This window comes from Rathayibacter sp. AY1H2 (genome assembly GCF_002931985.1).
Taxonomy (GTDB): Bacteria; Actinomycetota; Actinomycetes; order Actinomycetales; family Microbacteriaceae; genus Rathayibacter.
Genome location: NZ_PSUV01000020.1, coordinates 1 through 56,722, shown reverse-complemented (window position 1 = coordinate 56,722; position 56,722 = coordinate 1). Strand labels below are relative to the sequence as shown.

Genomic DNA, 56,722 nt, shown 5'->3' with positions numbered 1-56,722 from the left:
AGGTGAGCACCGGGTGCGCGGCGCCGCCCGAGAGGGCGCTCTCGACGTGGTCGATCTCGTGGTACTCCTTGCGCGCCTCGTCGATGTCGGCGAGCCACTCCTCCCGCGACTGCACGAGGCCGGTCGGGTGCTCGATCACGAAGCGCTCGTCGAGCAGCGCCTCGAGCGCGGGCAGGTCCACCAGCTCCAGCGCGTCGAAGAGGGCGGCGTGCACGACGGCCGGGCCGTCGTCCTCCCGCTCGTCGCCCGTGCCGGCGGTCCCGTCGCCGCTCATGCCGGCGGTCCCGTCGTCGCGCGGCGGACGAGCTGCGTCGGCAGCTGCACGTGCAGCGAGCGCGGCTCGCGCCCGGCCATCAGGGCGATCAGCATCTCGGCGGCGGTCGCTCCGAGCGTCTGCATCGGCTGGCGGACGGTGGTCAGCGGCGGATCGAAGCGAGCGGCCTCGGGCACGTCGTCGAAGCCGATCACCGACAGGTCGTGGGGCACGGCGAGGCCCAGGTGCGCGGCGGTCTCGATGATCGCCAGCGCCGAGACGTCGTTGGCGGCGAAGACCGCGGTCGGGCGGTCGGGCAGCGACAGGAGCGAGGAGGCGGGCCGCCGGGCGGTGTCGCGGTGGTAGTTGCCCACCCGCAGCAGGCGCTCGTCGAAGGCGATGCCGGCCTCCGCCAGCGCCGCCCGGTAGCCGGCCTCCCGCAGCCGCGCCGAGCGCAGGTCGCCGCGGCCCGCGACGAAGCCGATGCGGCGGTGCCCGAGGGCGACGAGGTGGCGGGTGGCGAGCAGGGCGCCGCCGAAGTTGTCGGACTCGACGGTCGGCAGGTCGGCGCGGCCGGTGTGCGGGTCCACGGCGACGAGCGGGATGTCGGAGGGCGCGCTCACCACGCTCGGCGTCACCATGATCGCCCCGTCGATGAGGGTGCCGCTGAGCCGGCTGAGCGAGCGCCGCTCCCAGCCCTCCTGCTCGCCCTCGTGGGAGCCGGAGTAGGCGAGCAGGTCGAACCGCGACTCCGCCAGCACCGACCCCACGCCCTTCAGGATCTCGGCGCTGAACGGCTCGAACCCCGCGACGAGCACGCCGATCACGCCCGTGCGCCGGGAGCGCATGCTGCTCGCGACGAGGCTCGACTCGTAGCCGAGCTCGCGCACGACCTCGAGCACGCGGGTGGCGGTGGAGGGGGCGATGCCGTAGCGGCCGTTCACCGCCTTGGACACCGTCGCCACCGAGACGCCGGCGGCAGCGGCGACGTCGTGGATGGTCGGTCGGGTGGTCATGTGGCCGACTGTAACCCGTGCTTCGAAAACCATTTCGAAAACGTTTGACCACTTTCGCAAGCACTGCGGACACTGACTCCACCCGCGAAGGCGGGAACCCCCACGGCGCCGGTGCACCAGGCGGCGCCCTCGATGAAGAGAACGGTTGGACGATGAAGTTCAGGAAGATCGCAGTGGCGACAGCAGCCCTGCTCGGCACGGTCGCGGCCCTCACCGGCTGCTCGGGCCAGGACTCGGGATCGAGCGACGGCACCGTCGCGATGACCCTCTGGCAGAACTCGACCACGGGCCCCGGCCAGGAGTTCTGGGACAAGACGATCGCGGACTTCGAGGCCGCGAACCCCGGAGTGACCATCGAGTCGCAGGCCATCCAGAACGAGGATCTCGACGGCAAGCTCCAGACGGCGCTCAACTCGGGCGACGCCCCCGACGTCTTCCTCCAGCGCGGAGGCGGCAAGCTCGCCGCCATGGTCGCGGGCGGACAGCTGAAGGACCTCACCGACGGCATCTCGGACCAGGCGCGCAGCGAGATCCCCGAGGGCTCGTTCTCGGCGAACACGCTCGACGACAAGGTCTGGGCGATGCCGGTCGCCGTCCTCCCGGGCGGCCTGTTCTACAGCCAGGACCTCTTCACGGCGGCGGGCGTCACCGAGACGCCGAAGACCATCGACGAGCTCGACTCGGCGATCACGAAGATCAAGGGCAGCGGAGCCCAGGCCGTCGCGCTCGGCGCGAAGGACGCCTGGCCCGCCGCGCACTGGTACTACTTCTTCGCGCTCCGCGAGTGCAGCGCCGACACCATGGCCGAGGCGGCCGACACCAAGGACTTCTCGGACGACTGCTGGGTCCGCGCGGGCGAGGACCTGCAGGACTTCTCGGCCACCGAGCCGTTCAACGAGGGCTTCCTCACGACCGCCGCCCAGCAGGGCGCGGGCAGCTCGGCCGGACTCCTCGCCAACCACCAGGCGTCGATGGAGCTCATGGGCGCGTGGAACCCCGGCGTGATCGCCTCCCTCACCCCCGACGAGAAGCCGCTGCCCGACCTGGGCTGGTTCCCGTTCCCCGAGATGGACGGCGGCGACGGCGAGGCCGGCGCGATCATGGGCGGTGTCGACGGCTACTCCTGCTCCGCGGGCGCTCCCGACGAGTGCGTCGACTTCCTCAACTACCTGGCCACCTCCGACGTGCAGAAGGAGTACTACGCGGCCTTCAACGCGCCCCCGGTGAACACCGTGGCGCAGGAGGCGGTCACCGAGCCGTACCTGCAGCAGATCCTCGAGGCCTACAACTCGGCCCCGTACGTCTCGCAGTGGCTCGACACCGTCTACGGCCTCAACGTCGGCAACGCGCTGAACGTCGGAGTCGTCGACCTGCTGGCCGGCAAGAGCGACCCCGAGCAGCTGGTCGAGGCCGTCAACGCCGCCGCGGCGAAGGCCTAGCCACCATGGCACTCCGCGAGAGCCCGCTCCTCGGAGTGGATGAGCCCCGCGGGACCGCGCGCACCGGAGGCGTCACCTCGACGCCTCCGGTGCGCCGGCGCCGCCGCAGCGTGGGCTGGGCGGGGCGCTTCGAGATCGCGCTCCTGGTCGGCCCGGCGCTGATCGTCTTCCTCGCCTTCGTGATCTTCCCGGTCGTGATGGCGGCCTACTACGGCTTCTTCAGCTGGCAGGGCTACGGAGTGCCGACGGACTTCGTCGGCTTCCGCAACTACCTGACGATCCTGCAGGACCCCACCTTCCACGACGCCCTCGCGCACAACGGCATCATCGTGGTGCTCTCGCTCGTGCTCCAGGGGCCGGTCGCGATCCTCCTGGCGCTGCTGCTGAACCGCAAGCTGCGCGGGCAGTCGATCATCCGCGTCCTGATCTTCGTGCCGTACGTGATCTCGGAGGTCGTCGTCGGCACCGGCTGGAGCCTGATGCTCCAGACCAGCGGCGCGGTCAACGGCCTGCTCGAGAAGGTCGGCCTCGGCGCGCTGAAGCAGGACTGGCTCTCGGATCCGGCGATCGCGATCTGGACGCTGATGCTGATCATCACGTGGAAGTACATCGGCTTCGCCGTGATCCTCTTCCTCGCGGGACTGCAGGGCATCCCCGAGGAGCTGTCCGAGGCCGCGGCCATCGACGGCGCCTCCTACTGGCAGGTGCAGCGGCGGATCACCCTGCCCCTGCTCGCGCCGACCCTGCGGATCTGGGCGTTCCTGTCGATCATCGGCGCACTGCAGCTGTTCGACCTCGTCTACATCATCTGGGGCCAGTACGTGTCCTCGACCGCGGGCACCTCGACCATGGCGATCTACCTGGTCACCAACGGCCGCAATGCCGGCAACTACGGGTACGGGAACGCCGTCGCGGTGGTCCTGTTCCTGATCTCGCTCGTGGTGGCGCTGCTCTACCAGCGCTTCGTGCTCCGGCGTGACACGGCGGGCGCACTGACGGGAGACAAGCGATGACCGGCACGACGATGACGGCCCCGCCTATCACTCCGGAGACCCCTCGGCCTCTCGCGGCGAAGCGGCGCCGGCAGCCCCTGGGCCGCGGCACCACGATCGCCTACGTCGTGGCGATCGTCGTGATCGCGCTGATGCTCGCCCCGGTGGCGTACATCATCCTCGGCGGCTTCCGCACGAACGCGCAGATCACCACCGACCCGGCGGGCCTGCCCTCGCCGTGGAACGTGCAGAACTACCTCGACGTGATCACCGGCGGCGTCTTCTGGCAGGAGGTCGGCAACTCCACCATCGCCGGCCTCGCGACGACCCTCGGCGTGGTCGTGCTCGGCCTGATGGCGAGCTACGTCCTGGCCCGCTACGACTTCACCGGACGCGGCGTGTTCTACGCGCTCTTCGCCGCCGGCCTGATGTTCCCGATGACCGTGGCGATCACTCCTCTCTACCTGGTGATCAAGAGCCTCGGCCTGATGAACTCGCTCGCCGGAGTGGTGCTGCCGCAGATCGCGTTCGGCCTGCCGACCACGATCATCATCCTGGTGCCGTTCCTCCGCGCCATCCCGGACGAGATCCAGGAGGCGGCCTTCATCGACGGCTGCAGCCGGATCGGCTTCTTCTTCCGGATGGTCGTGCGCCTGGCGATGCCCGGCGTGATCACCACGGGGATCCTCGCGTTCATCGCGAGCTGGAACAGCTACCTGCTGCCCCTGTTCATCCTCAACAACGAGTCCACCTTCACGCTCCCGCTCGGAGTCCAGGCGTTCTCGTCGCAGTACTCGGTCGACACGGCGAAGGTGCTCGCCTTCGTGTCGCTGTCGATGATCCCGGCGCTGATCTTCTTCAGCGTCTTCGAGCGCCGCATCGTCGGCGGGCTGACGGGGGCGGTGAAGGGATGAGCGGATCGCTCCGCCCGTCCGCCGCGTCCCCCGTCCCGTCCGCACCCGTCGCCCCACCCGCAGAGAGGGTCGCACCGTGACCGCACCGCACGCACCAGAGGATCCCCAGGCCCCGTCCGCCCGCACCACCGAGCTGCTGGGCCGGATGACGCTGGAGGAGAAGCTCTCCCAGCTGGTCGGCTACTGGGTCGACCAGGGCGGCGAGGTCGTCGCCCCGCTCGCCGGAGAGATGGCCACCTCGACCGGGTACGCCGAGGCGACCCGCGAGGGGATCGGCCAGCTGACCCGCGTCTACGGCACGCGCCCCGTCGATCCGCTCGAGCGCGCCCAGTGGCTGTGGGCGGAGCAGCGCCGACTCGTCGAGGAGACGCGGCTGGGCATCCCGGCGATCGTCCACGAGGAGTGCCTGACCGGGCTCGCCGCCTGGCAGGCCGCGACGTTCCCGACTCCGCTCGCCTGGGGAGCCTCGTTCGACCCGGAGCTCGTGGCCGAGCTCGGCGCCGTGATCGGCGGCTCGATGCGCGAGCTCGGGATCCACCAGGGCCTGGCGCCCGTGCTCGACGTGATCCGCGACCCCCGCTGGGGCCGGGTCGACGAGTGCATCGCCGAGGACCCGTACGTCGTCGGCACGATCGGCACCGCGTACGTGCAGGGACTGCAGTCCACCGGCGTCGACGCGACGCTGAAGCACTTCATCGGCTACTCCGCCTCCCGCGGCGGCCGCAACCACGCGCCGGTGCACGCCGGACCGCGCGAGATCGCGGACGTGCTGCTGCCGCCGTTCGAGATGGCGATCCGCGACGGGGGCGCCCGCTCCGTGATGAACTCCTACGCCGAGATCGACGGGGACCCGGTCGGAGCGACGCCCGCCTACCTCACGGGCGTGCTGCGCGAGCGCTGGGGCTTCGACGGCGTGGTCGTCGCCGACTACTTCTCGGTCGCGTTCCTCCACCTCATGCACGCGGTCGCCGCCGACCTGGGCGAGGCGGCCGAGCTGGCGCTCGCCGCGGGGATCGACGTGGAGCTGCCCACGGGCGACGCGTTCCTCGCTCCGCTGGCCGCGCGCATCCGGGCCGGGGAGGCCGACGAGGCGCTCGTCGACCGGGCCGTGCTGCGGGTGCTCGCGCAGAAGGAGCGGCTCGGCCTGCTCGACGCGCGCTTCGACGACGCCCCCGAGTCGATCGACCTCGACTCGCCGGCCCACCGCGACATCGCCCGCCGCCTGGCCGAGGAGTCGGTGGTGCTGCTCGCCAACGACGGCGTGCTGCCGCTCGCTGCGCCGCGCCGCCTCGCGCTGATCGGTCCCAACGCCGACAGCGCGCCCGCGCTCATGGGCTGCTACTCCTTCGCCAACCACGTGCTGGCGCACCACCCGGGCGTGCCGCTGGGCTTCGAGATCCCGACGGTCGCGGACGCGCTGGCCGGCGAGTTCGGCTCGGCCGAGCTGCTGCTCGCCGAGGGCTGCTCGGTCGAGGGCGACGACGCCTCCGGGATCGCCGAGGCGGTCCGGGCGGCCGCCGACTCCGACGTGGCGATCGTGGTCGTCGGCGATCGGGCGGGCCTGTTCGGCCGCGGCACGGTCGGCGAGGGCAACGACGTCGAGAGCCTCGAGCTCCCGGGCCGCCAGCGCGAGCTGGTCGAGGCCGTCGTGGCGACGGGGACCCCGGTCGTGCTCGTGCTGCTGACCGGCCGCCCCTACGCCGTGGGCTGGGCGCTGGACGGGCCGTCGGCTCCGGCCGCCGTGCTGCAGGCTTTCTTCCCGGGGGAGGAGGGCGCCGGCGCGATCGCGGGCGTCGTCTCGGGACGGGTCGACCCCTCCGGCCACCTGCCGGTCTCGCTGCCGCGCTCGGCCGGGGCGCAGCCGTTCTCGTACCTGCACCCGATCCTCGGCGGGCCGTCGGACGTGACCTCCGCCGACAGCACGCCCGTGCGGCCGTTCGGCCACGGGCTCTCGTACACGCACTTCGCCCGGACGGAGCTGGCGGTCGAGGAGTCCGCCCCGACGGACGGCTCCTTCACGGCGACCGTGCGCGTCCGCAACACGGGCGAGCGAGCGGGAACCGACCTGGTGCAGCTGTACGCCCGCGACGTGTTCGCGAGCGTGACCCGGCCGGTGGCGCAGCTGCTCGGCTACGCGCGGGTCGCGCTCGAGCCCGGCGAGGAGGCGGAGGTCCGCTTCGAGGTCCCGGCCGCGCGCCTGGCCTTCACCGGACGCGAGGGCGTGCGGATCGTCGAGCCCGGCCGCGTCGAGCTGTGGGTTGGCCCGGACTGCGCGACGCGCGAGACGGAGACGGCGCTCGAGCTGGTCGGCCCGGCCGCCGCTGTCGACGCCTCCTCGCAGCGCCTCGTCGGCACGCGGGTCCAGCGGGCGGGAGCGGGCGTCCCGGCCTGACCCGTGCACAACGCTGGAAGGATCGCTCCGGCGGGCCGTGGATCCGCGGATCCCGGTGCCCGCGGGGCGATCCTTCCTGCGGTCTGAGCACGGCGCGGCTCCGGCACCGCTCTGGCGCGGCTCGGACGGGCGCGGCAGGCTGGGGGGATGAGCGACGACGCGAAGCAGACCCTCCTCCGCTACCTGCAGGAGGGGCGCGACGCCCTGCTGCAGAAGCTCGACGGGCTCGACGAGTACGACGTGCGGCGGCCGCTGGTCTCGACGGGCACGAACCTGCTCGGCCTGGTGAAGCACGTGGCGGGCACCGAGGCGGGCTACCTCGGCGCCGTGTTCGGGCGGCCGTTCCCGGAGCCGATGCCGTGGATGGAGGACGAGTCGGAGCCGAACTCGGACATGTGGGCGACGGCCGACGAGTCCCTGGCCGACGTCGTCGCGCTGTACCGCCGCGTGTGGGCCCACTCCGACGCGACGGTCGCGGCTCTCCCGCTCGACGCTGCCGGGCAGGTCCCCTGGTGGACGAACCGCGACGTGACGCTGCACCGGATCCTCGTCCACATCACCGCAGAGACACACCGGCACGCGGGCCACGCCGACATCGTCCGCGAGCTGATCGACGGGCGGGTCGGGCTCCGGACGCCCGGCGACAACCTCCCGCCGGTGCCGGAGGAGTGGTGGCCGGAGTACCGGGAGCGCCTCGAGTCGCTGGCGCGCGCCGTCCGCGACCGGGCCTGACGTGCCGGCGTCCGTCGGCATCGCGGTCACGCCGGCACGCGCGGCGCGGCTGCTCGACGACCTCGATCCCGCGACGGAGGCGGCGCTCGATGCGGCCCTGGGCGGTCGCGGTCGGGGCCGGGCCGCCCTGCAGCGGCGCCGCGACGGGGCGTCGCCGGAGGAGCGGAGGCAGCGGGCCGCGCTCGAGCGCCGGGCGTTCAGCGCGGAGGCGGACCCCGCGGCGCTCGAAGAGCTGGCACTGCTGCGCGCGCAGCGCCGCGAGCGGGAGGAGGCGCTCGACGCCGCGGTCGCGGGACTGGCCGCGCCCGCCGGACCCGCAGCGGCCCGGGGCCGGATCGGCCGCGGGACGGCGAGCGACCGGGGCGGGACGCGCCGTGACCGGACCGGCTGGGACGAGACCGGCCGGGACGAGGTCGGCCGTGACGAGACCGGCCGGGACGCGGCGCCCGGCTGGGGCGAGCGCAGTGAGACCACCGGAGGCGACGACGCCGACTCCCGCACCTCCGCCACGCCCCGCCCGCGCCGCCGCCTCGGGGTGATCGCCGCGCTCGTCGCCGTGCTCGGGCTCGCCGCCCTCGGCACGGCCGCCTCCGTCGCGCTGGCCCCTCGCCCGTCGCTGGAGGTCTTCACCGAGCCCTGGGCCGTCCCGGACGACGTCGCCACGCGCCCGCTGTCGACCCTCGCGAGCCTCCGCGTCTTCCACTGGGGGCCGACTCGCTACCTGGGCAGCATCGCCGGAGTCGACTACTTCGCCACCCTCAGCCTCGACTCCTTCTCGGCCGCGGAGCTCGCCGACGAGTCCGTCTGCCTCTACGGGCTCGCGCGCTCCGACGGCGACGTCGTCGTCACGGACTGCGCGGCGACCGCGGACTTCGTCGCGAGCGGCATGACCCTCTCGCCCGACGACTACCAGGGCGACTCCGGTGCCGCCCGCGTCGACGCCCGCTCCACCAGCGGCATCGGCACCAGCACCCGCTCTCCCGGAGCGCCGCTCAGCAGCAGCTCGACCGCCCGGCGGCCCATCTCCTCGTGCGGCAGCGCCACGGTCGTCAGCCCGGGGCGGAGGTAGGCGGCCAGCTCGTCGTCGTCGAACGACACCACGGCGACATCGCCCGGGATCGAGAGCCCCGCCTCCGCGACCGCCTGGTAGGCCGCCTCACGCCGAGCGGCTTCGGGCACGACGGCGCGGGCGGACAGGTCGCCTTCGCCGACCCGGACGCGGGAGTCGGCTTCGCGTTCCTCACCAACCGGATGGAGGGGGTCGGCGACGTGCGCGCGACCCGCGTCGTCGAGGCGCTCGCGACCGCGCTGCGACTGCCCGCTCCGCGCGGACTCTGACCCCTCCGCGCGGACTCTGACCCCTCCGCCCCACCCCCGTCAAGGGGTGGGGCACCCGGTCGGCGCCGTCCTAGCGTCGGGGACGGGCCGACCGGAGGGGCGGTCCGGGATCCAGGGGAGGGCGAGATGCAGAAGCTGTACTACGCGAGCGGATTCGTGCTGCTGGGCGACGAGGTGTGCTCGGCGGTCGTCGAGTACGCGCAGGCGCTGGCGAACGTGGGGAAGTCGGACCTGGTCGTGGTGCCGTCGCTCTCGGACGAGGGGATGCGCGGCGAGACCCGTCTCCTGGTCGGGCCGGCCAGCCAGCTCTTCACCAGCCCGGCGCTCGACCGCGGCGTCGACCTCGACGACCCGGAGGCGGTGGAGTCGATGCGCGAGAAGACCCGACGGCTCCAGCCCGCGCGGCCGACCGTGCAGCCGCGCGGCGAGGGCGACGACAGCGAGGACGACGGCGGGACCGACTACCTCTGACGCCTCAGGTGTCGAGCGTGGTGCTGGGGCGCTCGCCGAAGCGGTGGGCGTACGAGGCCGAGAACCGGCCGAGGTGCGCGAAGCCCCAGCGCCGTGCGACCTCGCTGACGCTGACGACTCCGGACTCGCCCGCCCGCAGCTCCTTCTGCACGCCGTCCAGCCGGATCCGCCGCAGGTAGTCGACCGCGGTGAAGCCGAACTCGCGCCGGAACTCGGTCTGCAGCGTCCGCAGGCCCATGCCCGCCGCGTCGGCGATCTGCTCGGTCCGGAGCGGCTCGTGGGCGTGCTCGTACATGTACTCGATAGCCTGGCGGAGGCGCCCCGAGCGGGGTACTCCGAGGTCGCCGGGAGTGTCCAGCGTCGAGTGCGGGAAGGTCTCGAGCAGGGCGACGGCGACCGCGCGGTCGGCCTCGCGGCGCAGCAGCGGCGAGCTGTCGGCGTCGTAGATCACCCGGGCGACCGTCGCGACGGTCGCCGACCAGCGCCGCAGCGCCGCGCCCTCGGGTCGTGCGGTGGTGTCGAAGAGGAGGGGGCCGCGGGTGCCCTCGACCTCCTCCGCGATGCCCTCGAGGTACGCGCCGTCGAAGTGGATGAGGTTCTGGCGGTAGTCGTGGAACTCGAACCGGCTGGGACGGTCGTTGACGAAGATCGCCGGCTGCCCGGATCCGAGGGTCACCGCGTCGCCGTCGAGATCGGTGACGCCCGCGCCGGCGGTCAGCCACGAGACGACGTACTCGCCCTCGGTCTGGATCGAGCCCTGCACGGAGCCGGCGAACTGGCTGCCGCGGAGCGTCACGTCGCCGTCGCCGACGGAGGTGTAGCGGTACGAGAAGTCCTCGCCGGGCTCGACGACGAAGCGGTGCCCGTTGTACGACTGCTCGAAGAGGGCCCGCGCCTGCTCGATGTCACGCCCGCCGATGTCGGAGCGCATGACCTCGTCCTTCTCGTTCATCCCGATCAGGGTCGCACGAGGAGCGCTCTTCACCGCGTGCCCCGAACGGGGAATTCGTTAAGCGGATAAACCAGTCGCGGGTCCGGCGGCGCGGGTCATGGCCTGGACGGTCGCCGCCTGGAACTGCGTGAGCAGCACCACGGTGTGCCGCGCTCCGGCTTCCACGGCGAGCGAGAAGGTGGCGCCGGCCGGAGTGGCCCGCCAGGAGCGGATGTCGCGGGTGCCGACGCGGGTCGAGTCGCCGGTGCCGGCGCTCCGCAGCACCAGGGAGTCGGGCAGCACGCAGAGCGCGCCCGTCACGCCGTCGACAGTGGAGGAGCACTCGAAGCCTGCGTCGTCGTGCACTGCACCGGCGAGCTCGACGAAGTCGGTGACCTCCATCGGCTCGTCGTCGTCGCGCCTGGACACGGCGCGCTCAGGCAGCGTGCGTGAGCCCGGAGGACTCGGGCTGCTGCGCCGGCTCGGTGACGATCCGCAGGCCCCGGCCGCTGTTGGCCTCCTCCATCAGTGCGCGCACCCAGGTGGCGTTGATCGCCGGCATGCGGCTTCCGTGGAACGAGAACTGGAGGGGGATGGTCGGGTGCAGCCACAGTGTCTGGCGTCCGGTGCCGTGCGCGCTCGAGGCGTCGAGCTGGAAGGCGAACGCCTCGTCGCGGCGGAACTTGTTGATCATGACGATCTGCAGGTGCGCGAGTGCGCGGTCGTCGATCTCGTGCGAGGTGGGGGGAGTGCCGTAGAGGAGAGCGCCCATGGTGCGTGCCGCCGTTCTGTGCTGTGTCGCGGGTGCCGGCCGCGACGGTGGGGTGCCCCGGCGAGTGCCGCCGGGAGGGGGAGTGCGAGATGGTGGGGGTGTTCGTGGGGAGCAGGACCCGGGGTGTGCTGTGCCGCCGAGTCGAGTGTCCGGAGTGTCGATCCGGGGGTGCCGGGCTCCGGGATGTCGAGCCCGGATGCCGTCGCGCCGAGCCGTCGATCCCCGCTGACGCCTGCTCTGCAGGCCCGTGGAGTCGGGCGGTCGGGCCGTCCCTCCGGCTGTTCTCCGAAAGTACGCCCCTCGTTCGGAGGGCACGTGCCGCTATCCGGAATGCGAAGCAGTGGCCCCGGCCGCCGGGCGGACTCCCAGCCGGGCGACTCCGGGCCTCAGTTGCGGGTGCCTCCGAAGGGCGGTGCGGCTGCGTCGAGACACGCGCTCGTGCGCGAGACGCCGTCTCGACGGCGGCGGTGTGTCGGGCGGGCCGACAGTGTCTCGGCGGGGCGGGTGGAGCCGGAGGAGGCGTGACGGTGCGCTCACTTGAGAGGGCGTGGGGCTCCGTCGAGACGCCGCGCTCGCGCGAGACGCCGTCTCCGCGGCGGTGTCCCGGCGTACGCGGGAGCGGGAGGGTGCGCTCCTGCGCGAGTCGTCGCGCCGCCGCTCCGGCGGGGGCGCCGGCTCAGAAGGCGTAGCGAACGCGGCAGTAGGGGAGGCGCTCGGCGAGGAGGGCGCGGAAGCGGTCGAGGGCGGCGCGCTTGAGGTCGCGTCGGTAGCGGATGTTGACGGCGCCGTTCTCGGAGACCTTCTGCTCCTGGCGTCCCGGCTGCCAGAGCAGCGACTCCGCCGTGGGGTGCCAGCCGAGGTTCACCTAGTGCAGGCCCTCGTTGTGCGTGAGGAGGATCACCTCGGCCGCGAGCTGCGCCTTCGCCCGCGGGTGGAGGGCGGCGTCCAGCTGATCGAAGAGCTCGGTCCAGTCCTGCTGCCAGGTCTCGGTGAGGATCACGGGCGAGAAGTTGACGTGCACCTCGTAGCCGGCGTCGACGAAGTCGTTGATCGCCGCGATCCGCTCGGCCATCGGCGAGGTGCGGATGTCGGTGACCTTCGCCGTCTCGGCGGGCATCAGCGAGAACCGGATGCGGGTGCGCCCGAGCGGGTCCCACTCGAGGAGCTCGCGGTTGACGTACTTGGTCGCGAAGGACGCCTTGGCGGTGGGCGACATCCGGAACAGCTCGCAGAGGTCGCGGACGTTCTCGCTCAGCAGCGCGTCGACGGAGCAGTCGCTGTTCTCGCCGATGTCGTAGACCCAGGCCTCCGGGTCGCACTGGTTCGCCTCGGCCTTGGGGCCCTGCTTGCCGATGTGCCGGGCGAGGTGGCGCTGGATCTGCTCGATGTTCGTGAAGAGCGTGATCGGGTTGCTGTAGCCCTTCCTCCGCGGCACGTAGCAGTACACGCACGCCATGGCGCAGCCGTTGGCGGTGGAGGGGGCGATGAAGTCGGCCGAGCGGCCGTTCGGGCGCGTGACGAGCGACTTCTTCACCCCGAGCACGAGCGCCTCCGTCTTGATGCGCACCCAGCGCGCGACGTTCGCCTCGTCGCCGTGCACCTCCGGGATCAGCCAGTGCGACTCGACGGGCACGATCTCGGCGCCCGGCCACCGCGCCACGACCTCCTGCCCGCGGGGCAACTCGAGCGCGGCCGGCTCGGCGTAGATCCGCCGGATGTCGAGCAGGCGCCGCTCGCGGACCGGCGCGGACGCGGAGCTCGGAGCGGTGTCGGACATGCGTCCGTTCTACCGGCGACCACCGACATCCGCGGGGACGGGGTCGTCGCCCGCCGCTGGGATCCTGCGGCCTCCTGCAGGAACCGTGGCGCCGCTCCCTCAGGATGGAGGCATGCCCTCCTCCGCCGACCGCTTCCGCCGCGCCGCCGTCGAGCTCGCGCAGACCTCCGAGCGGCAGGTCGAGTGGGCGCTCGCCGTCGCGGAGGATGCGCGCCTCCTCGCCCTGATCGACGAGCTGCCCGCGCAGCACCGGCAGCCGTCCCTGCTCTTCTCGGTCGCGCGGCTGCTCGGCGTGCCCGACGTCGACGGCGCCGGATTCGCCGCGTGGCTCCGGAGCGAATGGGCGCGGGTGGCACCGATCGCCGCCGAGCGGAGGACGCAGACCAACGAGGCGCTGCGGTGCGCGCCCCTGGTCACAGCGCTGGAGCGGATCACGGAGCCCGGTGAGCCGGTGGCGCTCGTCGAGATCGGCGCCTCCGCGGGGCTCTGCCTGGCGCCGGAGCGGTACTCCTACGCCTTCACGGCGAGCGACGGCGACGCAAGGCTCGGGTCGGGCGCGCCTCTGCTGCGGTGCGCGGTGAGCGGAGGCGCGGCGCCGGCGCGGCTGCCGGTCGTCGCGTGGCGCCGGGGGCTCGACCTGGCGCCGCTCGACGTCCGCTCGCCCGAGGACGTCGCCTGGCTGGAGGCACTGCTCCCGCCCGACCGCCCGGAGCGGACCGCGCGGCTCCGCTCGGCCGTGGAGACTCTGCAGGACGACCCGCCGACGATCGTCGCGGGCGATGCGGCCGCCGAGCTGCCCGCCCTGCTCGACGCGGTGCCGCCGGGTCTGCGGACGGTGGTCGTCTCGCTCGGGACCCTGGTCTACCTTCCGTGGGCCGCGCGCGAGAGCGTCCTGGCGACGGTCGCCGATCGCGGCGCGAGCCTGGTGACGCTCGAGGCGGAGGCGCTGCTCCCGCACCTCGTCGCCGCGCGCGGGGACCGCACGGCCCCCGAGCCGACTCCGTTCCTGCTCGCCGCCGACGGCGTCCCGCTCGCGAGCGCGGCCGCCCACGGCGGCACCCTCTCCTGGCTGGCCTGAGGCGCGCTCCAGCGCTGTGTGCGGGCTGCCCGAAGCTCGGGAGGTGCCCGGCGCCCGGTGCTCGCTCCGCCCCGATCCTCCGCCCACTGTTCAAGAGTTGTCGCACTCAGCGTCGAGTGCGACAACTCCTGGACTCTCGCGGAGGAGCGAGCGTCGAAGCCCGAAGCCCGAAGCCCGAAGCCCGAAGCCCAACGCGCAGCGACCAGAGCTCTGAGCTCAGGCGCTCGGCCCGATCGTCCGCCCACTGTTCACGAGTTGTCGCACTCAGCGTCGAGTGCGACAACTCCTGGACAGTCGCGAAGGAGAGGGCGTCGAAATGCAGCGCTGAGAGCTCGGAGCTCAGAGTCGCGGCGCTCGACCCGCGCCCACTGTTCACGAGTTGTCGCAGTCGGCGTCGAGTGCGACAACTCCTGGACTCTCGCGGAGGGGAGGACGGTCGAGCGCAGGACTCAGAGCTCAGAGCCGGAGCTCAGAGCGTCCAGCGTCCAGCGCCCAGCGTCCAGCGCCCAGCGCCCAGCGTCCAGCGCCCAGCGCCCTACAGCCCGTCGACGACGAGCTGCGTCGCGCGCGGGACGTACGAGGTGTTCGTCGTCGGGTCCCAGCCCACGAGCGCGACCGCGTCGCCGCCGACGCGCGCGGTGATGCCCACGAGCGAGAACGGCTTGCCGCCCACGGCTCCGGACACCTTCCAGCCGAGCGTCTCGTCGGCGCCGGTCAGCGTCTGCTCGGTGCGCTCGACGGTCGTCTCGACCGGCACGCCCTGCATCGCGAAGAGCGTCGAGCCGGAGGCGCAGCGGGTGGTCGCGTCGGTGGCGCTCGCGAGGAGCGAGGCGGCCGCGTCGGCGGTGCCGGTGCTCGACACGACGGCGGTCATGGAGCGGTCGGCGCTGGTGCCGTACGAGAGTCCGGCGGCGGGCTGCGCGGTGTCCCAGCCCAGGCCGAACGGCGAGAGGCAGCTCGCGTCGGTCGCGGTGAGGCCGGGGTAGATCGAGTCGAGCATCTCCTGGATGCTCGCGTACTCGCCGGGCACGAACTGCACGCCGGTCAGCACGGCGGCCACCTGCTCGCCGGTCTTCTGAGCGGTGTCGGCGGTCGGGGCGGCGGCCGTCGCGGTGGCGGACGGGGCGGCCGACGACGAGGGGAGCGTCGGAGTGAACGGGCGGAGGGTCGATCCGCTCGTCGCGGTCCCCGCGCAGCCCGAGAGGGCGAGCAGCAGCGCGCCTCCGATCAGAGTCGTGCGCAGCAGTGTCTTGGACATCATGTCTCCCCCTTCGCCCGCCGGCGCCGCACCGGGGCGCCTGAGGCTAGCAGAGCCTCGCGTCCCGGAGGCGGCCCGGCGCCGCCCGCGGGACGGGGGCGACCCGGTGGCGCCCGCAGGCCGGAGGCGGTCCGGCAGCGCGTGCAGATCGGAGTCGGCCCGGCCCCACCCGCACGACGAAGCCCGGAACCCCGAACCCACGCCTCCGACGGCCGCTCCCGCCGCCTCCGCTCCGCAGCTCAGATCTCCGTGTGCCCGAGCTCGGCTCCAGCGAGCAGGCGGATCTCCGGCTCGGCGATGCCCTCCAGCTCCAGCACCACGACGCGGTTGCGGCCGGCGCGGGTGACCGGCGAGGGGACGATCAGCGTCCGCTGCGGTCCGCGACGCCAGTAGCGTCCGAGGAGGAAGCCGTTCACCCAGACCAGGCCCTTGCCCCAGTGCAGCGTGTCCACGTACAGGTCGGCCTGCTCGTCGAGGTCGAACGAGCCGGAGGCGAGCTGCGGCCCGGCCGAGAACGCCGGTGCCGCGACGGCCAGGTCGGGGAGGCACTCGAGCGCGAGGGCGCGCGCCGCCCAGCCGGTCAGCGGGGCGCCGTCGAGCGTCACGCCTCCGATCAGGCCCTTGTGCTCGCCGATGCGCGTGCCGTAGTTCACCCGGCCCTGGTTCTCGACCAGGATCGCGAGCTCGCCGCGTCCGCTCGGCAGAGTCAGCGCCCGCTCGTGGTGGTCGCGCGCCAGCACGCCCACCGGCACGCCGTCCAGCAGCACCCAGGCGCGGTCGCGCACCTCCTCGCCCACCACGAGGCGGGCCGGAGCGGAGGAGCCGTCGAGCGTCGTCGTGAAGAGCACGAAGCCGTCGTCGTGGCCGAGGTCGTCGAAGCTGGCCATCGCGTCGAGGTGCGCGGCCGGTCCGAACGCCTGGCCGAGGCCGAGCAGCGCCGGGCCGGGGACGAGCGGAGCGGTCAGGGCGGGGGCCGGCGGGCGCACCGCGGGCACCTCCTCCGGCACCGGCGCGTAGCGCGCGATGACGTCGCGGAACGCCCAGAACTTCGCGGTCGGGTCGCCGCCCTCGTCGAGCGGGGCGTCGTAGTCGTAGCTCGTCGTGATCGCGGCGTAGCGGCCCTTGTCGTTCGCGCCGCTGGTCAGGCCGAAGTTGGTGCCGCCGTGGAACATGTAGATGTTGACCGAGCCGCCGGCCGCGAGCAGGGTGTCGAGCTCCTGCGCGGAGGCGTCGGCGTCCGTCGTGTGGTGCTGGGTGCCCCAGTCGTCGAACCAGCCGCACCAGAACTCCATGCACATCAGCGGTCCGGTGGGCTGGAACTCGCGCAGCGTCGCGAGGCGCTCCGTGGTCCGCGAGCCGAACGAGCCGGTGAGGTGCAGGCCCGGCAGGCTGCCGTCGGCGAGCATCTGCGGAGTGGGCTGGTCGATGGTGGTCAGCGGCACCGTGATGCCGGAGTCGCGGGTCACCCGCACGAGCTCGGCGAGGTATTCCTTGTCGGAGCCGTACGCGCCGTACTCGTTCTCGATCTGCACGAGGACCACGGGCCCGCCGGCGTCGATCTGGCGCGGGGCCACGATCGAGTACACGCGGCGCAGGTAGTCGCTGACCGCGGCGAGGTAGTTCGGCTCCGAGCGGCGCACGCCCACCTCGGGGTCGCGGAAGAGCCAGGCCGGGAGGGCGCCGTTGTCCCACTCCGCGCAGATGTAGGGGCCGGGGCGCACGATCGCGTGCATGCCCTCGGCGGCGATCAGGTCGAGGAAGCGGCCCAGGTCGAGCCCGGCGTCCTCGCGCCACTCGCCGCGGCGCGGCTCATGCGCGTTCCAGGCGACGTAGGTCTCGATGGTGTTCAGGCCCATCAGGCGGGCCTTGCGGATCCGGTCGGCCCAGAGGTCCGGGTGGATGCGGAAGTAGTGCAGCGCCCCCGACAGGATGCGGTGCGGGCGGCCGTCGAGCTCGAAGTCGACGGTGCCGATGGCGAAGCGGCTCTCGGGAGCGGTGGTCATCTGGATCCCCCTCAGGATCGGTGCCCGGTGTGTCCGAGCGTGAGAACGACGCGGGGCCGACCGGAGCGATCCGGCCGGCCCCGCGTCGAGCAGTGGTGCTACTCCGAGACGGTGAAGCCCTGCGCGTTGCCGTACTGGACGAGCTTGCTCTGCCAGTCGGCGAGGCCCTGGTCGAGGCTGGTGCCGTTGGCATAGGCCTGGCCGACGGTGTCGCCGAAGACGCTGTTCGCGTAGACCTGGTAGGGCAGGTACGACCAGCCGGAGCGGACGTCCTTCGAGGCCTGGGTCAGCACCTCGTTGATCTTCTGGCCGCCGAAGTACTCCGACTCCTGACCGGTGAAGTCCGAGCTGTCGAGGTCGGCGGTGGTCGACGGGAATCCGCCGCTCTGCAGGAAGACGTCGACCGAGGCCTGGTCGCTGTTCAGCCAGCGCAGGAACGCGGCGGCCAGCGCCGGGTTCTCGCTCTGCTTGGTGACGGACTGGCCGCCACCGCCGTTCTCGGCGCTGACGGCGGTGCCGTCGTAGGTCGGGATCGGCGCGACGGCCCAGTCGCCGGAGGCGTCGGGGACGCTGGACTCCAGCACGCCGGGCATCCAGGCGCCGGTCACCAGGGAGGCGATGGAGCCGTCGGCGAGACCCTTGTACCACTCGTCGCCCCAGGCGGGGGTGTCCGAGAGCAGCTTCTTCTCGACGAGCTGGTTCCAGACGCCGGTCCACTTGGCGGTGCCCTCGTCGGCGAGGTCGATCTTCACGTCCGTGCCGTCGGTGGTGAACGGCTCGCCGCCCGCCTGCCAGATCATGCTGGTCGCGAAGCCGGCGTCGCCGGTGTCGGCGGTGATGTACTTCGACGGGTCGGCGGTGTGCAGCTTCTCGGCCGCGGCGACGTACTCGTCCCAGGTGGCGGGGACGGCGATGCCGTACTGGTCGAAGACGGTCTTGTTGTAGAACAGCGCCATGGGGCCCGAGTCCTGCGGGAGGCCGACGAGCTTGCCGTCGATGTTGACGCTGCCCCAGGTGGAGGCGGAGTACTTGTCCTCGAGGTCGCCCATGCCGTACTGCGACAGGTCGAGGAGCGAGTCCGACAGCGCGAACTGCGGCATGGCGTAGTACTCGATCTGGACGACGTCGGGGGCGCCCGAGCCGGCCTTGATCGCGTTCTCGAGCTTGGTGTACTCGTCCTTGTTGGTGCCGGCGTTGACGAGCTCGACGTCGACCTTGGGGTAGGCCTTCTCGAACGCAGCGACCTGCGCCTCGGCGCTGGGGGTCCAGCTCCAGTACGTGATCTTGCCACCGGCCTCGAGGGCGGAGTCGAGGTCGGCGGCGGAGCCGGCGCTCGTGGTCGTGCCGCCACCGGAGGTGGACGAGCAGGCCGCGAGGGAGCCGGCGGCCAGGGCCGCGACAGCCGCGACCGTCAGGGTCCGCCTGAGGGCGGAACGGGCGATCTTCATGGTGGTGTTTCCCTTCACTTCTTCGTGCTGCGGGTGCTGTGGACGGGGCAGGACGCTCCGGCCGGGGGATGGGTAGGGGGAGGGCTCAGCCCTTGACGCTTCCGGCGCTCAGACCGGACTGCCAGAAGCGCTGGAGTCCGAGGAAGGCGACGACGATGGGGATGATCGTGAGGAGCGAGCCCGTGATCACGAGGTTGTAGATCGGCTGCGCGCTGACGCCGGTGGCCTGCGCGTTCCACTGGTTGAGGCCGACGGTGAGCGGGTACCAGGTGGGGTCGCTCAGCATGATCAGCGGGAGGAAGTAGTTGTTCCAGGTCGCGACGACCGAGAACAGCAGCACGGTCACGATGCCGGGGGCGAGGAGGCGGATGGAGATGGTGAAGAAGGTGCGGAACTCGCCCGCCCCGTCCATCCGCGCCGCTTCGAGCAGCTCGGTGGGCACCGACTCCACCGCGTAGACCCACACCAGGTACAGGCCGAACGGGCTGATCAGCGAGGGGATGATGATCGCCCACGGGGTGTTGGTCAGGCCGAGCTGGCTGAACATGAGGAACGTCGGGACGGCGAGGGCCGTGCCGGGGACCGCGATCGCTCCGAGCACCACGGCGAAGACCGCCTTGCGGCCCGTGAAGCGGAACTTCGCGAGGCCGTAGCCGGCGAGCGTGGCCAGGAGCGTCGCTCCTCCGGCGCCGACGACGACGTAGAGCAGGGTGTTGCCGAGCCAGCGGAGGAAGATCCCGTCGCGGTAGCTGAGGGTGTCGGCGATGTTCTGGAAGAAGACGAAGTCGCCGTCGAACCAGAGGCCGAAGCTCGAGAGCAGGCCGGCCTGCGTCTTCGTCGCGTTGATGACCAGCCAGGCCAGCGGCACGAGGCTGTAGAGGATGAAGACCGACATCAGCAGGGTGAAGGCGATCGACTTCTTGGGCTGCACCGAGGAGCCGCGGCGGGCGGCCGGGCGCTTCGGGGCGCGGGCGGGCGTCCGGGGAGCGGTCGCGAGGGCCATCAGTTCTCCTTCCGCGCGCCGCGGAGCTGCACGACGTAGGCGATCACCGCGGTGATCACGCCCATGACGATGGCGACCGTGGCCGACGCGTTGTACTGCTGACCGGCGAAGGACAGGTTGTAGGCGTACATGTTCGGGGTGAAGTAGGTGGTGATGATGTTCGGCGCCAGCGTCCGGAGGATGTTCGGCTCGTTGAACAGCTGGAAGCTGCCGATGATCGAGAAGATCGTGGCGATGACGATCGCGCCGCGCAGGGCGGGAAGCTTGATCGAGCGGATGACGCGCATCGGGCCGGCGCCGTCGATCTCGGCCGCCTCGTAGAGCTCGCCGGGGATCGTCTTCAGCGCGGAGTAGAAGATGAGCATGTTGTAGCCCACGAACTCCCACGTGACGATGTTGCCGATCGAGGCGAGGATCCAGTCGCGCGAGAAGGGCTGGACGACGTCGGAGCCGAGCAGGTCGTTGACGTTCGCGGCCAGGCCGAAGTTGTCGCCGTAGATGAAGCCCCACATCAGCACCGCGACGACCGCGGGGACGGCGTAGGGGAGGAAGACCACGATGCGGAAGAAGCCGGTCCCGTGGAGGCGGCCGCTGTCGATCGCGAGCGCCGCGACGAGGGCCAGCACGAGCATCACGGGGACCTGCACGACGAGGAACAGCAGGACGCGGCCGAAGCCCTCCCAGAAGTTCGGGTCGGTGAAGATCGCGGCGTAGTTCGCGAAGCCGACGAAGGAGTTGCCGCCCACCAGCTGCTCGCGGAAGAGGCTGAGGTAGATCGAGTAGACGACCGGGGCGATGAAGACCAGGAGGAAGACGACGAGGAAGGGGGCGACGAACGCCAGGCCCTTCCACTCGCTCTTCGCCCGCGACTTCGGGGCCGCGAGGGGGGACGCCGGAGGGGCGACCTCGCTCAGCGGGACGGGGGGAGACGTCGTCGTCATGGGATTCCGTTCGGGGAGTAGTGCGGGCCCGCCATGTTCACGTCAACATGGCAGAGCGTCACCGTAGCATGTCCACGTCGCCACCCGCGACTGTTCCTGCGTCACGGTTCGGCGCACGATGCACCACGGCTGACGGGCGGCGCGCTATAAAGGGAAGCCCATGTCACTCGAGACCGACCGCCCGTCCCCGTCCACCCGGCCGCGACGCGGCGTCTCGATGGCCGACGTGGCCCGGCGCGCGAACGTCTCGGGCCAGACGGTCTCGCGGGTGTCGAACGGCAAGCAGAACGTCGACGGCGAGACGCGCGAGCGGGTCCTCGAGGCGATGCGGGCCCTCGGCTACCGGCCCAACAGCGCGGCGCGGGCCCTGCGGACGGGCCGCTTCCACAGCATCGGCGTGATCATGTTCACGCTGTCCTCGTTCGGCAACATGCGCACCCTCGACGCCATCGCGATCGCGGCCGCCGACGCGGGCTACTCGATCACCCTCATCCCCGTCTCCCACCCCACCCAGGGCGAGGTGTCGGTCGCGTTCCACCGGCTGAGCGAGGAGGCGGTCGACGGCGTCATCATCATCGTCGAGGCGCACCTGCTCGACGAGGCCGACATCGTCCTCCCGCCGGACCTGCCCGTGGTGGTCGTCGACTCCGCCGGCGGCGAGAAGTACCCGGTGGTCGACACCGACCAGATGTCGGGCGCCCGCCAGGCCGTCGAGCACCTGCTCGGACTCGGACACCGCACCGTGCACCACATCGCCGGCCCCGACCGCTCCTACTCCGCCGAGCGCCGCCACGAGGCGTGGGAGTCGACCCTGATCGAGCGCGGCGCCCCGGTGCCGGAGGTGCTGGTCGGCGACTGGTCCACCGACTCCGGCTACCGCCTCGGCAAGCGGCTCGCCGCCGATCCGGAGGTCACCGCGATCTTCGCCGCCAACGACCAGATGGCGCTCGGCGTGCTGCGCGCCCTGCACGAGGCCGGACGCGCCGTGCCCGGCGAGGTGAGCGTCGCGGGCTTCGACGACATGCAGGAGTCGGCGAGCTTCTGGCCGCCGCTGACGACGGTGCGCCAGTTCTTCGGCGACACGGGCCGCCGCTCGGTCGACATCCTCCTGCGCGAGCTCGAGTCGGGCGAGCGCACCGGCGTCTCGCTGGTGCCCACCCGCCTCATCGTCCGCGAGAGCACCGGCCCGGCCCCCGCCGCCTCCTGACGCTTCCGTGGAGCCCGCCCCGCCGGGCACTCCCGCCCTTCACGCTGATCGAGGAGCCGGCCCCGCCGGCGTATCGAGATCCCCTGCACCGGATCCCCCCGCCGGGCCCACGCCCCTCCCCGTGCCCGCTCGACCGCGGAGCTCGCGATACTGTGAGCCCTCTCACCCCGGACCTCCAAGGAGACGCACATGTCGGTCGGCCTGCTCGCGGTTGTCGATGACATCCTCACCGCCGCCCTGAAGGCGAGCGCCAAGACGGCGGGCGTCGTGATCGACGACGCGGCCGTCACCCCGCAGTACGTGCAGGGCCTCACGCCCGCGCGGGAGCTGCCGGTGGTCGGGCGGATCGCGCTGGGGAGCCTGTTCAACAAGTTCGTCATCATCATCCCGCTGGCGCTGCTGCTCTCGGCGTTCGCGCCGCAGGTGCTGCCGTACCTGCTCATCCTCGGCGGCGCGTTCCTCTGCTTCGAGGGGGCGGAGAAGGTGCTCGAGTGGTTCGGCGTCTCGCACGGCGGCCACGAGACGGAGGCGCGCGACGAGAAGAAGCTCGTCTTCGGCGCCATCCGCACCGACCTCATCCTGAGCACCGAGATCATGCTGATCGCGCTCGACGGCCTCGACCCCGACTTCGGGATCTGGCCCACGCTCGGCGCGCTCCTGGTCGTCGGGCTCGGGATGACCGTGCTCGTCTACGGCGCCGTCGCGCTGCTCGTGAAGATCGACGACGTGGGCCTGCGCCTGATGAAGAACGCGGCCCGCGGCGTGCGGCGCACCGGAGCGAGGATCGTCGCGTCGATGCCGGTCGTGTTCCGCGCGATCAGCATCATCGGCACGCTCGCCATGCTCTGGGTCGGCGGGCACCTCGTCGTCGCGAACCTCGCCGAGACGGTGTGGCACGGTCCGTACGACCTCGTGCACGTCGTCACCCACGCGGTCGAGGGCGCGGGCCCGGTCGTCGTGTGGCTGGCCGACACCTTCGTCTCGATGATCTTCGGCCTCGTGCTGGGTCTGGTCATCGCCGCCGTCGTGATGGGCGTCTCGCGCCTGCGCACCCGCGACGAGGCGGCCGCGGGGCACTGAGCGGCGTCTCGATACGCCGCGTGCCGCGGCTGGTCGACGGCATGAGTGGGGGCGGCGTCTCGACCGGTTCGGAGTCGGAGAGGTCTCGAGACGTCGCCTGCCGCGGCCACCCGACCGGCACGGATCCATGCCGATCGGGTAGCCCGCGCCGCGGTCGTATCGGGATCTCACGACGCGCCACCCGTGCAGCGCCGCTCCGACGGCGAACGACGGACCGCCCCCGTCCCCGGAGGGGCGGAGGCGGTCCGTGTCAAAGGGGGCGTCAGCAGCTGCGGGCCGCGTACGCTCCCGTCGCCACCGAGGTGACCTGCTTGCCGTCGACCGTGCCCGTCGCGGTGACGGTGGCCTGGCCGGCCGGCACCGAGGCCGCGCGCGTGGTGAACGCGGCGCTGCCGCTCGCGCCGGGCGCGACTCCGGTGACCTGCTTCGACCCGGAGGGCGTCGCGATGGTCATCGAGACCGGCACGCCGGACTCGTTCTTCGCCGCGACGGTGAGCGTCACCTTGCCGGCGATGCAGCGGGTGGTCGCCGTGACCGCGACCGCGAGGGCGACGGGCGCCTTCAGGGTCACCGTCACCGTCGTGGTCGAGGTGACGGAGCCGTCGGCCGCGCGGACCGCGATGGTCGCGACTCCGCCGTTCGCCGTCGTCGGCTGGGTGATCCGCACGGTGGCCGCCGAGTCGGTCGCCACTGCTCCGATCACCGGCATCGCCGTGCCCTCGACGGTGACCGCGTAGGAGGTGCGGGCCGGGTCGAACCCGGCGATGCCGGCTCCTCCGACGCGCAAGGCGCCCAGGGTGGCGACCGCGGCGGGCGAGGCGACCGACTCGTAGAGCTTGGTCTCGGCCACGATCAGGTGCGTGTTGTCGTAGGCGTTCATCACGACGCGGAAGGCCTTGGCCGTGACGGGCGCGAACGACGCGACCAGGGTCGGAGCCGTTCCGCCGGCCGGCGACGCGAGGGCCACGGCCGACTCGTAGCCGGGGACCGCGGTCCAGGTCGTGCTGTCAGCGGCCTGGTACTGCAGCTGGTAGGTCTGCGCCCAGCTGGTGCCGCCGTCGGCCAGGAACTGCACCGACACCTTCTCGACCTGGTGGGTCGAGGGGAAGGTGTAGGTCAGCGAGCTCTGCGCGGCCTTGGTGCCGTTGGTCCAGTTCGACCAGCCCTTGTCGCCGTCCACGCCGTTGCGGGTGCGCTCCGGTCCGTAGCCCGACTCCGACGACGACGCGGTCGCGACGATGCCGGCGTCCGGGTTGAAGTTGCGGAGCGTGCCCGTGGTGACGAGCACCGTGAGCGTGGCGGGGAGCGTCGCGCCGTCAGCGGTCGCCGTTCCCGAGACCGTCACCTGCCCGGCCCGGGCGAGGGAGGCGGTGGTGAGCGGCGTCCAGTCCCAGACGACCGGCACCGGGAAGGTGCTGGCCGAGGCGCCCACGCGGGCGGGGACCGTCGTCGGGGCCGAGGCCTTCACTCCGGCGACCGAGGCGCCCGCGGCGGCCGTGACCGACACGGGGTCGGTCGCGGTCAGTCCGCCGACGTCGACGAGCGCGGTGACCGTGATCGTCTGGCCGTAGAGGTCGGTCGCGGTGCCGGGCACCTCGACGCGGCCGGTCGCGCCGTACGCCGAGTCGGCGGGGCGCTGCCAGGTGACGGCGAGCGGTGCGCCGGCTCCCCAGGAGTACTGCGGGGTGATGCTCGCGGGCAGGGTCGGAGCGACGCCCGCGGTGGTGCGGACGGCGATCGTCTGGCCGGCGGTCGGCGCGAGGTCGCGGAGGGACCACGACTGGTTCGCTCCGCCGTTGGAGGTGTAGACGCCGACCGACGCGTTGTCGGCACTGGAGCCGCCGTTCACGTCGAGCGACTGGGCGATCGACTCGTTGACGAGCGAGAAGTTCACGCCGTCGGTGGTGTTGACGATCCAGCGGGTCGCGGCGGTCGTCTTCGCCGCGTCGACGGACAGCGAGCGCAGGTCGGTGCCGGCGGTCGTGGCTCCGAGCACGCGTCCGTCGCCGTTGACGAGGACGACGCGGCGGGTGGCCTCGCGCTCGCCGGCGGCGACCTCGCGGACCGTCCAGGTCTGCTTGGCGGCCGTGGCGGAGTCGGTGGCGAGGCCGGTGATCGTGGTCGCGGCGCCCGAGGGGTTGCCGGTCAGGGCCTTGCCGCTCTGGGTGCCGACCAGCTGGTAGCGGTGGCCGTCGCGCAGGGCGGGGGCGGAGTCGGCGACTCCCGAGACTCCGTCGATCGAGAAGCTCGTGACCGACTTGGCGGGCACGGTGATCGTGGCGGTGCGCGAGATGCGGTCGACGCTCACCGGCGTCTTGGCGACCAGGGCGTTGCTCGTGGGAGCGGCTGCCGAGGAGGCCTTCGTGGTGACGTAGGGGGTGACCGTCGCGGTGTCGGCGATGGTGCCGAAGCGGGAGAGGTCGAGCACGACGGTCTTCTCGGTCGCGGTGCTGTTGGTGTGCACGACGGTCGCGCCCGAGCCGTCGCCGCGGACGGCGGCGGTAGAGGAGCTGTCGTTGGAGGGCATCAGGTGGTCGCCCTCGTGGATGAACTTGGTGAAGTTCCGGATGGTGTTGAACTTCGAGTTCGTCTCGACGCCGCAGACCGGGGCCTTGGTGGAGTCGCCACCGGCGTCGGCGACGCGGCGGACCGACTTCCAGACCTCGGTCCCGTTCTCCTGGTACGGCTTGCAGTCCAGGTCGATGTAGACGGAGCCCCAGTTGAGGTTCTCGCCCTTGGGCTTGGGCTGCTGCATGTTGTAGTAGTCCTCGACGGGCTGCCAGAGCACCCACGCCTTGGGCTCGAGCTCGCGCAGGTCGTCGTTGATGCGGCCGGCGATGCCGAGGCCGTTCTCCATGTTGGTGGGGTCGAAGCCGGTGACCCAGTTGCCCTCGATCTCGCTCATCCACAGGTCGGTGTCGGCCTGCTTCGCGAGGTCGCGGACCTTGAGGCGGCCCGAGGTGCCGTAGGTGTGGACGTTCATCCGGTCGACCTCGGCGCGGATCGCGGCGGAGTAGGCGGCCCAGTTCGTCGCGAAGATGTCGGGGTTGGTCTCGTCCATCGCGGCGATGCCGGCGTCGGTGGTCGAGGCGTCCAGCGCGGCGGCGACGTCGGGGATCAGACCCGCCTGGCGCGTCGGTCCGACGTGCATTCCCTCCTGGCGTCCGCCGGTCGGGACGCCGTTGGAGAGCTGCGTGCCCCAGTAGTTCGTGTTCGGCTCGTTGAAGGGGTCGAGCGTGTCGAACTCGATGCCGTACTCGTCCTCCATGTGCTCGGTGACCTTCACGAGGTACTTCGCGAACTGCTCCTCGGCGGCGGGCTTCAGCTGCTCGCTGTTCGCGTCGAAGCCGCCCGAGACGTAGCCGCTCTCGGTCATGAAGTACGGGGCGGAGTTGGAGAACGCCTCCCAATGCGAGATCTGCTTCTCCTCGGCGAGCCTCTCGACCCACCAGCGCTGCGTCTCGTCGGCGGTCCAGTCGTAGGAGGCGGGGTCGTCCGCGTTCCACTTCGCCAGGAGCGCATCGCGGTCGGCGAGCTTCGTGGAGGTGCCGCCGTAGGTCGACGCGTCGCCGGCCGGGTTCGGCTTCCACCAGCCCTCGACGGCGCCGCCCGGGCGGAGGTAGTCCTTCACGTCGGAGGCGTTGCCGCCGCCGATGTTGTAGCGGGCGATGTTCAGGTCGAGGCCGCTGTCGCCGAAGACCTTCTGGTAGAGGTCCTCGCGGAGGGCCTCGGGATAGCCGCCGGTCGCGTTCGCGAACCAGACGAGGCTGGTGCCCCAGCCCTCGAACGCCTCACCGGCGGCGGCGGGGTTCGGCGTGATGCGGAACGCGTCCGCGGCCTGAGCGGGGGCCGCTGCGGCGGGGATCGCCAGCAGTGCTCCTGTGGCCAGGGCGGCGCTCGTGGCGAGCGCGGCGACCCTTCTGAAGGACATCGACATTGATGCGGTCTCTCTTTCGCCATCGAAATGCGGGCGTGTTCACGTGAACGCGCCCTGACGGCCGACTGTACATGTTCACGTCAACAATCGGAAGGTGCTCAGGGGCGGGCGAGGCCCGCAGAGTCGAGGAGCCGGGAGTCGTCGCAGTCGACGTCGAGTGCGACGACTCCTGGAGGGTCGTGGGCATGCGGAGGCGTGCGGCCGTGCGCCGCGACACCCCCGCGCTCAGACGCGGTGCGTCGTCTCCGGGAAGGCCTCGGGCTCGCACTGGATGGTCGCGTGGTCGATGCCGTGGCGCTCGCGGAGGACGGCGAGCACCCGCGAGAGCGCGGTGCGGTAGTCGGCGTCGGGGGCGACGACCACGTGGCCGGTGGCGCTCTCCATGCCCGAGGTGATCGTCCACACGTGCAGGTCGTGCAGCGCCAGCACGCCGGGGACGGCGCAGACGTCGCGCTCGAGGGCCGCGAGGTCGACGTGCGCGGGCGCCGACTCCATGAGGATCCCCAGCGCCTGCCTCGTCAGCGACCAGGTGCGGGGAAGGATCAGCAGCCCGATCAGCACGCCGACGATCGGATCCGCCCACGCCCAGCCGGTGGTGAGCAGCACGATCGCCGCCACGATCACGCCGATCGAGCCGAGCGCGTCGCCGAGCACCTCGAGGGAGGCTCCGCGGAGGGTGATGCTCTCCTTCGCCCCGGCCGACAGCAGGCGCAGGCTCACGAGGTTGACCGCCAGGCCCACGACGGCGGTGATCAGGAGGGGGCCGCCGGGCACCGCGGGCGGTTCGGCGAAGCGGCGGACGGCCTCGACGATCACGAACGCGGCGACCGCGAACAGCAGCAGGCCGTTGGCGAGGGCGGCCAGCACTTCGAGGCGGTAGGAGCCATAGGTGCGGCCCTTCGCGGCGGGGCGGGCGGCGAGCGAGATCGCGGCGATCGACATCCCGAGGGCCAGCACGTCGGTGCCCATGTGCGCGGCGTCCGAGAGCAGCGCGAGCGAGCCCGTCGCGACTCCGACCGCGAACTCGACGACCATGAACGCCGCGGTCAGCACGAAGGCGGCCACGAGCGGACGCCGGTGCCGCGCGGCGGCGGAGCCGGCCGGAACGCCGTGAGAGTGGCCCATCGGCTCCTCCGATCCCTGTTCGTATAAACAGTCTTGCATGCGTTGGGAGTCGAGCGCGAGCGTCCTCAGCCGACCAGCGGGTCCAGCGCCTCGCCGAGGTAGGGCGCCAGGGTCCGGGCGTACGACTCGGTGAGGTGCCCGAGGTCGCGGTACACCTTCACTCCGCCGATCACGAGGGGGCAGCCGCGGTCGTCGCAGAACCAGCGGGTGAGGTCGACGGCGGCGGCGCCCGGCCAGCCCTCGGCCGCGGCGGCCATCAGCTCGCGGGCGGCGAAGGCCTCGTCGAGCGGCACGCTGCAGTCGGCCGCGGAGCCCGGCTCCTCGGCGCAGGCCAGCAGGGAGAGCGAGGGCAGCACCGGATTGTCGCGGATCGCGACCACCGTGGATCCGCGGGCGATCAGCGGCGCCCACGACTCGTGGAACCCGTCGATGCCGGCCTGCTCGTCGGGGGTGCCGGACGCGTCGACGAACACGGACTTCTTCGCGGAGTAGGCGGTGACGACGAGCGCGTACGGCTCCTGGCCCGCGAGCTCCTCCTGCAGCTTCTCGTTCCAGACGTCGCAGGAGCGCCGGGAGGAGGCGGAGTCGTCGCGCCGCTCCGCGGTCGAGAAGACGCAGCCCGTCTTGTAGTAGGTGTGCAGGTCCCAGCCGCGCTCCTCCGCGACGCCGCGCAGCGCCGGGAAGAACGACGCCGCGTGCGAGTTGCCGATGAGCAGCACGCGGAGGCCGGCGGGATCGCCGAAGCGGCACTCCTTGAGCGCGGTGCCGGAGTTGCCCGTGCTGCACTCGTCGGTGTTCAGGGCGGAGCCGTCCTCCGAGGCGTCGACGGCGGGCAGGCTCGTGGTCCAGGAGTCGGGGCAGGCGTTCGCGAGCGCCGCGGCTCCGACGCAGCCCTCGGTCGAGACGGGGAGGGCGTGCGCGCGGGTGAGGTCGGCGGCGATCGCGGCGTTCGTTCCGGTGAGGCCCGTCGCTCCGACCAGGGCGGCGACGGCCAGCAGGGCCGCCGGGGCGAGCGCGCGGAGGCGGTGCGGGCGCTCGGCGGGGGCGCGGCGGTGGAGGGGGTCCTCGAGGAAGCGCTTCGAGGCGGCGGCCAGGAGGATCGCGGCGGCGATGACGCCCAGGCCCGCGAGGGCGGTCGGGTCCTCGCCGGTGCTCTCGCGCCAGAAGACCAGGAGTGGCCAGTGCCAGAGGTAGATCCCGTAGCTCAGGCCGCCCAGCCACACGAGCGGGCGCAGGGCCAGCAGTCGGCCGACGCCGCGCTCCGGGGCGGGGCCGGTCCCGGCGACGAGCACGAGCACCGCCGAGAGGGTCGGCCAGAGCGCGGCGGCGCCCGGGAACGCGCTCGAGACCTGGAGCACGAACCCGCAGGAGACGACTCCGATCAGCCCCAACCACCCGGCGACCGTCCGCAGGGCCGCCGGGATCGCCAGTCCCGGGAGCACGAGGGCCGCGAGTGAGCCGAGCCCGAACTCCCACGAGCGGGCGAGGGTGCTGTAGTACGCGGTCGGCTGGTCGATCCCGACCAGCACGACGGAGAACGCGAACGAGAGGACGGTGAGCGCCGCGACGAGCGCCAGCAGGAACCGCGGCAGCTGCGCGCGTCGCCGCAGCAGCACGGCGGCGAGGGTCGCGACGAGCACCAGGGCGAGCCAGATCAGGTAGAACTGCCCCTGCACCGACATCGCCCAGAAGTTCTGCACCGGCGAGTGGAAGTCGTCCTGCGCGAGGTAGTCCACTCCGGCCCGCGCGAGCGCGACGTTCTCGACGTAGAAGGTCGAGGCGAGCACCTCGGTGAAGGTCTGCAGCAGCTGCGAGGGGCGCAGGAGGAGCGGAGCGAGCGCCGCCACGACGACCAGCACCACCGCGGCCGCCGGGAAGAGCCGCGAGGCGAGCCTCCGGAGGAAGGCGATCGGACGCACGCGCCCGAACCGGCGGATCTGGCCGAGGAGGGTCAAGGTGGTGAGGAACCCGGCGATCACGAAGAAGACGTCGACGCCTCCGGAGACGCGGCCCAGCCAGATGTGGAACGTCGCGACCAGGAGGGACGCGACGGCGCGCAGTCCCTCGATCTCGGGCCGGTAGCCGGACGCGTCGGCCTTGCGCACCAGCGCGAACCGGCCGGAGGGGGCGGTGCGGGCGGAGTGGCGGGGCAACGGGTTCCTTCCGTGACGGTCGGCGGGCGGTGGGGCGGGCGCCGTCGAGCGTCGGTGTCCAGGATCGCGCTCTCCCGCCCCCAGGGGAACCGTGTCCGGGGTGCTGTCCACCTGGTTGGGGGCTGCGGAGGCGAAGGGCACGACAGGTGTCCGCTTACTCGGCTGTTCCGGGCCTTCTGAGTGCATCGAGAACTCGGAGGTCGCCGTTCTCGCGCGCGACCACGGCGACTTCTGCGGAGTCGCCGGCGGGCGGGACCGAGGGTGGATCGAAGGCGGGTGGCGCGGATCGACTGGCGCGGATGAACGGGCTTAGGTGAGGTAAGGCTATGCTTACTCGGGCTCCGCGCCGAGACGCGGGTGCCGCCCGCCGACGGACCGGGCCGACGAGCCCTGCCGGCGAACCGGGCCCATGAACCGGGCCTATGAACCGGGCCGACGACCGACGCCCACGAACCACAGGAGATCCATGTCCACGCACCGACGGCGCCCCGCCGCCCTCGCCCTCTCCGCCCTGACCCTGCTCGCCCTCACCGGCTGCGGCGCCTCCGAGCAGATCGAGCCCGAGAGCACGGCCGCCGCGGGGGAGGGCACGACCTCGTACCCGCTCACGCTGGACGACTGCGGCACCACGACCACCGTCACCGCCCCTCCGCAGCGGGTCGTCTCCCTCGACCAGAACTCGACCGAGATCCTGCTGTCCCTCGGCCTCGAGGACCGGATGGTCGGCACCGCCTCCTGGACCGACCCCGTGCTCGAGACCCTCGCCTCCGCGAACGAGAGCGTGCCGCGCCTGGCCGACAACGCCCCCACCTACGAGGTGCTGCTCGGCGCCGACCCGGACTTCGTCACGGCCTCCTTCGGCCGGCACTACGCGCCCGAGGGCGTCGCCTCGCGCGACCGCCTCGCCGAGACGGGGATCGGCTCCTACCTCGCCCCCTCCGACTGCGACAACGGGGCGAGCGTCAACGGCGGGAGCGGCACGCGCACCGTCCCGCTGACCGTCGACGTCCTCTACCAGGAGATCCACGAGCTGGCCGAGGTCTTCGACGTGCAGCAGCGCGGTGACGCCCTGGTCGCGCAACTGCAGGAGCGTGCCGCCGCCGCCACCGAGGGGGTCGACCTCGGCGGCCGGAGCGTCGCCTTCTGGTTCGCCGACACCAAGACGCCCTACATGGCAGGCGGCTACAACTTCGCCTCGATGCTCGGCACCACGACCGGCATGACCAACGTCTTCGCCGACCGCACGGAGGACTGGCCCGCTGTCGGCTGGGAGAGCGTCGTCGCGGCCGACCCGGACGTCCTGGTCCTCGGCGACCTGCAGCGCGACCGCTTCCCCGGCGACCGCCTCGACGACAAGACCGCGTTCCTCCGCTCCGACCCGCTGACCAGCAGCCTGCCCGCGGTGCAGGACGGCCGCTTCATCGCGCTCCACGGCGCCGAGATGAACCCGTCGATCCGCTTCGTCGACGGGCTCGAGAAGATCCGCGCCTGGTGGGACGAGAACGGGGCCTCGCTCTGAGCACGCACACGGGCACGGGCACGGGCACGGGCGCGGTCCTCGTCCGCCGGGTGCCGCGGGGCCTTGCCGCCGCCGCGCTGGTCGTCGGCGGGCTGCTCGCGCTGGCGCTCTCGGTCGGCGTCGCGGTGACGCTCGGCCCGGCCGACGTCTCGCTCGTGAACGTCCGCGACATCCTCCTCAACCACCTCGGGCTCGCCTCCGTCCCGGTGCGTGCGGCCGAGGACGCGATCGTCTGGCAGGAGCGCCTCCCGCGCGCACTCGTGGCCGCGGCCTGCGGGGCGGGGCTCGGCGTGTGCGGAGTGATCCTGCAGTCGCTGCTGCGCAATCCGCTCGCCGACCCGTTCGTGCTGGGCGTCTCCTCCGGAGCGTCCACGGGCGCGGTACTCGTCGGCGTGCTCGGGGTCGGCGGAGGAGTGGTCGGGCTCTCCGGAGGCGCCTTCGTCGGCGCGCTGGTCGCCTTCGGCTTCGTGCTGCTGCTCACGCGGTTCTCGGCGGGCGGCACCTCGGGCGTGATCCTGGCGGGGGTGGCGAGCACGCAGCTGTTCTCGGCGCTGACCTCGCTGATCGTGTTCGCTCTCGCCGACTCGGACGAGACGCGCGGCGTGATGTTCTGGCTGCTCGGCTCCCTCGAGGGCATGCGCTGGGACGACGTGGCGCTGAGCGGAGGAGTCGTGCTGCTCGGCTCCGTGGTCTGCCTCGCCGCGGCGCGCACGCTCGACGCGTTCGCTTTCGGGGAGGACGTGGCCGCGTCGCTCGGCGTGCACGTGGGCCGCACCCGCCTCCTCCTGCTGGTGGTGACGGCCCTGCTGACGGCGACCCTGGTGAGCATCGCCGGCGCGATCGGCTTCGTGGGGCTGGTGCTGCCGCACGCCGCGCGACTCGTGTTCGGCCAGCGGCACTCGCGGGTGATCCCCGCGACGATCCTGCTCGGCGCGGTGTTCCTGGTGTGGGTCGACGCCGGATCGCGGGTGGCGTTCGCGCCGACTCCGCTGCCGGTGGGGGTCGGCACGGCACTCGTCGGCGTGCCGGTGTTCATGCTGCTGCTCCTGCGGCGGAGGGGCCGCTCGTGACGCTCGAGGCCGACCGGGTCTCGTGGCGCCGGGGCGGCCGCCTGGTGGTCGACGGGGTCTCGCTCCGCCCCGCTCCCGGCTCGACAGTGGGACTGCTCGGGCCCAACGGCTCGGGCAAGTCGTCGCTGCTGCGGCTGCTCCAGGGCACCGCGGCTCCGGACGCCGGCGTCGTCACCCTCGACGGCGCGCCGCTCCGCTCGCTCCGCCGCCGCGAGGTCGCCCGGGCCGTGGCCACGGTGACGCAGCAGGCCGAGACGGAGGCGGACCTCCCCGTCCGCGACGTCGTCCGGCTGGGGCGGACACCGCACCGCTCCCTTCTGGGCGGAGACACGGCCGAGGACCTGCGCGCGATCGAGCGCGCCCTCGAGCAGGTGGGTCTCGAGGCGAAGGCCGACCACCTCTGGCACACCCTCTCGGGCGGCGAGCGGCAGCGCGCGCACATCGCCCGGGCGCTGGCGCAGGAGCCGCGCGAGCTGCTGCTGGACGAGCCGACCAACCACCTCGACATCCGCCATCAGCTGGAGCTGCTGGCCCTGGTGCGGGCGCTGCCGGTGACCACGGTCGTCGCGCTGCACGACCTCAACCTCGCGGCCCTGTTCTGCGACGCGCTGCTGGTGCTGCGCGAGGGGCGCGTGGTCGCGGGCGGCACCCCGGAGGAGGTGCTCACTCCGGCGCTGATCGCGGACGTCTACGGGGTGCGCGCCCGCGTGATCGTCGACGCCGGACGGCCGCACGTGCTGTTCGACTCCTGATTCCGCTGCCGCATCCTGACCCCACTGCCAGACGAACGTCGATCAGTCAACGGCCTCGTCCACTTCCAGCAGCGCGTTCTACCGTCGGTGAACCGGCTTCGAGACCTCACAGGAGAGGTCCCCCTCGCGCTGGGCGAGGTGCTCTCCTGACGGAGGGCGATGGACGTGCCGGTGACGACGAGGGGAGTCGAGAGATGTCCAGAGACGACGTGGCACCGGGGCGGTTCGCGCGGTTCGTGAAGTGGGTCAACAAGGCCGACGGCTGGGAGCCGCAGTACCTGCGCGGGCGGGTCGTGGCCAAGAAGGACGGCGAGTGGATCGTCGCGGTCGACGGCGAGGAGCGCCGGATCGTGAAGAAGGAGTGGAGCGTCTACCGCTGACCCTCGGGGAGGACTCGTGATGCTGCCCGACCGGCGCACTCCCGAGATCAGAGAGGCGCGTCCCGGAGTCTTCGTGCTCGAGCTGCGCCGCACCCGCCGCCGGCCCGCCGAGGAGCTGGGCGTCCTGATCCGCACGGGCACGACCTGGACGGTGCTGGGCCCCGAGGGCGTGCTCTCCGACGTGCCGGGCTTCCACGACGCCGTGGCGGCCCTGCGCGAGTAGCGAGGCACCACCGAGGTACCCGCGGCCCCGCTGAGTCGCCCGAGACGGTCGCCCGCTCCGGCGTGTCGACGACCGTCTCGGGCGCCTCGGCGCTGACGCGGAAGGGGACGGCGCGGCGGTGGTGCCGCCGAGGCGTGGGCCCGCCGCGCCTACAGCTGGCGGCCCGGCCGCTGCAGGCCCACGACGGTGACGGTGAGGGTCGCGGAGGTGCTCTGCGCGGCGGACGGCGCGGACTCCGAGAGGCGCACGGTCAGGCGGAGGTGGTCGGTCGCTCCGACGGAGAGGGCGGGGGAGCCGGGCAGGTCGAGGCGGGAGGCGGCGGGGCGGTCGGCCGACACGGTGGTGACGGTGCCGGGGCAGGTCGCGGCATCGGCCGACCAGGACAGCGAGCATCGCTCGATCGCGAGCTGCAGGCCGTCCGAGAGGTCGGTGCCGGTGGCCGTCTGCAGTTGGAGGGCCGACATCGGCAGGGTCCCGGCGTTCGTCAGGTCGAGGAGGCGCCGGGCCGTGCCACCGGGGACGAGGCCCGCGACGGGGACCGGCACGGTCGTCGCTCCGGTGCCGGTGAACGTCGCGATGACGGTGCCGGAGGCGACCCGCGCGCTCACGGAGCCCCGGTCCAGGAGCACGGCGGTGGCGGTGGCGGCGGCGCCGAGGACGAGCGCGCCGGCGACGAGTCCCGCCAGGCCGGCGCGGGAGACCACGCGGCGGCGGACCTCGGGGGAGTGGCGCGGGGCTCCGCGGTCGCGGGAGGACGGCCGGGCGCTGTGCCGTCCGTGCTCAGCGGGCGGACGCAGGGGCTCCGGGGGCGGCGTGCCGTCCGACGAGCGGTGCGCGCCGCTCACGGGGCGACCTCCGCGGGGCGGCGCCAGATGGCGATCAGGAGCGCGCCCACGATGACCGCGCCGCCCGCGGCGAAGAGCGCGAACCGCGCCTCCGGGTGGGCGAGGCCGATGCTCGGCCAGCCCAGCAGCGGCACCACCGAGCTCTCGCGCCAGATCCGCTCGTCCGCGATCGTCACGATCCACGGGTCGGCCGACTCGTTGTTGTCGCCCTTGGTGGTGAGCGCCAGCTGACCGGGCTCGCGGCCGCGGAGTGCCGCCGCCTCCTCCTCGGAGTAGACGAGGGTGACGCGGTGGATGACGCGGCGGCCCGGATCGTCCGGGTCGGTGAAGACGATCACGTCACCGGCGCGGATCGCGGCCTGGTCGACGGGCAGGGTGACGGCGAGGGAGCCGACGGGCATCCCGGGCGCCATCGAGTTCGACAGCACCGGCACGAGCCGCACGAGACCGAGCGCGGAGAGGACGAAGACGGCGATGCCGGCGACGGCCACGATCGTGACCAGTCCGCCGAGGAGAGCGCGGAGGGCCTTCACGCCTGCTCCCTCCGGTGACGACGGCGCGCCGCCGCGGCGAGCAGGGCGCCCGAGCCGAGGGCGAGCATCCCGCCCAGGAGCGCGGCGCCCAGGTCGCGGCCGGTGACGGCCAGCCCGCCGCCCGCCGCTCCGGGGAAGGAGCCGGGGCCGGGCGTCGCGGAGGGATCCTCCTCCGTCGTGCCCACGAGCACCCGCAGCGACGCCGCCGCGAGCTCGGTCCCGTTGCCGGCCGACTCCGGGAACAGGACGCGGACGCGCACGCCCACGGTGGCCCCGCGCTCGAGCGGACGGACACCGTCGAGCCGGCCGAGCGTCGCCGCGGGTCCGGATCCGAGCGGCATCGCGTCCTCCGGGCAGAGGTAGCGCTCGACCGTGCGCTCCCCGTCGACGACCTCGGCGACCGTGAACGCCGAGTCGCAGAGCTCGACGGACAGCTGGAGGCCGTCGCGCGGGTCCTGCGCCAGCGTCCCTCCGTCGACCGCGAAGGCCACGGAGACCCCCTGCGGCGACAGGCCGGTGCTGGTCACCTCGACCGCCCACTCGGCGCGGTCGCCCGGAGCGAGGTCGGTGAGGGATCCGCGCGCCGAGAGCTCGCGCACGTCGAGCACGCCGACGGGCTCGGCGCTCGCCGCGGGCGCGAGGAGCACCGCCGCGAGGACGGCGACGAGCGCACGGGCGTGGGGCATGGGGACGACTCCGGGAGGAAAGGGGGATGCCTCCGCCCCGCGCCGGTGGCGGCCGGGCAGGACGGAGGCGGTGGGGGACGGTCTACTTCTGGATGCCGGCGCGCTGGATCGCGGCGGCCGTGAAGGTGACCGTGGCGGAGGCGTTCTCGTACGCGTTGTCGGCCGCGGTCGGCAGGACGAGCTCGATGAGCGTGTTCAGCGTCACGTCACCGGCGTCCGAGGGGAAGGTCCCGGTCGTGGTGGGGGTGATGCCGAAGTTCGCCGGGGTGAAGTCGACCGCGCCGGCCTGGCCGCCGATGGACGACAGCTTGCCGGATCCGGTGACCGTGGTGGTCCCGCTGCAGGAGTACGGGCCCGCCGGAGTCGTGGTGGGGGCGGTCGTCCAGGCGGTGGAGCAGGTCAGCAGGCGGTAGTCGAGGCCGTTCGGGCCGGAGACGAGAGACTGGCCGACACGGTTCTGGTCGGTGGTGTCGGATCCCACGACGTCGTTGGTGACGGCCTGCGAGAAGCGCACCGACGAGACGAGGTCGCCGTCGTTGGTGGCGTTCGGCAGGACGATCGTCACCGGGCGCTGGATGGTGTCTCCGGGCGCGATGTCCGTCACGATGAAGGTGCCGTCGAGGTTGATGTCGAGCTGTCCGGCGTCCGCGGTGACGCTGGCGGTCCCGGAGTCGGTGAACACGGCGAAGGCGCCGGCGCCGGCGAGGGCTCCCGCGGCGAGGAGGACGCCGCCGGTGAGGGCGATCTTCTTCCAGGGGCTGCGACGGGTGGGTGCTGTGGTGGTCATGGCGACCGTTCCTTTCTGGTGGGTGGTGCCCAGTGCGGGCGTGGTCTCCCTCACGAGGACACGTGCAGGACGAGAGGGGTGTCGGCGGGGAGGCATCAGCAGCCTCCGGCGGTGGTGACGGCCGGCTGGGCGACGGCGGTCGAGGCGGCGGACGCGACTCCGAGCCAGCGCTGCAGGTCCGGGCGGACCCGCCACTGGTAGCTGCGGCCCTCACCGACCCGGTCGTCGGTGAAGCTCGTCGCGGAGGCGGCGGGTGCCGCGATCACGGTCCAGGGGCCGGGCGTCGTCCCCGCGAGGCGGCGCTCGAGGGTCCAGCCGGTCGCTCCAGCGGCGGCCGACCAGCTCACGAGGGTGCTCGGCCGACCGGCCGTGCAGCTCGCGACAGGCGTGGCGACCACGGAGGAACTGGTCCAGGCGCCGAGCCCGACCGCTCCGCTCGTCGTGCCGGTGCCGGAGAAGCCGCGCCGGACGAGGGGAGCGGGATCGACCCACACCGTGATCGCGCCACCAGCCGTGAGCGCGCCGTCCGTGACCGTGTACGCGATCGTCGCGCTCCCGGTCCAGCCGTCGGCCGCGGGCGTGTAGGTGCACGTGGATCCGGAGCAGGAGAAGGTGCCGCGCAGCCCGGCCGAGACGCTCGTGCCGGCCAGGGCGAGGGTCGTGCCCGGGTCCTCGTCGGTGTCGTTCGCGAGCGGAGCGACGGTGACGGCGGGGCCGCCGGTGGTCGCGACCACACGGTCGGTTCGGGCCACCGGCGCGCGGTTCAGCGCGGTGACGGTGACCGTGACCCGCACGTTCCAGGTGCCGTACTGGCCCGAGAGCGAGTAGTCGAAGACGTCGGTGCCGACGAAGGCGGCGATCGGGCGGTAGGTGCACTGGCCGCGGGTCGCTCCGCTCGCGGCGCAGGAGACGGACCCCTGCACGGGAGTGGCGGGGGCGGGGGTCGCCGCGCCTCCGATCGCCTTCGGGGTCGCCGAGAGCTGCGCGCGCGAGAAGGTCGCTCCGGTCGCGGCGGGCCCGTCGTTCGCGAGCACGTCGATCACGACCGATCCGCCCTGCACGACCGTTGCGGCGTCGGCGGCAGGATCGGGGATCACCGAGATGCTCACCGAGGCGGTGCGGGTGAACGCCCCGCCGGTCGGGCCGGTCGCCGTCGCCGTGGCGGTGTTGGCGATCGTGCCGGCGGTGACGTCGGCGGCGGTGGTCGTGTAGGCGGCGGTCGCGGTGACGACCTGGCCGGGCAGCAGTCGTCCGGAAGTGCCCGGCCAGGAGTAGGTGAGAGCGGAGAGCCCGCTCTTGGGGTCGCTGATCGCGACCGCGGTGAGGGTGGTGGTGCCGGTGTTGGTCGCGCGGAAGGTGTAGGTCACCACGGTGCCGGCGGCGCTGATGAAGGCGGGGTTCGCGGTCTTGGCGAGCGCGAGGTCGTTCGTGCGGGTGATCGTCACCGTCCGCGAGGCGGTGGCCGTGACGGCGGCGCCCGTCGGAGGGGTGCCGGTCGCGGTCGCGGTGTTGAGGACCTGGCCCGCGTCGACGTCGGCCTGCGTGAGCGTGTACGACGCGGTCGCGGTGACCGACTGGCCGATCTCGAGGCGCCCGGCGGTCCCCGGCCAGGAGTAGGCGAGCGCGGAGAGCCCGCTCTTGGGGTCGGTGACCGCGACGGCGCTCAGCCCGGTGTTGCCGGTGTTGGTGGCGGAGAAGCTGTAGGAGACGGTCGAGCCCACGGCGGCCCCGGTCGGGATCGTGCCGTTCTTCGTCAGCGAGATCGAGGGCGCGTAGCGGATCGGCGTGGTGGCCGTGGAGGTCGCGGTGACCGTCACGGGCGCGGCGGCCAGGGTGCGGCCGGAGACGGTCGCCGTGTTGACGAGCGACGTGTTCTTGTCGATGTCGGTCTGCAGCACCGTGTACGGCGCCGAGGTGAAGGTCGCGCTCGCTCCGGGTGCGAGCTGAGTCGAGGCGGGCGTGATGCCGGTGACCTTCTGGTCCGTGATCGCCACGTCCTGCAGGGTGACGGTGCCGGAGTTGAGGGCGAGGAAGGAGTAGCGGATCTGCTCGCCCGCGTCGGCCTGGGCGTTGCCGTTCGTGTCGGTGAGCAGGGCGGTCTTGGTGAGGGTCAGAGCGGGAGCCGGGGTGGCGATGGGGGCGGTGGCGGTGGCGGTCCTGCTCGTGACGGGGGTCGTCGTCACGACGTTCGAGATCGTCTCCGTCTTCGTCGCTGCAGCGGTCGCCGTGTTGACGAACGAGCCGGCCACCGCTTCGGCGGCCGTGACCGTATGGGATCCCGTGCAGATGGTGGAGGCGAGCGGGAGCAGGGTCGTCGTCGGACAGGAGATGCTCGCGGCCTTCGGGTCCGTGACGACGATCCCGGTGAGCGTGCCCCGGATGGATCCGTTCGTGACGACGAACTGGTAGGGGATGACGGATCCCTCGGCGTAGGCGACGGGCTGCGTGGTGGTGCGGTCGATCTGCTTGACCAGAGTGATGTCGTCGAGAGTGTTGATGGACGAGACGGAGACGTTGCGGACGAGGTGGGTGTCGTTCGATCCACCAGTGGACGCCGTGAAGCCGAGCTTGTAGGTCGAGGGCGCTGCGGTCGGCATCGTGAACTGCATCAGCTGATCGAGCTGCCCGGCGGGCAGACCCGCTGTCCCTCCCCAGTAGACCGTGACGACGGGAGTGGCGGCAGCCGAGACCATGATCCGTATCGTGCGCCCGTAGGACGCGGGCGGAGCGCCCGTCGATGTCGTGGCCGTCGTGCGGACCGACGTCAGCAGGGGAGGCGAGGCCGACTGGAGGAAGCAGTATCCGCTCTTGGCCTGCCCGGGTCCGCGCGCCACGATCTTGTTCGCCGTGAGGAGCGCCGACCCGGAGTTCGAGGGGCAGTCGGAGCCGAGGCCGAGGGTAGGCGCGGCGGGGGGCCTGGCCGAGAAGTTCCCGAAGGCGTCGATTCCGATCCCGAGGTAGCCGCCGTTCACCCCGTCGACGGTCGCCGACTGGCCGTAGCCGAGCGATCCGCCCGGAGCTCCCGCCGCGGTGAGGGACCTCGAGCCGTCGGTGAGGAAGAAGCCGATGCCGTCGGCCCCGGTCAGCGAGCTTCCGTACTGGTACTGGTCGAACTGGACGTCGATGCCGCCCGCGGCAGGAATGGGCCGGTTGAAGACCGCGCCGCCCTTGGCGTCGTTGCGGGCATCGGTGAGCTGGAGGAAGCCCGGACTCGTCGCGGCGACGGGGGCTTGAGTCCGGTTGGCGCAGACGCCGAGGTTCGAGGACCCGGCCGGGGGTGCGGTCGTCGCCCGGGTGATGCAGCCCCCGTCGAGCGCCTGCCAGGCCGAGTCCGCGACGCTGGTGCCGCCGAAGCCCTCCTGGAGCAGGACCGTGGCCGCCGCAGCTCTCGTCGCCGGCAGAACCACGAGGACGGCGGCGAGCAGGAGCAGGACGAGGCCGAGGGCGATCGAGCGGTCGTGGCTCGGCCGGGCATGCGCGTTCGACACGGATCGACCTCCCCCCGGGGCGCCTCGCCGGGCCTTCCGGATGGAGCGGGATCACGATAGGTCGCGGCTCGGAGGCGCCCTGTCCCCCTGAGACGGGACGTGGGCGGCGGACGACGGACCCTCGATCCGGTCGGCACTCAGAGGGGGGAGAGCAGGCGCTGAACCAGCGATCAGGTCGTGCTCAGATAACGAGTCTCATCCGGGGGTCTCCCGCGAGAGTGTTGACGTGCGCATGGCCCTCGCGCCGGGCGCACGGCGGCCTGGATCCGTGCCGGCCCCGTGCCGCCCCGGAGTTCCGCCACCGACACGATGCGGTTCCGCTCCCGTGGCGGGCATCTCCAGAGCAGTGGCGCGAGATAGCGCTCTCACCAGGACCTTCTCCGGATCGCTCCGCCGCTGAACGCCAGGTGGGAGCGCCGCCGCGGGTGTCCCTGAAGCGGGTCTGGTGGTCGCGCGGCGGACGCGGGAGGATGCACTCGCGCCTGCCCGCCCGCACGGTCCCCCGAAGGACCGCACCGCGCCCCCTCCACGGTGGTCCGATCCGGACCGCAGCACCCCCCCTCACACCTTCCGGTCAGGCTCCGCCGACCGAGCAGCCCTCTCCACGTCGGGATCCCATGTCCTCTCCTGCGCGCCACAGCCGCCGTCTCGTCCTCACCGGAGCCGCCCTCGGCGTCGGATCCGCCTTCGCCTACGCGATGACCGCGTCCGCGGCGCCCGACTACAGCGTGATCCCGCCGCTGCCCAACGAGCTCGGGCGCAGCGACACGGCGATCTCGCGCGTGGGGAAGAAGCCGTATCAGATCATCGACGTGATGATCGGCACCGACCGCGCGCGGCTCTTCGTCCCGCACACCGCGGTCCCCTCGCAGCGGATCGGCCGGGTCGTCTACTGGTACTACCACGCCAACGGGAGCACCTACGCGGCCCTGTCCGGCGCCTACCAGTACAGCGCCGACCAGGCCGTCGACAAGGGCGTCATCTCGATCTGCCCGAACTACGGCGGCAGCATCTACACGAACAAGCGGGCCGTCGCCATGCAGGTGGACGCGGTCGCCTGGTTCCAGAAGACGTGGCGGATCGGGGCGAGCTTCCTCCGCTCGAACTCCGGCGGTGGCGCACTGCTCTGCTGGGCGTACGGCAACAAGCTGGTCCCCGAGATCCGCGGCGCGTACCACGCGGCCGGCGTCTACGACATGGCCGACATGGCCCGCCGCGACCCGGGGCGCGTCCTGCCGGACTACGACAACGACCCCTCGACGATCCCGGCGACCGACCCCGCGCTGCTGCCGCAGGCCTCGTGGGCGGGGGCGCGGATCCGCACGACCGGCTCGACGGAGGACGTCCTCGTCCCGATCGCCGTGCACGGAGGGGCGTGGGTCGCGCTCGCGAAGCCCGTCGCGAAGGAGGCGGTGGTCCTCTACACGCCGACCGAGGGCGCTCCGAACGGCCACAACGTGCCGAGCCTGACGAACAAGGACATGCTCGACACGTTCGACCGCTGGCTCGCGGAGCAGCCGGTCGTCCCGCTGCCCGACGAGCCCGCCTCGTCGATCCCGGGCGAGGGCACGTACCAGAACTCCTCGCCGCTCATCACGACGGCGGGCACCTGGAGCACGATCTCCTCCTCCGCCGACAGCGGTGGGAGCATCAGCTACTCCAGCTCGGCCGGAGCGTCCGCGAGCTTCCGCTTCTCGGGCACGGGCGTCAGCTGGGTGAGCCGGATGACGGCGACCTCCGGCATCAACGAGGTGCTGCTCGACGGCGTCCTTGTCGCCACCGTCGACCGCTACAGCCCCACGACCCGCTCGGGTCAGACGGTCTGGACGAGCGGGCCGATCGCCGCCGGCACCCACACGGTCACGATCCGCCGCGGGACGACGCGCAACCCGGCGTCCACCGGATCCACGCTGATCCTCGACGCCTTCGTCGTGACCGCGGGGACCGTCTCCACGTCGACGCCCACCCCCACCGCGACGGCGTCTCCGACCAGCACGCCGACGCCCACCGACACGCCGACTCCGACCGAGACCCCGACGGCCACGTCCACGCCCACCCCGACCTCGACGCTGCCGGCGGCGGGGACGTACCAGAACGGAGCCGCCGTCATCGCGACGGTCGGCACCTGGGCGACGCTCTCGAGCACCGCCGACAGCGGCGGCAGCATCTCGTACTCCAGCACCTCCACGGCCTCGGCGACCCTCCGCTTCCGGGGCACGAAGGTCAGCTGGGTGAGCCGGATCACCCCGACCTCGGGCATCAACGAGGTCCTGATCGACGGCGTGCTCGTCGCCTCCGTCGACCGCTACAGCGCCACGAACCGCTCGGCCCGCACCGTGTTCACCAGCAGCACCCTCAGTGCCGGCGAGCACACCATCACCATCCGCCGCGGCAGCAAGCGCAACGCCGCCTCCACGGGCAACTCGCTGATCCTGGACGCCTTCGTCGTCGTGTGAGCCGCTCGGGCACCCGAGCCGCCCGCGTGATTCCGGACAGAGGACGCGGGCGGGCTCGGGTGGTCGGGTGTCCGGGGGCTCGTGGAGGGGGCCCTTGTCGCTGAGGCGCTCGCTGGGCGCCCACTGCGTCGAGTCGCCCGGGGATGCAGCTGTTTCAGCGTTCTCGGAACCGTCTCGGGCACCTCAGCGGGCCTCGCGCGAGGCGGCCCGTGCGAGCATGCGGGGATGAGAACGCTGATCCTCGGAGGCACGGGCTGGCTCGGCGGGCACCTCGCGGCGGAGGCGCTGCGGCGCGGCCACGACGTGACCTGCCTCGCGCGGGGGACGGCCGTGCCCGCGGGGGCGTCCCTCGTCCGGGCCGACCGCGACCGCGACGACGCTCTCGACGCCGTGGCTGCGGCATCGTGGGACGCGGTGATCGACGTCTCCTCGACCCCGCAGCACGTCCGCCGATCCGTCCGCGACCTGCGCTGCAGCGCCTACGTCCTCGTCTCGACCACGAGCGTCTACGCCGAGAACGCGGTCGTCGGTGCGGACGAGGACGCCGAGCTGCTCCCTCCCTCCGACGACCCCGCCTCGTACGGCGCCGCGAAGGCCGCCTGCGAGCAGGCCGTGCTGGCCGGATCCGCGCCGTCCCTGATCGCGCGCGCCGGCCTGATCGGTGGCCCCGACGACCCGACGAGCCGCTGCTCCTACTGGCCCTGGCGCTTCAGCGCGCGGCCCGGCCCCGTACTGGTGCCGGATGCGCCCGAGCTGCCCACGTCCGTGGTCGACGTGCGGGACCTCGCCGCCTGGCTGGTGGCGTCCGCCGAGGCGCGGGTGGAGGGCGTGATGAACGTCTGCGGGACCCCCGTGCCGTTCGGCGAGCACCTGGCCCTGGCGCGCGGCGGGTCGTCCGCCGAGCCGGTCGCCGTGCCGGAGGAGTGGCTGCTCGAGCGCGGCGTCGGCCAGTGGGCGGGCCCCGGCTCGCTCCCGCTGTGGATCGCGGACCCCGACTGGCGCGGCATGAACGCCCGCTCGACGGCACGGGCGGAGGCCGCGGGCTTCGAGCGCCGCGACCTCACCGAGACGCTGCGGGACGCGGCGGCCGCGCACGTGCCGGGACGCGGCGCCGGGCTGGGGGAGGAGCGGGAGCGGGAGCTGCTGCGGGAGTGGGGTGCGGGGCGGGGTGTGAGCGGCGGGATCGAGACAAAACTCTCTCCCCGTCGGCGCCGAGGCGCCTCCAGTCCGCTTGTCTAACAGCTGGTCGTCCAGGCCATGTCGATGCGCTACGTGTGCCGTCTGTAGTCTCGGCGAAGGCCAGTTCCGTCCTCGCTCGGGGACCTATGGCGAGAAATGGAGCTGCTCATGTCCACCGGTCCCACTCTGCTCTTCCTGCACGGCATCGGCACCGGAGATCAAGACGACGCCTGGGAAGTAGCATTGAACACGGCTCTCCTCAAACTTGGCTACCCCGATCTTGACGCGGTAAACGTTGTCGCCCCCAAGTACCCGCATGCATTGCGGGGGGCGAATGCGCGGGAACCGATCCCTGCGATCACGGTCAAGCCACCCACTCGAGAGGCGGCGAGGAAGAACCGCCGCGAGTTCGAGGAGCGGACAGCAGCGATGGAAATCCGGTTGGGTCGCCAAGACCCCGGAATCGGTTGGGTGGGCGGCGACGTTGCTGTTGGCGCGGTGACCCGTCTGCCTCCGTTCAAACAGGCGCACAACTACCTTAATGAGCCGCACATCCGCGCTGAGGTGCTGAATCTGATTCTGCGCTCTCTGCCTGACACGGGCGACCTCTTAATCGTCGGCCACAGCCTCGGTTCGGTCATCGCTGCGGACTTGATCCGACGGCTTCCGGTCGCCGTGAGAGTCATCGGTCTGCTTACCATCGGCAGCCCACTCGGAAACGGAGGGTTTGATGTCGACAAGCTTCGCGAGGCGGTGAGAGAGCCTCCGGCGAATCTCGGCTGGTGGGTCAACGTGTGGAATGCTCCGGACCCAGTTGCTGCTCATCGAGGGCTCTCATCGGTCTTCGACTACCTGCTCGACTTCCGAGTGCAGACCAGACAAGCGCCTATAGACAAGCGTGCGCACTCCGCAGTGGACTACCTCTCGACTGCGGTTGTGGCGGAGGTGATCGGATTCGGGCTCTTCGGCTCTCGTTCGAGGGAAATCGACATGATCGACAGGGGGCTCGACATCCCCCTCGACGGAGTCGAGATGGCGGGCCTGCTCGCCCTGCGCTACGCCCACCTGGTGGGGGCGAACCTTGAAGGTGATGTGGCGGAGCGCTTCGCCGGCGCACTCCGTTATGTGCAAGCGTTCTCGCTGGAGGAGATTCGTGCGCGAAACGTTCGGGAAAACCGTCCGCTTCCTCTTGAGATCGCACGGCTGAGGTTCGATCTCACGGACACAAAGGCCGTAGCGCCGGAACCGCGTCCGATAGGTCACCTCGACAAGGAGCAGGCGGCCGCTCTCATGACCGTTCTTGCCTCAGAGAATGTCATCAAGCCCTTCGAGATCAGTATCCCCCGTGAGAAGTGGCAGGCCGCCATGGCGGACCTGACCGCCGAGTTGGGGCTCACCAGTCGTTTCGGTACGGATGTGTTCGCGGCGACGAAGGAAGCGCAAGCCGCCCTGACCGGACCTCGGGGACTCAGCTGGATCAAGTGGGGCGCCATCGGTGCGGGCGCAGCCGCAATGGTCGTGGCGGCGGGGGGGCTCGCCCTTGCAGCAGGTCCCGGTCTGGCAGGAGCGGCCGTCATAACCAGTGCTCTGGCTAGCTTCGGTCCGGGTGGCATGATCGGGGGATTGCTGACTGCAGGCTCGTTGGTCACTGCAGGCGGCGGAGGAATCGCGTTCGGGCTGGCCAGTCCCGGCACCACCGCCGACGTTGTCGAGGCAATCATCGTGCAACGCCTCGCGGTCTCGCTCCTTCGCCAGAAGCGGCACCTCGAGCCCGATCCGGAGGTGTGGGCGATTCTTACTCGCACCGAGATCGAGATTCGCCGTCAACACGAGCGTCTCGACGAGTTCTCCGACGCGTCCGCGGGATCTCTCAAAGATCTGAAGCGGAAGATTGAGATCGTCGAGCGGGCGCTTGCCCATCTGCGGGAAAAAGGTCTCGAGCCGACGGTCCGGTCCTCTGACGACGAACGGTGAAGATGTTTTCTGAAGCTGAAGCTGATCGTGTCGCTAAGGAGAGCGCCTGCGATCAGTCTGTTCAGGCGTGGAGCGGCACGCCTTCGCCTCTGTTGCGTATTCCCTGACCTCCTCGACATGTCGGTGGTCGCTGCCACCCTCCGTCCATCACCCTTCGAAAGGCGCCCCACCCATGGACAAGTACACCGTCGCCCAGCACTCGGTGGGCAACGTGCTCAACTGGGTGGAGACCGGCAAGATCGCGATCCCCGAGATCCAGAGGCCGTTCGTGTGGACGAGCACAAAGGTGCGCGATCTGATCGACTCGCTCTATCAGGGCTATCCCGTCGGGTACCTCATCACCTGGCAGAACACGGCCGTGCGCCTCAAGGACGGTTCGCTGTCGGGGTCCAAGCAGATCCTGATCGACGGCCAGCAGCGGGTGACGGCGCTGACGACGGCGCTCGCCGGCGGCTCGATCGTCACGAAGGACTACAAGAAGACGCGGATGCAGATCGCGTTCAACCCGCTGACGGAGAGCTTCGAGACCTACACCCCGGTCCTCCGGAACAACCCGGAGTGGCTGCCTGACATCGCTGCCGTGATGAAGCCCGAGAACCTCTTCGGCCTCGTCCGCGAGTACCTCGAGAAGAACCCCGAGGCCGACCGCTCGGTCGTGGAGACGAACTTCTCGAAGCTGATGAACGTGCGCACCAGGCAGGTGGGCATCATCGACCTCGCGGAGAACCTCGACATCGAGACCGTCACGGAGATCTTCGTGCGCATCAACTCGAGCGGCGCGCGGCTCACACCCGCCGACTTCGCGATGAGCAAGATCGCCTCCTACGGCGAGTACGGCGCGCAGCTGCGGAAGTTCATCGACTACTTCTCGCACATGGCCGTCGCACCGCACTTCCACGCGATCATCCAGGAGAACGACCCGACCTTCGCCGAGACCGACTACTTCGCGAAGATCAGCTGGCTCAAGGACGACGCGAGCGACCTCTACGACCCGACCTACCAGGACGTCCTGCGGGTCGCCGGTCTGATCGAGTTCGATCGCGGGCGCATGGTCGCGATGGTGAGCTACCTGTCCGGCCGCGACTTCGAGACCAAGAAGTTCGACGACGCGATCGCGCAGGAGTCCTTCGAGCGCCTCGAGCGCGCTCTCTACCGGATCACCAACCGCTACAGGTTCACGCAGTTCCTGATGACGCTGACCTCCTCCGGCTTCATCTCGCCGTCGCTGATCACCTCGCGCAACGCCGTCAACTTCGCTTACGCCCTGTTCCTGCGCCTGTCGGACGAGGGCGAGCTGCCCATGCCCGAGATCCAGAGGATCGTGCGGCGCTGGTTCGTCATGTCGATGCTCCTCGGCCGACACTCCGGCAGCTTCGAGACCACGTGGGAGCTCGACCTCCGGCGCCTCCGTGAGATGGGAGCGCAGGCCTACCTCGAGTCGATCGAGCGCAGTGCGCTGTCCGAGGCGTACTGGACGGAGGGTCTTCCGCTCGACCTGGTCACGTCGAGCAGCCGGAGCCCCTACTTCGTCGTCTACCTGGCCGCGATGGTGAAGCGCGGAGCGCGCGGGTTCCTCTCGAACCACGTGGGCGCGTCGGACATGCTCGGCGATTCGGGCATGGGCGACATCCACCACCTCTTCCCGAAGGCGTACCTTCAGACGAGCGGGATCAACGATGCCGCTGACCGCAACCAGATCGCGAACTACGTCCTCGCGGAGACGCCGGTCAACATCCGCATCGGCAGGCTCGCGCCGGCCGAGTACGGAGCGCGCGTGCGGGCGCAGATCGAAGCGGGAACGCCGGACCTCGGCGACATCACGACCGAGGCCGAGCTGCTCGCCAACCTCCGCTCCTCCGCGGTGCCCGAGAGCCTCCTCGACGCGACGGCCGCCGACTACCCGTCCTTCCTCATCGAGCGGCGCAAGCAGATGGCGGCGCTGCTGAGGGATTACTACTTCTCCCTCTGAAGGAACGGTCGCCCTGCTCGACGACGCGGCAGGGCACCCGCTCTCAGGGCTCCAGCCGCTCCATCACCTCGTCGAGCACATCGTCGAGCCGCCTCCTCCGCTTGTAGACCGTAAGGAGATCGACGTGCTCGCCGGTCCGGAGGTGCGCTCGGCCGTCCTCATCAACGGCGAGCACCGGATCCCCGCCCCGCGTCATGACCAGGATGCGGCGGAGCCGGTCGCCCAGCTCCTCAGCACGGAGGCCGGACGGTATCGGGAGGTTCGGGAACGACTGCAGCGCGGGGGCGGGGGAGATGTGGGTCAGGTGGTCCTCGATGCTGAAGACGACGTCCCAGGGCCGACGGTCGTTGAGGCCGCGAGTCAGGAGGCCGGAGACCACTCGGTAGCCGATCGATCGTGCCGTCGTGGCGTCGGCGGAGGATGAACCGAGGCCGAGCGTCACTTCGATCCGCTGGACGATCTCGTGCGGGTTCTCCGCCGCGAGGACTTCCTGCCACGTGATCGGCTCCACTTCGGGTCGGAGTCCGAGGAAGTGGATGCGACCCTTCTGATTGAAGAAGACGCCGGGAGAGGAAGGGCGGAGCCGATCGACGACCTGCGGCCCGTGATAGTGACCATCGAGGAAGATGGCTGCGAAAGCCGAGAGCCGGGAGTGCCGGCGGCACAGCTCGCTGGCGATCCACCAGCCCTGCTCGTGGGTGAAACGTTCGGCGGGGTCCGGTACGGGCATGTCCTCATCCTCGTCATAGGCTTCTGTCGGTGCAGCCATCGGCGGAGCGCTGAGGCCGTTCTCCAGTCCGACGAAGGTGTAGACCCAATCGCCGTCCGCCGCCTGCTCGGGCTTCCGCTGGTACGTCGCCATGAGCCCGTCCGTATCGGGCAGCGGGACGGAAATCGACGTTCCGGGCAGGCCGTCGGGGAAGACAGGATTATCGCCGTAGCTGGTGCCGTCGAGGGGACCTCCGAGTAGATGGGCCCTTACGAAGCCGAGATCGCCGGGCGTGAACTCAGCCATCGATCTCCACCTCCGCAGGCCGCACCGCGTGCACCGCATCCACCAGGAACCGCGCCGGCCGCGCCCGCGGCAGCACCGCGCTGACCTCCTGGAGCGCCTGGTCGGCGGGGATACCGAGGTGCCGGACGCTGTACGCGGCTCCGACGGAGGGCGTCCGGCTCCGCCCCTCGAAGCAGTGCACGAGCACGGTCAGGCCCTCGGCCCGGTAGGCGGCGACGGAGTCGGCCGCATCCGCGAGCACGCCGGCCAGATCGGCGTTGCTGTCGTCCTGGTCGACCAGCCAGACCGCGGTCCGCGCGCCGATGAAGGCCGGCACCTGCTCGCGGCCCACCCGGCACAGCGAGACGACGGCGTCGACGCGCGGGCCGGTGCCGTCCTCGGCGAGGGTGTCCAGGGCGGTCAGGTCCCCGAGGAGCACGCCGTCGTCGTGCGGGTGGACGACGAGCGTGGCGGGCAGGCCGCTCACCGGCCAACGCGCGGCGGCCGGCCAGCCGTTCTCGACGGCGACGCCTCGGCGGGTGGCGAGCACGGCGCTGCGCACCAGGTCGTCAACGGTCTGCCCGGGCCAGCCGTGCAGGTGCCGGAGCCACGCGGCGGGAACAGCTGAGCGTCCCCAGCGGGCGCCGGCGAGCGACCCGGTGATCGCCGCGACCGTGTCCGTGTCGTTGCCGCTGCGGACGGCCAGCTCGATCGCCTCCTGGAGGGTCGTGCTGTGCGTGAGGGCGCACCAGGCGGCCTGGATCGCCGCGACGACCCAGCCGTTGCTCCCGGGGATGTCCTTCGGGTGCGCGGTCCGCTCGGCGACGTCGAAGCGCTCCGACCACAGCGTCCGCCGCTCCTCGGGCAGCGCGGTGATGCCACTGCGGACGTCGAAGGCGCCCTCGAGGATCGCGTGGCGGATCGCGAGCGACCACAGCACGCACGCGTCTCCGGCGTCGTCCTCGAAGTGCGTCAGGTCGCTCAGCCGACGGGCGGCGGCCGCGAGGGTCGCGTCGTCCGCGTGCAGCAGGCCGAGCGCGACCGGGCCGGTGCGCATGAGCGAGCCGTTCCCGGCCGAGCGTCCAGTGGACCGGTGCACCTGCTCCGCCGTGGCGCGCAGCTCGGACTCGCTCGCCCCGGGGGCCGTGGACAGCACGCGGCGGATCTGGATCCCGACGTCCTTCGCGGTCCCGGCCCAGGTCCGCCACTGCCTGCCGATGCGGTGCAGCGTCTCGGGATCGTCGAGGGAGGCGCCGGCCGCGAGCTCCTCGAGGATCGGGATCGCCATGCTCGTGTCGTCGGTCCACTCGCCGAGATCCCAGCCGCCGCCCGCGTGCAGCCGGACAGGGACGCCGTCGGCGAGCGGCGGGTGGAACTCGTACGGTGCGCCCAGCGCGTCGGCGGCCGCGGAGGCGACGATCGCGCCGACCGCCCGGTCCGTCTGCATCGACGTCAGCGACGTCCGGTGTGTGGTCATGAGAGCCCCCGTTCCGGTTAGCGCGTATCTGCGCTAACTCCATAACACCGAAGTTAGCGCACTTCTGCTTCAATTACCAGATGGCAACCGCAGAGCTGACCGACCATCCGCGACCGTCAGTCGCTGTGGACGCCGCGGTGCTCACCGTGCCTCCCGGCGGCCCGCTCTCGATCGTCCTCATCGAGGACGGGTACGGCCGTCGCCTCCCCGGCACCTTCGTCCACGAGCGAGAGCGCCTCGACGACGCCGTCCGACGCGGGCTCCGGACGAAGACGGGCATCGAGGGCGTCGGACTGCGCCAGCTGCACGTCTTCGACGCTCCGGAACGGGACGACCGCGGCTGGGTGATGTCGGTGGCGTACCTCGCGGTCGCGCCCTGGGAGGCGACACAGGCGTCGGGCCTCGCCGTGCCCGTCGCCGGGAAGGGGCCCCTCGCCTTCGACCACGACGAGATCGTCGCGCGCGCGCTGCTCACCATCAGGGAGGAGTACCGGAACCGCCCCGACCCGTACCGCCTCGTCGCCGAGCCGTTCACCATGCGACAGCTGCACGACCTGCACGAGCAGGTCGCCGGCGAGCCGCTGATGCGGGACAGCTTCCGCCGGGCGATGCTGCCGTTCCTCCACGAGACGGGCGAGCTGGCGTCGGGTGCGGTGGGGAAGCCGGCGAAGCGGTTCGTGCGGGCGTGAGGCCGAGCGGCGGGGCGAGCAGTGCGCGCCCCCGTCGAGATCGTCCACGTCTGAAGGGACCCGGGCCTCCCGGGTCCGTGGCGTCATCGGATGTCCCCACCCAGCCGCTCACTCATCCCCGCGACCTCCTGCCACGCCCCGGTCGCCCGTTCCTCCGCCGTCGCCTCCCGGAGCAGCGCGGTCAACCGCTCCCGCAGCCGCAGCTCTGCGGCCGTCATCGCGCTCTCGTGCCCCCGCGCGAGGAGGTACGAGTGGGCGTCCGTCGCGAAGGCGGCGAGGGCGTCGAGGAAGATCTCGAGGACGCGGGCGGCCTCGCCGACGCGGGACGGATCGCGGGGCACCGGCAGCATCGGCACGAGCCGCAGCCTCCCCTGCCAGAGGCGCTCGTCGAGCGGATCCGCGAAGAGGGTGAGGGCGGTCGCGAGCGTTCCTGAGGCGGAGGAGGGGAACGCGCGGCGGACGTCGTGGACGATCTCGTGGAAGTGGTCGTCGGTGAGGCCGAAGCCGACGAAGAGCAGGTGCCGGGTCGCGAGGGTGGCCTTCACGATCGAGGAGAGGGCGCGGCGGGAGGAGTCGAAGCCGAGGTAGTCGTCGCGGGTGAGGACGATCGAGGACGGGTCGTCGACGGTGCCGTGGAGCTTGAGCAGCCAGCGCTCGTGGTCGCCCTCGTGGTCGCCGGGGATGACGGCGCGGGGGACGCCCGCGTCCTCGGACGCCGTCTCGAAGAGGCGGTCGTAGTTGAGGGTGATGGCCTGCTCGGAGTCGATCGCGGTGAGGAGCGCCGGCGCGAGACCGTACCGCTCGAGGGATCCGATCTCACGGGCGACGGCCTCGGCGAACCGTCCGGGCTGCTCCTCGTCGAACAGCGTCGCGAGGTAGGACGCCTGGTCGAGCACGTTCTTCCCGCTGAGGACCGCGGACGTCTCGGAGTCGAGTCCGATCTCGCGACCGAGCTCCTCGAGCAGTCCGTCCCAGGAGGGGCCGCCGGCGCTGACGCTGGTCCCGGCGCCGAGGAAGGGCACGAGCCGGCGGCGACGGGCGCGCTCGGCGAGGCTCTGCGCCTCCTCGAGGGCCGGAGCCTCCAGCTCGGGCCAGGACGTCGCGGGATCGAGTCGTCGCCTGGACTGGGCGAAGGCGTGGACGTCGGCGCGGAGGGTGACGATCGCGATGTCGACCTCGAACGCCTCGGCGGCCTCCCGCAGCACGCGGAGCTGCTGGGCGAGCACGGCGTCGCGGAGGGTCCCTGATCCGCCTCCCGCCGTCGCGAAGAGCGGCACGGCCAGGAGCGGCAGCGGCCGCCTCGTGCGCCGATCCCTCGTCACCGTCCGCGCGGCGACCTCGACGAAGGCCCGGAGGCGGCGGGCGATGTCGGCGAGTCCTTCGCTGTCCTCGGCGTCGCGCACGGCGTGATCGGGGACGGCGGTGAGGACGGGAGTGGGCTCGCCGTCGCGCGGCGCGAGCGGCAGTGCCGCCTGTCGGCCGTCCGAGAACTCCGGAGTCAGCGCGGCGCGTGCGCGATCCTCCAGCTGCGGGACCCCGCGCCAGAAGTCGGTGAACGAGAGGAAGCGGTCCGTCGGCAGGAGCCACGCGTCGCAGGCGAAGTGGAGGAGGCTTCCGCGGGTGACGAAGAGATGAGGTCGAGGCACGGCCTCTTCCTATCAGCATCGCTCAGTCGCCCGGGGGGGGGGGGGCTCGTTCTCCGCGTCGAGAAGGAGCCTTCTCGGGCGACTCGGTGCAGAGGGCCGGGAGTCACGCGAGCATCCGATGCCGACGTGCCGCCGACGTCAGCGCCCCGGCACTCCCGCGTACACCGCGAGGTACTCGTCGACCATCCGATCCACCGCGAAGCGGCGGCGCGCTGTCTCCCGGACGGACGCGCGGTCGAGGAGCCCGACCCGCTCGACCGCGGCGACCGCCTCCGACAGGGAGCCCACCGCGTACCCGGTGACGCCCTCGTCGATGATCTCGGCCATGGATCCGCGGCGGTACGCGATCACCGGCGTCCCGCACGCCATCGCCTCGACGACGGAGAGGCCGAACGGCTCGTCGAAGCCGATCGGATGCAGGAGCGCGAGCGCCCCGCCGAGCACGAGGGCGCGCTCCTCCGGCCCGACCGAGCCGCGGTAGACGACCCGCGTCCCGTCGGCGAGCGGCTCGACCTCCTCGCGCCAGTAGCGCTCGTCCTGCACGATGCCGCAGATGAGGAGGCGGCGCCCGGCCGCGGCGGCGATCCGGACCGCCTCCGCCGTGCCCTTGTCGGGGTGGATCCGGCCGAGGATCACGAGGTCCTCGCCTCCGGATCCGGCGGGGAAGCCGTCCACGTCGATCCCGTGGTGCACCGTCGCCGCGTAGTCGAGCTCGGGGGAGCGGTCGCTGTCCGAGATCGACACCAGGTGCGCGGTGCGCGGGTGCCGCAGCGCCTCGCGGTAGGCGGGCAGGATCTCGGGCCCCGAGAAGCCGTGCACCGTCGTCACCAGGAATACGGCCGCGGCGGCGTCGACGTCGACGCAGCGGCGGATCAGGAGGCCGGCGTCGCGAGTGGCGTCCTCGCGGCCGTGCCCGGCGCGGAGGGCCTACTCGAGGAGGAAGGCGCGCCCGTTGATCAGCAGCGTGTCGCCGTCGGTCGCGGCGAGAACGCCGAATTCGTCGACGGAGCGGGTGGAGTCCCCGGCGGTGTCCGAGGTCGCGGCGACAGCGGGAGTGGCTGCGGCGGCGGTGAGGAGGAGCCCGCAGGCGAGTGCGGTGATCACGGTCGTGCGGTTCATCGGCGTCGTCCTTGGCGTCGTGGTGGGCCGCTTCTCGTGGAGGCGGCGGGAACTGGTTCCGAGCCTAGGGCGCTGAGCCCGTCAACGCCCTGGGTCGTTCCTTGGGTTCAGCTATGAAGTAGCGTGCAGCCATGCCCTGGGGACGCCTCTACTTCGCCGTGCAGGCGCTCGGCGGCGCGGCCTGGTGGGTCGCCGTGGCGCTCGTCCCCGCCGTGCGGATCGCGACGCTCGGCAGCCTCGATCCCGTCCCTGTCGCGGCTCTCGACCTCCCGCTGTTCGTCGGCGCCTCCGCTCTGGCCGCGGCCGGGATCCGCTGGGCGGCCGTCACCGCGACGGCCTGGACGCTCCTCGTCGCGGTCGCCCTGGCCGTCTGGGTCACCCTGACGGGGGAGGCGGGCTGGGGCGTCGTCGCGATGCTCGCCGCGGCGGGCGGCTCCGTCGTCGCGGCGTGCCTGCTCCTGCTCGGCCGGGTGCCCACGCGCTGGATCGCCTCCGGTCCCTTCTCCTTCCGGGTCGCGACCGCGGGCCGCCGGCCCGGATCGCACCTCGCCGCGACCCTCGGGCAGATCGCGGTGTTCTGGGGAGGCGCGCTGGTCGTCGTCCCGCTGGTGATCGCCGCGCTGGAGGAGCGCTGGGGCGTGGGCCTCGGAGCGGCGCCGCCCGCGGTCGTCGGCGTCGGCGTCCTGCTGCTGGTCGCGGCGAGCGCGCTCGGGATCTGGTCGGGGCTCACGATGTCGCTCCTCGGCGACGGCACGCCGCTGCCGATCGCGATGACCAACCGGCTGGTGATCGCCGGCCCCTACCGCTGGGTCCGCAACCCGATGGCGGTCGCCGGCATCGTGCAGGGAGCGGCGGTCGGGCTGCTGCTCTCGTCGTGGCTGGTCGTGCTGTACGCGCTCCTCGGCGCCGTCGTCTGGAACCGGGCCGTGCGCCCGCTGGAGGAGGCGGACCTCGCCGCCCGCTTCGGCGCCGACTTCGAGCGCTACCGCTCGCGCGTCCGCTGCTGGGTGCCCCGCCGCCCGGAGCCGTTGCCGCGCCGGGGGTAGCCGCTGCCGCGGTGCGCTCGCCGAGGCGTTCCGCCCCCGCCGGGACACCGCCGCCAGGCCGGCGACTCGTCGACGAGGGCTGTGTCTCGACGCGCGGTCCGCTCCTCCGCCCCCACAACGCGCCTCTCGGGACGGCGACGCGCCTCGCCCGCCGACCCCGTCACTCCGCGGTGCGCCCGCGCCCCACCACCGCGGCGACCAGCCCCGCCGACACCGCGGCCAGCGCGACCAGCACCCCGCCCACGCCGAGCGCCCCCGCCACGAGCGGAGTCGCCAGCGCCAGCGCGACACCGGGGAGCGCCAGCCGCGCGGGCATCGGCTGGTGCTCGCCGAGCGGCGCGTGCACCGCCCACAGGGTCAGGACGAAGACCGCGACCGGGACCGCGACGGCCGCGCCGATCACCGTGTCGGACGCCTCGAGGTGGCCCGCGGTCGCGGCGACGGCCGCCTCCAGCCCGGATCCCAGCGCCGCGAGGGCCGCGAACGCCGCGAAGTGCGCGTAGCCCCAGCGGTAGGAGAGGCCGCGCCGCCGCTCCAGCAGCTCGCCGGAGGGATGCGAGAACGACAGCCACCACAGCGCGAACACGATCACCAGCCCGCAGGCCGCGACCAGCACGAGCGAGGTGCTGACGCCCGCCTCCGTCACCGCCCGCTGCACGCCCATCACCGCCGCGAGGACGCCCTCGCCGAGCAGGATGATCGTGAACAGCCCGTACCGCTCGGCGACGTGGTGCGGATGCCAGTTCGCGTCCCCCGCCCGCTGCGCCCAGAGGGGCACCGCCAGCTCGCAGGCGACCAGGAGCAGGAAGCTCACCACCCCGACCTCCTCGGGCAGGAGCAGCCGCAGCAGCCAGCCGACCTGCACGATCGAGAAGCCGACGGCGTTGCGCACGGCGGAGGTGCGGTGCTCCGGAGTGGACACGGCGACGCGGATCCACTGGCTCACCAGCGCGAACCGCATGATCGCGTAGCCGATGGTGATCGCACGGTAGTCGCCCTCCTCGAAGCCGGCCGGGACGCCGGCCGCGAGCACGAGGACGCCGGCCATCTGGGCGAGGGTCAACAGCCGGTAGGGCACGTCGTCGGTGTCGTACCCGGAGGCGAACCAGGTGAAGTTCATCCACGCCCACCAGATCGCGAAGAACACCATGCCGAAGGGGAGGAGCCCCTCGGCGAGGTGCCCCTCCTCGGTCGCGTGGGCGAGCTGCTGGGCGATCTGCGCGATCGCGACGACGAAGGTCAGGTCGACGAGCAGCTCGAGCGGCCTCGAGACGCGGTGCGCCTCGTCGATCGCGCGCGGCTGCATCCGCACGCGGAGGGGGTGCGCGGGGGAGGCGGGCATGCGCTCATCCTGCACCCGGAGGGCTTCTGCGCGAGTGCCGCGCCCGCCTCCCGCGACCCTCGGCGCCCGCCCTCGCACCGAGTGTCCAGAAGTCGTCGCACTCGAGCGCGAGTGCGACGAATCCGACACTCGCGGGCGGCCGGACCTCGCCAGGTCGGGCGCAGCCGACACCGCGAGCACGCAGAAGTCGCGGTACTCGCCCTCCCGTACGCCCACTTCTGAGTTCTCGCGCGCCCCGGGCGACGCCCGGCGGCCCCGCGCCCGCGCCCCGACCGCCGGGCGCCCGGG

48 protein-coding genes (1 of these 48 cut by a window edge) are annotated in these 56,722 nt (G+C 72.2%); 22 read left to right on the top strand and 26 right to left on the bottom strand.

What is annotated here, in order from left to right; genetic code table 11:
- On the bottom strand, positions 1-274 hold the 5' portion of the coding sequence (locus C5C29_RS13835; RefSeq protein ID WP_104308478.1) for a nuclear transport factor 2 family protein. 125 nt of this gene lie to the left of the window's left edge; only the first 274 of its 399 coding nucleotides appear in the window; it begins with the start codon at positions 272-274; its stop codon lies off the left edge, out of view.
- Complete coding sequence (locus C5C29_RS13830) at positions 271-1,269, bottom strand: LacI family DNA-binding transcriptional regulator (RefSeq protein WP_104224902.1); 999 nt, start codon at positions 1,267-1,269, stop codon at positions 271-273. Before C5C29_RS13830 ends, C5C29_RS13835 begins: the two co-directional genes overlap by 4 nt.
- A 152-nt stretch (positions 1,270-1,421) precedes the next feature.
- Between C5C29_RS13830 and C5C29_RS13825 the strand changes: the two genes are divergently transcribed.
- The 8 genes from C5C29_RS13825 to C5C29_RS13790 all read left to right on the top strand — a co-directional run bounded on the left by C5C29_RS13825 (position 1,422) and on the right by C5C29_RS13790 (position 9,547).
- A complete protein-coding gene (locus C5C29_RS13825) occupies positions 1,422-2,708 on the top strand; it encodes an ABC transporter substrate-binding protein (RefSeq protein ID WP_104308477.1) in 1,287 nt (428 codons plus the stop codon).
- 5 nt (positions 2,709-2,713) lie between these two features.
- Positions 2,714-3,721 carry a carbohydrate ABC transporter permease gene (locus C5C29_RS13820; RefSeq protein ID WP_104226347.1) on the top strand — a complete coding sequence of 336 codons (1,008 nt, stop codon included), beginning with the start codon at positions 2,714-2,716 and terminating at the stop codon, positions 3,719-3,721.
- On the top strand, positions 3,718-4,614 hold the full coding sequence (locus C5C29_RS13815; protein WP_104308476.1) for a carbohydrate ABC transporter permease: 897 nt from the start codon (positions 3,718-3,720) through the stop codon (positions 4,612-4,614). Before C5C29_RS13820 ends, C5C29_RS13815 begins: the two co-directional genes overlap by 4 nt.
- Positions 4,615-4,759: 145 nt before the next feature.
- Positions 4,760-7,006: a glycoside hydrolase family 3 N-terminal domain-containing protein gene (locus C5C29_RS13810; protein ID WP_104308475.1), complete on the top strand. Its 2,247-nt coding sequence runs from the start codon at positions 4,760-4,762 to the stop codon at positions 7,004-7,006.
- Positions 7,007-7,153: 147 nt separating this feature from the next.
- Complete coding sequence (locus C5C29_RS13805) at positions 7,154-7,738, top strand: DinB family protein (RefSeq protein WP_104258081.1); 585 nt, start codon at positions 7,154-7,156, stop codon at positions 7,736-7,738.
- 1 nt (position 7,739) lies between these two features.
- Positions 7,740-8,807 carry a hypothetical protein gene (locus C5C29_RS17685; RefSeq protein ID WP_374953997.1) on the top strand — a complete coding sequence of 356 codons (1,068 nt, stop codon included), beginning with the start codon at positions 7,740-7,742 and terminating at the stop codon, positions 8,805-8,807.
- Positions 8,768-9,076: a serine hydrolase gene (locus C5C29_RS17680; RefSeq protein WP_374953996.1), complete on the top strand. Its 309-nt coding sequence runs from the start codon at positions 8,768-8,770 to the stop codon at positions 9,074-9,076. Before C5C29_RS17685 ends, C5C29_RS17680 begins: the two co-directional genes overlap by 40 nt.
- 126 nt (positions 9,077-9,202) lie before the next feature.
- A complete protein-coding gene (locus C5C29_RS13790; RefSeq protein ID WP_104258084.1) occupies positions 9,203-9,547 on the top strand; it encodes a hypothetical protein in 345 nt (114 codons plus the stop codon).
- A 4-nt stretch (positions 9,548-9,551) separates the two neighbouring features.
- On the opposite strand, the gene C5C29_RS13785 is transcribed toward C5C29_RS13790, so the two are convergent.
- From C5C29_RS13785 to C5C29_RS13770, 5 genes are all read right to left on the bottom strand, one after another.
- Entirely contained in the window at positions 9,552-10,499 is a 948-nt protein-coding gene (locus tag C5C29_RS13785; protein WP_146083496.1) for an AraC family transcriptional regulator, read from the bottom strand.
- Positions 10,500-10,556: 57 nt separating this feature from the next.
- Complete coding sequence (locus tag C5C29_RS13780) at positions 10,557-10,907, bottom strand: hypothetical protein (RefSeq protein WP_104223412.1); 351 nt, start codon at positions 10,905-10,907, stop codon at positions 10,557-10,559.
- Positions 10,908-10,914: 7 nt separating this feature from the next.
- On the bottom strand, positions 10,915-11,250 hold the full coding sequence (locus C5C29_RS13775; protein ID WP_104223411.1) for an ATP-dependent DNA ligase: 336 nt from the start codon (positions 11,248-11,250) through the stop codon (positions 10,915-10,917).
- A gap of 676 nt (positions 11,251-11,926) precedes the next feature.
- Positions 11,927-12,115, bottom strand: a complete 189-nt coding sequence (locus C5C29_RS17550) for a hypothetical protein (protein WP_258069498.1) — start codon at positions 12,113-12,115, stop codon at positions 11,927-11,929.
- On the bottom strand, positions 12,116-13,027 hold the full coding sequence (locus tag C5C29_RS13770; protein WP_258069497.1) for a spore photoproduct lyase family protein: 912 nt from the start codon (positions 13,025-13,027) through the stop codon (positions 12,116-12,118).
- Positions 13,028-13,139: 112 nt separating this feature from the next.
- Here C5C29_RS13770 and C5C29_RS13765 point away from each other — a divergent pair, with 112 nt between their 5' ends.
- The gene (locus tag C5C29_RS13765; RefSeq protein WP_181128829.1) at positions 13,140-14,105 is read left to right on the top strand and encodes a DUF2332 domain-containing protein; all 966 of its coding nucleotides are present in this window, start codon (positions 13,140-13,142) and stop codon (positions 14,103-14,105) included.
- Between the two features lie 535 nt (positions 14,106-14,640).
- On the opposite strand, the gene C5C29_RS13760 is transcribed toward C5C29_RS13765, so the two are convergent.
- From C5C29_RS13760 to C5C29_RS13740, 5 genes are all read right to left on the bottom strand, one after another.
- Positions 14,641-15,366 carry a hypothetical protein gene (locus tag C5C29_RS13760; protein ID WP_104250410.1) on the bottom strand — a complete coding sequence of 242 codons (726 nt, stop codon included), beginning with the start codon at positions 15,364-15,366 and terminating at the stop codon, positions 14,641-14,643.
- Between the two features lie 236 nt (positions 15,367-15,602).
- Complete coding sequence (locus C5C29_RS13755; protein ID WP_104282952.1) at positions 15,603-17,366, bottom strand: beta-galactosidase family protein; 1,764 nt, start codon at positions 17,364-17,366, stop codon at positions 15,603-15,605.
- Positions 17,367-17,464: 98 nt separating this feature from the next.
- Positions 17,465-18,814 carry a sugar ABC transporter substrate-binding protein gene (locus tag C5C29_RS13750; RefSeq protein WP_104223423.1) on the bottom strand — a complete coding sequence of 450 codons (1,350 nt, stop codon included), beginning with the start codon at positions 18,812-18,814 and terminating at the stop codon, positions 17,465-17,467.
- 85 nt (positions 18,815-18,899) lie between these two features.
- Positions 18,900-19,709, bottom strand: a complete 810-nt coding sequence (locus tag C5C29_RS13745; protein ID WP_258062773.1) for a carbohydrate ABC transporter permease — start codon at positions 19,707-19,709, stop codon at positions 18,900-18,902.
- 107 nt (positions 19,710-19,816) lie between these two features.
- Positions 19,817-20,758, bottom strand: a complete 942-nt coding sequence (locus C5C29_RS13740) for a carbohydrate ABC transporter permease (RefSeq protein ID WP_104223405.1) — start codon at positions 20,756-20,758, stop codon at positions 19,817-19,819.
- A 160-nt stretch (positions 20,759-20,918) separates the two neighbouring features.
- Between C5C29_RS13740 and C5C29_RS13735 the strand changes: the two genes are divergently transcribed.
- Together C5C29_RS13735 and C5C29_RS13730 are read left to right on the top strand one after the other, a co-directional pair.
- Positions 20,919-21,965, top strand: coding sequence for a LacI family DNA-binding transcriptional regulator (locus tag C5C29_RS13735; protein WP_146076621.1), 1,047 nt, complete (start codon positions 20,919-20,921; stop codon positions 21,963-21,965).
- Positions 21,966-22,154: 189 nt separating this feature from the next.
- The gene (locus tag C5C29_RS13730) at positions 22,155-23,045 is read left to right on the top strand and encodes a DUF808 domain-containing protein (RefSeq protein ID WP_104223404.1); all 891 of its coding nucleotides are present in this window, start codon (positions 22,155-22,157) and stop codon (positions 23,043-23,045) included.
- A 262-nt stretch (positions 23,046-23,307) separates the two neighbouring features.
- Here the strand turns inward: C5C29_RS13730 and C5C29_RS13725 are convergent, their stop codons facing one another.
- From C5C29_RS13725 to C5C29_RS13715, 3 genes are all read right to left on the bottom strand, one after another.
- A complete protein-coding gene (locus tag C5C29_RS13725) occupies positions 23,308-26,976 on the bottom strand; it encodes a glycoside hydrolase (RefSeq protein ID WP_146083495.1) in 3,669 nt (1,222 codons plus the stop codon).
- 231 nt (positions 26,977-27,207) lie between these two features.
- A complete protein-coding gene (locus C5C29_RS13720; protein WP_104226358.1) occupies positions 27,208-28,107 on the bottom strand; it encodes a cation diffusion facilitator family transporter in 900 nt (299 codons plus the stop codon).
- Positions 28,108-28,172: 65 nt separating this feature from the next.
- Positions 28,173-30,260: an acyltransferase family protein gene (locus C5C29_RS13715; RefSeq protein WP_181128827.1), complete on the bottom strand. Its 2,088-nt coding sequence runs from the start codon at positions 30,258-30,260 to the stop codon at positions 28,173-28,175.
- A 466-nt stretch (positions 30,261-30,726) separates the two neighbouring features.
- Between C5C29_RS13715 and C5C29_RS13710 the strand changes: the two genes are divergently transcribed.
- The 5 genes from C5C29_RS13710 to C5C29_RS13690 all read left to right on the top strand — a co-directional run bounded on the left by C5C29_RS13710 (position 30,727) and on the right by C5C29_RS13690 (position 34,204).
- Entirely contained in the window at positions 30,727-31,779 is a 1,053-nt protein-coding gene (locus tag C5C29_RS13710; protein ID WP_104308470.1) for an ABC transporter substrate-binding protein, read from the top strand.
- Positions 31,752-32,849 carry a FecCD family ABC transporter permease gene (locus tag C5C29_RS13705; protein ID WP_374953995.1) on the top strand — a complete coding sequence of 366 codons (1,098 nt, stop codon included), beginning with the start codon at positions 31,752-31,754 and terminating at the stop codon, positions 32,847-32,849. The genes C5C29_RS13710 and C5C29_RS13705 overlap by 28 nt, the downstream gene beginning before the upstream one ends.
- A complete protein-coding gene (locus tag C5C29_RS13700) occupies positions 32,846-33,601 on the top strand; it encodes an ABC transporter ATP-binding protein (RefSeq protein WP_104226361.1) in 756 nt (251 codons plus the stop codon). The genes C5C29_RS13705 and C5C29_RS13700 overlap by 4 nt, the downstream gene beginning before the upstream one ends.
- A gap of 194 nt (positions 33,602-33,795) precedes the next feature.
- Positions 33,796-33,981 (top strand): hypothetical protein, encoded by a 186-nt coding sequence (locus C5C29_RS13695; protein ID WP_104223398.1) that lies wholly within the window; start codon positions 33,796-33,798, stop codon positions 33,979-33,981.
- Positions 33,982-34,000: 19 nt separating this feature from the next.
- A complete protein-coding gene (locus tag C5C29_RS13690) occupies positions 34,001-34,204 on the top strand; it encodes a hypothetical protein (RefSeq protein WP_104308469.1) in 204 nt (67 codons plus the stop codon).
- A 149-nt stretch (positions 34,205-34,353) separates the two neighbouring features.
- Here the strand turns inward: C5C29_RS13690 and C5C29_RS13685 are convergent, their stop codons facing one another.
- The 5 genes from C5C29_RS13685 to C5C29_RS13665 all read right to left on the bottom strand — a co-directional run bounded on the left by C5C29_RS13685 (position 34,354) and on the right by C5C29_RS13665 (position 40,543).
- Positions 34,354-35,049 (bottom strand): peptidase, encoded by a 696-nt coding sequence (locus C5C29_RS13685; protein WP_104308468.1) that lies wholly within the window; start codon positions 35,047-35,049, stop codon positions 34,354-34,356.
- A complete protein-coding gene (locus C5C29_RS13680; protein WP_104223395.1) occupies positions 35,046-35,582 on the bottom strand; it encodes a signal peptidase I in 537 nt (178 codons plus the stop codon). Before C5C29_RS13680 ends, C5C29_RS13685 begins: the two co-directional genes overlap by 4 nt.
- Entirely contained in the window at positions 35,579-36,268 is a 690-nt protein-coding gene (locus tag C5C29_RS13675) for a hypothetical protein (protein WP_104308467.1), read from the bottom strand. The genes C5C29_RS13680 and C5C29_RS13675 overlap by 4 nt, the downstream gene beginning before the upstream one ends.
- 82 nt (positions 36,269-36,350) lie before the next feature.
- Positions 36,351-37,055: a TasA family protein gene (locus C5C29_RS13670; RefSeq protein WP_104226366.1), complete on the bottom strand. Its 705-nt coding sequence runs from the start codon at positions 37,053-37,055 to the stop codon at positions 36,351-36,353.
- A 95-nt stretch (positions 37,056-37,150) separates the two neighbouring features.
- Entirely contained in the window at positions 37,151-40,543 is a 3,393-nt protein-coding gene (locus C5C29_RS13665) for an Ig-like domain-containing protein (RefSeq protein ID WP_104308466.1), read from the bottom strand.
- Between the two features lie 617 nt (positions 40,544-41,160).
- Between C5C29_RS13665 and C5C29_RS17215 the strand changes: the two genes are divergently transcribed.
- The 4 genes from C5C29_RS17215 to C5C29_RS13645 all read left to right on the top strand — a co-directional run bounded on the left by C5C29_RS17215 (position 41,161) and on the right by C5C29_RS13645 (position 48,121).
- Entirely contained in the window at positions 41,161-42,999 is a 1,839-nt protein-coding gene (locus C5C29_RS17215) for a hypothetical protein (protein WP_181027253.1), read from the top strand.
- A gap of 225 nt (positions 43,000-43,224) precedes the next feature.
- Positions 43,225-44,238, top strand: a complete 1,014-nt coding sequence (locus tag C5C29_RS13655; protein ID WP_104223391.1) for an NAD-dependent epimerase/dehydratase family protein — start codon at positions 43,225-43,227, stop codon at positions 44,236-44,238.
- Positions 44,239-44,346: 108 nt separating this feature from the next.
- On the top strand, positions 44,347-46,152 hold the full coding sequence (locus tag C5C29_RS13650; RefSeq protein ID WP_104223419.1) for a hypothetical protein: 1,806 nt from the start codon (positions 44,347-44,349) through the stop codon (positions 46,150-46,152).
- 172 nt (positions 46,153-46,324) lie between these two features.
- Entirely contained in the window at positions 46,325-48,121 is a 1,797-nt protein-coding gene (locus C5C29_RS13645; RefSeq protein ID WP_104223390.1) for a DUF262 domain-containing protein, read from the top strand.
- Between the two features lie 43 nt (positions 48,122-48,164).
- Here C5C29_RS13645 and C5C29_RS13640 read toward each other — a convergent pair whose 3' ends face one another.
- Positions 48,165-49,136 carry a hypothetical protein gene (locus C5C29_RS13640; protein ID WP_104308465.1) on the bottom strand — a complete coding sequence of 324 codons (972 nt, stop codon included), beginning with the start codon at positions 49,134-49,136 and terminating at the stop codon, positions 48,165-48,167.
- Positions 49,129-50,592 carry an ADP-ribosylglycohydrolase family protein gene (locus tag C5C29_RS13635; RefSeq protein ID WP_104223388.1) on the bottom strand — a complete coding sequence of 488 codons (1,464 nt, stop codon included), beginning with the start codon at positions 50,590-50,592 and terminating at the stop codon, positions 49,129-49,131. The genes C5C29_RS13640 and C5C29_RS13635 overlap by 8 nt, the downstream gene beginning before the upstream one ends.
- 80 nt (positions 50,593-50,672) lie before the next feature.
- Here C5C29_RS13635 and C5C29_RS13630 point away from each other — a divergent pair, with 80 nt between their 5' ends.
- The gene (locus tag C5C29_RS13630) at positions 50,673-51,281 is read left to right on the top strand and encodes an NUDIX hydrolase (RefSeq protein WP_104223387.1); all 609 of its coding nucleotides are present in this window, start codon (positions 50,673-50,675) and stop codon (positions 51,279-51,281) included.
- An 83-nt stretch (positions 51,282-51,364) separates the two neighbouring features.
- Here C5C29_RS13630 and C5C29_RS13625 read toward each other — a convergent pair whose 3' ends face one another.
- From C5C29_RS13625 to C5C29_RS13615, 3 genes are all read right to left on the bottom strand, one after another.
- Positions 51,365-52,927: an SIR2 family protein gene (locus C5C29_RS13625; RefSeq protein WP_104308464.1), complete on the bottom strand. Its 1,563-nt coding sequence runs from the start codon at positions 52,925-52,927 to the stop codon at positions 51,365-51,367.
- Positions 52,928-53,065: 138 nt separating this feature from the next.
- Positions 53,066-53,755, bottom strand: coding sequence for a glycosyltransferase (locus C5C29_RS13620; RefSeq protein WP_258069496.1), 690 nt, complete (start codon positions 53,753-53,755; stop codon positions 53,066-53,068).
- Between the two features lie 99 nt (positions 53,756-53,854).
- Positions 53,855-54,046, bottom strand: a complete 192-nt coding sequence (locus C5C29_RS13615; protein WP_104223384.1) for a hypothetical protein — start codon at positions 54,044-54,046, stop codon at positions 53,855-53,857.
- Between the two features lie 131 nt (positions 54,047-54,177).
- Here C5C29_RS13615 and C5C29_RS13610 point away from each other — a divergent pair, with 131 nt between their 5' ends.
- Positions 54,178-55,092 (top strand): isoprenylcysteine carboxylmethyltransferase family protein, encoded by a 915-nt coding sequence (locus C5C29_RS13610; protein WP_104308462.1) that lies wholly within the window; start codon positions 54,178-54,180, stop codon positions 55,090-55,092.
- Positions 55,093-55,252: 160 nt separating this feature from the next.
- Here the strand turns inward: C5C29_RS13610 and C5C29_RS13605 are convergent, their stop codons facing one another.
- The gene (locus C5C29_RS13605; protein ID WP_219813784.1) at positions 55,253-56,434 is read right to left on the bottom strand and encodes a low temperature requirement protein A; all 1,182 of its coding nucleotides are present in this window, start codon (positions 56,432-56,434) and stop codon (positions 55,253-55,255) included.
- Between the last annotated feature and the right edge of the window lie 288 nt (positions 56,435-56,722).

What these genes read in the sequence shown, in the direction of transcription:
- C5C29_RS13605 (WP_219813784.1), bottom strand. Translation starts at nt 56,434, where the DNA reads ATGCCCGCCTCCCCCGCGCACCCCCTCCGCGTGCGGATGCAGCCGCGC.
- C5C29_RS13755 (WP_104282952.1), bottom strand. Translation starts at nt 17,366, where the DNA reads ATGACCACCGCTCCCGAGAGCCGCTTCGCCATCGGCACCGTCGACTTC.
- C5C29_RS13615 (WP_104223384.1), bottom strand. Translation starts at nt 54,046, where the DNA reads ATGAACCGCACGACCGTGATCACCGCACTCGCCTGCGGGCTCCTCCTC.
- C5C29_RS13815 (WP_104308476.1), top strand. Translation starts at nt 3,718, where the DNA reads ATGACCGGCACGACGATGACGGCCCCGCCTATCACTCCGGAGACCCCT.
- C5C29_RS13750 (WP_104223423.1), bottom strand. Translation starts at nt 18,814, where the DNA reads ATGAAGATCGCCCGTTCCGCCCTCAGGCGGACCCTGACGGTCGCGGCT.
- C5C29_RS13645 (WP_104223390.1), top strand. Translation starts at nt 46,325, where the DNA reads ATGGACAAGTACACCGTCGCCCAGCACTCGGTGGGCAACGTGCTCAAC.
- C5C29_RS13805 (WP_104258081.1), top strand. Translation starts at nt 7,154, where the DNA reads ATGAGCGACGACGCGAAGCAGACCCTCCTCCGCTACCTGCAGGAGGGG.
- C5C29_RS13785 (WP_146083496.1), bottom strand. Translation starts at nt 10,499, where the DNA reads ATGAACGAGAAGGACGAGGTCATGCGCTCCGACATCGGCGGGCGTGAC.
- C5C29_RS13820 (WP_104226347.1), top strand. Translation starts at nt 2,714, where the DNA reads ATGGCACTCCGCGAGAGCCCGCTCCTCGGAGTGGATGAGCCCCGCGGG.
- C5C29_RS13810 (WP_104308475.1), top strand. Translation starts at nt 4,760, where the DNA reads ATGACGCTGGAGGAGAAGCTCTCCCAGCTGGTCGGCTACTGGGTCGAC.
- C5C29_RS13775 (WP_104223411.1), bottom strand. Translation starts at nt 11,250, where the DNA reads ATGGGCGCTCTCCTCTACGGCACTCCCCCCACCTCGCACGAGATCGAC.
- C5C29_RS13790 (WP_104258084.1), top strand. Translation starts at nt 9,203, where the DNA reads ATGCAGAAGCTGTACTACGCGAGCGGATTCGTGCTGCTGGGCGACGAG.
- C5C29_RS13650 (WP_104223419.1), top strand. Translation starts at nt 44,347, where the DNA reads ATGTCCACCGGTCCCACTCTGCTCTTCCTGCACGGCATCGGCACCGGA.
- C5C29_RS13675 (WP_104308467.1), bottom strand. Translation starts at nt 36,268, where the DNA reads ATGCCCCACGCCCGTGCGCTCGTCGCCGTCCTCGCGGCGGTGCTCCTC.
- C5C29_RS13670 (WP_104226366.1), bottom strand. Translation starts at nt 37,055, where the DNA reads ATGACCACCACAGCACCCACCCGTCGCAGCCCCTGGAAGAAGATCGCC.
- C5C29_RS13760 (WP_104250410.1), bottom strand. Translation starts at nt 15,366, where the DNA reads ATGATGTCCAAGACACTGCTGCGCACGACTCTGATCGGAGGCGCGCTG.
- C5C29_RS13640 (WP_104308465.1), bottom strand. Translation starts at nt 49,136, where the DNA reads ATGGCTGAGTTCACGCCCGGCGATCTCGGCTTCGTAAGGGCCCATCTA.
- C5C29_RS13825 (WP_104308477.1), top strand. Translation starts at nt 1,422, where the DNA reads ATGAAGTTCAGGAAGATCGCAGTGGCGACAGCAGCCCTGCTCGGCACG.
- C5C29_RS13655 (WP_104223391.1), top strand. Translation starts at nt 43,225, where the DNA reads ATGAGAACGCTGATCCTCGGAGGCACGGGCTGGCTCGGCGGGCACCTC.
- C5C29_RS13710 (WP_104308470.1), top strand. Translation starts at nt 30,727, where the DNA reads ATGTCCACGCACCGACGGCGCCCCGCCGCCCTCGCCCTCTCCGCCCTG.
- C5C29_RS13740 (WP_104223405.1), bottom strand. Translation starts at nt 20,758, where the DNA reads ATGACGACGACGTCTCCCCCCGTCCCGCTGAGCGAGGTCGCCCCTCCG.
- C5C29_RS13720 (WP_104226358.1), bottom strand. Translation starts at nt 28,107, where the DNA reads ATGGGCCACTCTCACGGCGTTCCGGCCGGCTCCGCCGCCGCGCGGCAC.
- C5C29_RS13690 (WP_104308469.1), top strand. Translation starts at nt 34,001, where the DNA reads ATGCTGCCCGACCGGCGCACTCCCGAGATCAGAGAGGCGCGTCCCGGA.
- C5C29_RS13770 (WP_258069497.1), bottom strand. Translation starts at nt 13,027, where the DNA reads ATGTCCGACACCGCTCCGAGCTCCGCGTCCGCGCCGGTCCGCGAGCGG.
- C5C29_RS13735 (WP_146076621.1), top strand. Translation starts at nt 20,919, where the DNA reads ATGTCACTCGAGACCGACCGCCCGTCCCCGTCCACCCGGCCGCGACGC.
- C5C29_RS13830 (WP_104224902.1), bottom strand. Translation starts at nt 1,269, where the DNA reads ATGACCACCCGACCGACCATCCACGACGTCGCCGCTGCCGCCGGCGTC.
- C5C29_RS13725 (WP_146083495.1), bottom strand. Translation starts at nt 26,976, where the DNA reads ATGTCCTTCAGAAGGGTCGCCGCGCTCGCCACGAGCGCCGCCCTGGCC.
- C5C29_RS13695 (WP_104223398.1), top strand. Translation starts at nt 33,796, where the DNA reads ATGTCCAGAGACGACGTGGCACCGGGGCGGTTCGCGCGGTTCGTGAAG.
- C5C29_RS13630 (WP_104223387.1), top strand. Translation starts at nt 50,673, where the DNA reads ATGGCAACCGCAGAGCTGACCGACCATCCGCGACCGTCAGTCGCTGTG.
- C5C29_RS17215 (WP_181027253.1), top strand. Translation starts at nt 41,161, where the DNA reads ATGTCCTCTCCTGCGCGCCACAGCCGCCGTCTCGTCCTCACCGGAGCC.
- C5C29_RS13610 (WP_104308462.1), top strand. Translation starts at nt 54,178, where the DNA reads ATGCCCTGGGGACGCCTCTACTTCGCCGTGCAGGCGCTCGGCGGCGCG.
- C5C29_RS13730 (WP_104223404.1), top strand. Translation starts at nt 22,155, where the DNA reads ATGTCGGTCGGCCTGCTCGCGGTTGTCGATGACATCCTCACCGCCGCC.
- C5C29_RS13635 (WP_104223388.1), bottom strand. Translation starts at nt 50,592, where the DNA reads ATGACCACACACCGGACGTCGCTGACGTCGATGCAGACGGACCGGGCG.
- C5C29_RS13765 (WP_181128829.1), top strand. Translation starts at nt 13,140, where the DNA reads ATGCCCTCCTCCGCCGACCGCTTCCGCCGCGCCGCCGTCGAGCTCGCG.
- C5C29_RS13745 (WP_258062773.1), bottom strand. Translation starts at nt 19,709, where the DNA reads ATGTCGGTCTTCATCCTCTACAGCCTCGTGCCGCTGGCCTGGCTGGTC.